Annotated in this window: 58 protein-coding genes and 1 tRNA gene (1 of these 59 running past the window's edge); 31 read left to right on the top strand and 28 right to left on the bottom strand. The window is 69.3% G+C overall.

The window, feature by feature from the left end; translation table 11 throughout:
• Nucleotides 1-233 precede the first annotated feature (233 nt).
• Entirely contained in the window at nt 234-326 is a 93-nt protein-coding gene (locus ACTWQN_RS17365; protein ID WP_443204525.1) for a Gfo/Idh/MocA family oxidoreductase, read from the top strand.
• Nucleotides 327-388: 62 nt separating this feature from the next.
• On the opposite strand, the gene ACTWQN_RS17360 is transcribed toward ACTWQN_RS17365, so the two are convergent.
• Nucleotides 389-1,411, bottom strand: coding sequence for a PQQ-dependent sugar dehydrogenase (locus ACTWQN_RS17360; protein ID WP_443204524.1), 1,023 nt, complete (start codon nt 1,409-1,411; stop codon nt 389-391).
• Nucleotides 1,412-1,643: 232 nt separating this feature from the next.
• On the opposite strand from ACTWQN_RS17360, the gene ACTWQN_RS17355 reads away from it, so the two are divergent.
• Complete coding sequence (locus tag ACTWQN_RS17355) at nt 1,644-2,243, top strand: RraA family protein (protein WP_443204523.1); 600 nt, start codon at nt 1,644-1,646, stop codon at nt 2,241-2,243.
• 153 nt (nt 2,244-2,396) lie between these two features.
• On the opposite strand, the gene ACTWQN_RS17350 is transcribed toward ACTWQN_RS17355, so the two are convergent.
• Nucleotides 2,397-2,612, bottom strand: a complete 216-nt coding sequence (locus ACTWQN_RS17350) for a nucleotidyltransferase family protein (protein ID WP_443204522.1) — start codon at nt 2,610-2,612, stop codon at nt 2,397-2,399.
• 112 nt (nt 2,613-2,724) lie between these two features.
• On the opposite strand from ACTWQN_RS17350, the gene ACTWQN_RS17345 reads away from it, so the two are divergent.
• The 4 genes from ACTWQN_RS17345 to ACTWQN_RS17330 all read left to right on the top strand — a co-directional run bounded on the left by ACTWQN_RS17345 (nt 2,725) and on the right by ACTWQN_RS17330 (nt 4,387).
• Nucleotides 2,725-2,955 carry a hypothetical protein gene (locus ACTWQN_RS17345; RefSeq protein WP_443204521.1) on the top strand — a complete coding sequence of 77 codons (231 nt, stop codon included), beginning with the start codon at nt 2,725-2,727 and terminating at the stop codon, nt 2,953-2,955.
• Between the two features lie 68 nt (nt 2,956-3,023).
• On the top strand, nt 3,024-3,305 hold the full coding sequence (locus ACTWQN_RS17340) for a metal-sensitive transcriptional regulator (protein ID WP_443204520.1): 282 nt from the start codon (nt 3,024-3,026) through the stop codon (nt 3,303-3,305).
• A gap of 25 nt (nt 3,306-3,330) precedes the next feature.
• Nucleotides 3,331-3,690 (top strand): DUF6153 family protein, encoded by a 360-nt coding sequence (locus ACTWQN_RS17335; RefSeq protein WP_443204519.1) that lies wholly within the window; start codon nt 3,331-3,333, stop codon nt 3,688-3,690.
• 82 nt (nt 3,691-3,772) lie between these two features.
• Nucleotides 3,773-4,387, top strand: a complete 615-nt coding sequence (locus ACTWQN_RS17330; RefSeq protein WP_443204518.1) for a DUF305 domain-containing protein — start codon at nt 3,773-3,775, stop codon at nt 4,385-4,387.
• A gap of 84 nt (nt 4,388-4,471) precedes the next feature.
• On the opposite strand, the gene ACTWQN_RS17325 is transcribed toward ACTWQN_RS17330, so the two are convergent.
• Nucleotides 4,472-4,753, bottom strand: coding sequence for a metal-sensitive transcriptional regulator (locus tag ACTWQN_RS17325; RefSeq protein ID WP_443204517.1), 282 nt, complete (start codon nt 4,751-4,753; stop codon nt 4,472-4,474).
• A gap of 458 nt (nt 4,754-5,211) precedes the next feature.
• On the opposite strand from ACTWQN_RS17325, the gene ACTWQN_RS17320 reads away from it, so the two are divergent.
• Nucleotides 5,212-6,471 carry a multidrug effflux MFS transporter gene (locus tag ACTWQN_RS17320; protein ID WP_443204516.1) on the top strand — a complete coding sequence of 420 codons (1,260 nt, stop codon included), beginning with the start codon at nt 5,212-5,214 and terminating at the stop codon, nt 6,469-6,471.
• Between the two features lie 82 nt (nt 6,472-6,553).
• The gene (locus tag ACTWQN_RS17315; protein WP_443204515.1) at nt 6,554-7,363 is read left to right on the top strand and encodes an SAM-dependent methyltransferase; all 810 of its coding nucleotides are present in this window, start codon (nt 6,554-6,556) and stop codon (nt 7,361-7,363) included.
• Here the strand turns inward: ACTWQN_RS17315 and ACTWQN_RS17310 are convergent, their stop codons facing one another.
• The 3 genes from ACTWQN_RS17310 to ACTWQN_RS17300 form a co-directional block, all read right to left on the bottom strand.
• A complete protein-coding gene (locus ACTWQN_RS17310) occupies nt 7,364-7,636 on the bottom strand; it encodes a GlsB/YeaQ/YmgE family stress response membrane protein (RefSeq protein WP_443204514.1) in 273 nt (90 codons plus the stop codon).
• Between the two features lie 92 nt (nt 7,637-7,728).
• Nucleotides 7,729-9,150 carry a Na+/H+ antiporter NhaC family protein gene (locus ACTWQN_RS17305; protein WP_443204513.1) on the bottom strand — a complete coding sequence of 474 codons (1,422 nt, stop codon included), beginning with the start codon at nt 9,148-9,150 and terminating at the stop codon, nt 7,729-7,731.
• A 151-nt stretch (nt 9,151-9,301) separates the two neighbouring features.
• Nucleotides 9,302-9,715 carry a type 2 periplasmic-binding domain-containing protein gene (locus tag ACTWQN_RS17300; protein WP_443204512.1) on the bottom strand — a complete coding sequence of 138 codons (414 nt, stop codon included), beginning with the start codon at nt 9,713-9,715 and terminating at the stop codon, nt 9,302-9,304.
• A gap of 4 nt (nt 9,716-9,719) precedes the next feature.
• Here ACTWQN_RS17300 and ACTWQN_RS17295 point away from each other — a divergent pair, with 4 nt between their 5' ends.
• Together ACTWQN_RS17295 and ACTWQN_RS17290 are read left to right on the top strand one after the other, a co-directional pair.
• Entirely contained in the window at nt 9,720-10,526 is an 807-nt protein-coding gene (locus tag ACTWQN_RS17295) for a LacI family DNA-binding transcriptional regulator (RefSeq protein WP_443204511.1), read from the top strand.
• A gap of 88 nt (nt 10,527-10,614) precedes the next feature.
• Nucleotides 10,615-11,340, top strand: coding sequence for a FadR/GntR family transcriptional regulator (locus ACTWQN_RS17290; RefSeq protein ID WP_443204510.1), 726 nt, complete (start codon nt 10,615-10,617; stop codon nt 11,338-11,340).
• Between the two features lie 28 nt (nt 11,341-11,368).
• Here the strand turns inward: ACTWQN_RS17290 and ACTWQN_RS17285 are convergent, their stop codons facing one another.
• Nucleotides 11,369-11,677 carry a hypothetical protein gene (locus tag ACTWQN_RS17285; RefSeq protein WP_443204509.1) on the bottom strand — a complete coding sequence of 103 codons (309 nt, stop codon included), beginning with the start codon at nt 11,675-11,677 and terminating at the stop codon, nt 11,369-11,371.
• 231 nt (nt 11,678-11,908) lie between these two features.
• Between ACTWQN_RS17285 and ACTWQN_RS17280 the strand changes: the two genes are divergently transcribed.
• A complete protein-coding gene (locus ACTWQN_RS17280; protein WP_443204508.1) occupies nt 11,909-12,220 on the top strand; it encodes a hypothetical protein in 312 nt (103 codons plus the stop codon).
• Between the two features lie 8 nt (nt 12,221-12,228).
• Here the strand turns inward: ACTWQN_RS17280 and ACTWQN_RS17275 are convergent, their stop codons facing one another.
• The gene (locus tag ACTWQN_RS17275; protein ID WP_443204507.1) at nt 12,229-12,450 is read right to left on the bottom strand and encodes a hypothetical protein; all 222 of its coding nucleotides are present in this window, start codon (nt 12,448-12,450) and stop codon (nt 12,229-12,231) included.
• A 302-nt stretch (nt 12,451-12,752) separates the two neighbouring features.
• Here ACTWQN_RS17275 and ACTWQN_RS17270 point away from each other — a divergent pair, with 302 nt between their 5' ends.
• The gene (locus tag ACTWQN_RS17270) at nt 12,753-14,426 is read left to right on the top strand and encodes a DUF4153 domain-containing protein (protein ID WP_443204506.1); all 1,674 of its coding nucleotides are present in this window, start codon (nt 12,753-12,755) and stop codon (nt 14,424-14,426) included.
• Between the two features lie 53 nt (nt 14,427-14,479).
• Here ACTWQN_RS17270 and ACTWQN_RS17265 read toward each other — a convergent pair whose 3' ends face one another.
• A complete protein-coding gene (locus tag ACTWQN_RS17265) occupies nt 14,480-14,731 on the bottom strand; it encodes an SHOCT domain-containing protein (RefSeq protein WP_443204505.1) in 252 nt (83 codons plus the stop codon).
• 213 nt (nt 14,732-14,944) lie between these two features.
• Here ACTWQN_RS17265 and ACTWQN_RS17260 point away from each other — a divergent pair, with 213 nt between their 5' ends.
• From ACTWQN_RS17260 to ACTWQN_RS17245, 4 genes are all read left to right on the top strand, one after another.
• Nucleotides 14,945-15,973: an NAD(P)-dependent oxidoreductase gene (locus ACTWQN_RS17260; RefSeq protein WP_443204504.1), complete on the top strand. Its 1,029-nt coding sequence runs from the start codon at nt 14,945-14,947 to the stop codon at nt 15,971-15,973.
• On the top strand, nt 15,970-17,010 hold the full coding sequence (locus ACTWQN_RS17255; protein WP_443204503.1) for a DUF1015 family protein: 1,041 nt from the start codon (nt 15,970-15,972) through the stop codon (nt 17,008-17,010). The genes ACTWQN_RS17260 and ACTWQN_RS17255 overlap by 4 nt, the downstream gene beginning before the upstream one ends.
• Before the next feature lie 63 nt (nt 17,011-17,073).
• A complete protein-coding gene (locus ACTWQN_RS17250) occupies nt 17,074-18,330 on the top strand; it encodes an aminotransferase-like domain-containing protein (RefSeq protein WP_443204502.1) in 1,257 nt (418 codons plus the stop codon).
• A 157-nt stretch (nt 18,331-18,487) separates the two neighbouring features.
• The gene (locus ACTWQN_RS17245; protein WP_443204501.1) at nt 18,488-19,414 is read left to right on the top strand and encodes an acyl-CoA desaturase; all 927 of its coding nucleotides are present in this window, start codon (nt 18,488-18,490) and stop codon (nt 19,412-19,414) included.
• Between the two features lie 5 nt (nt 19,415-19,419).
• Here the strand turns inward: ACTWQN_RS17245 and ACTWQN_RS17240 are convergent, their stop codons facing one another.
• The gene (locus tag ACTWQN_RS17240) at nt 19,420-19,623 is read right to left on the bottom strand and encodes a hypothetical protein (protein ID WP_443204500.1); all 204 of its coding nucleotides are present in this window, start codon (nt 19,621-19,623) and stop codon (nt 19,420-19,422) included.
• 117 nt (nt 19,624-19,740) lie between these two features.
• Between ACTWQN_RS17240 and ACTWQN_RS17235 the strand changes: the two genes are divergently transcribed.
• Nucleotides 19,741-20,703 (top strand): GlxA family transcriptional regulator, encoded by a 963-nt coding sequence (locus ACTWQN_RS17235; protein WP_443204499.1) that lies wholly within the window; start codon nt 19,741-19,743, stop codon nt 20,701-20,703.
• 14 nt (nt 20,704-20,717) lie between these two features.
• Here ACTWQN_RS17235 and ACTWQN_RS17230 read toward each other — a convergent pair whose 3' ends face one another.
• The 5 genes from ACTWQN_RS17230 to ACTWQN_RS17210 all read right to left on the bottom strand — a co-directional run bounded on the left by ACTWQN_RS17230 (nt 20,718) and on the right by ACTWQN_RS17210 (nt 24,584).
• On the bottom strand, nt 20,718-21,074 hold the full coding sequence (locus tag ACTWQN_RS17230; protein ID WP_443204498.1) for a TraR/DksA family transcriptional regulator: 357 nt from the start codon (nt 21,072-21,074) through the stop codon (nt 20,718-20,720).
• 140 nt (nt 21,075-21,214) lie between these two features.
• Entirely contained in the window at nt 21,215-22,237 is a 1,023-nt protein-coding gene (locus ACTWQN_RS17225) for a TerC family protein (RefSeq protein ID WP_443204497.1), read from the bottom strand.
• Between the two features lie 372 nt (nt 22,238-22,609).
• A complete protein-coding gene (locus tag ACTWQN_RS17220; RefSeq protein WP_443204496.1) occupies nt 22,610-23,272 on the bottom strand; it encodes a class I SAM-dependent methyltransferase in 663 nt (220 codons plus the stop codon).
• Nucleotides 23,269-23,937 (bottom strand): TIGR04282 family arsenosugar biosynthesis glycosyltransferase, encoded by a 669-nt coding sequence (locus ACTWQN_RS17215; RefSeq protein ID WP_443204495.1) that lies wholly within the window; start codon nt 23,935-23,937, stop codon nt 23,269-23,271. The genes ACTWQN_RS17220 and ACTWQN_RS17215 overlap by 4 nt, the downstream gene beginning before the upstream one ends.
• Entirely contained in the window at nt 23,931-24,584 is a 654-nt protein-coding gene (locus tag ACTWQN_RS17210; protein WP_443204494.1) for a glycosyltransferase family 2 protein, read from the bottom strand. Before ACTWQN_RS17210 ends, ACTWQN_RS17215 begins: the two co-directional genes overlap by 7 nt.
• Nucleotides 24,585-24,728: 144 nt before the next feature.
• On the opposite strand from ACTWQN_RS17210, the gene ACTWQN_RS17205 reads away from it, so the two are divergent.
• Genes ACTWQN_RS17205 through ACTWQN_RS17195 form a run of 3 tightly spaced genes read left to right on the top strand, consistent with a single transcriptional unit; the run spans nt 24,729 to nt 27,821 of the window.
• Complete coding sequence (locus ACTWQN_RS17205) at nt 24,729-26,054, top strand: hypothetical protein (RefSeq protein WP_443204493.1); 1,326 nt, start codon at nt 24,729-24,731, stop codon at nt 26,052-26,054.
• A 5-nt stretch (nt 26,055-26,059) separates the two neighbouring features.
• Nucleotides 26,060-26,755, top strand: coding sequence for a response regulator transcription factor (locus ACTWQN_RS17200; RefSeq protein WP_443204492.1), 696 nt, complete (start codon nt 26,060-26,062; stop codon nt 26,753-26,755).
• A 28-nt stretch (nt 26,756-26,783) separates the two neighbouring features.
• The gene (locus ACTWQN_RS17195) at nt 26,784-27,821 is read left to right on the top strand and encodes a sensor histidine kinase (RefSeq protein WP_443204491.1); all 1,038 of its coding nucleotides are present in this window, start codon (nt 26,784-26,786) and stop codon (nt 27,819-27,821) included.
• On the opposite strand, the gene ACTWQN_RS17190 is transcribed toward ACTWQN_RS17195, so the two are convergent.
• Nucleotides 27,792-28,856: an NAD-dependent epimerase/dehydratase family protein gene (locus ACTWQN_RS17190; RefSeq protein ID WP_443204490.1), complete on the bottom strand. Its 1,065-nt coding sequence runs from the start codon at nt 28,854-28,856 to the stop codon at nt 27,792-27,794. The two genes, ACTWQN_RS17195 and ACTWQN_RS17190, sit on opposite strands and share 30 nt — an antisense overlap.
• 150 nt (nt 28,857-29,006) lie before the next feature.
• Between ACTWQN_RS17190 and ACTWQN_RS17185 the strand changes: the two genes are divergently transcribed.
• The 4 genes from ACTWQN_RS17185 to ACTWQN_RS17170 all read left to right on the top strand — a co-directional run bounded on the left by ACTWQN_RS17185 (nt 29,007) and on the right by ACTWQN_RS17170 (nt 34,659).
• A complete protein-coding gene (locus tag ACTWQN_RS17185) occupies nt 29,007-30,542 on the top strand; it encodes a molybdopterin-dependent oxidoreductase (protein ID WP_443204489.1) in 1,536 nt (511 codons plus the stop codon).
• 56 nt (nt 30,543-30,598) lie between these two features.
• The gene (locus ACTWQN_RS17180) at nt 30,599-32,326 is read left to right on the top strand and encodes an IlvD/Edd family dehydratase (RefSeq protein WP_443204488.1); all 1,728 of its coding nucleotides are present in this window, start codon (nt 30,599-30,601) and stop codon (nt 32,324-32,326) included.
• Between the two features lie 111 nt (nt 32,327-32,437).
• Nucleotides 32,438-33,304, top strand: a complete 867-nt coding sequence (locus ACTWQN_RS17175) for an AAA family ATPase (protein ID WP_443204555.1) — start codon at nt 32,438-32,440, stop codon at nt 33,302-33,304.
• Nucleotides 33,301-34,659: a vWA domain-containing protein gene (locus ACTWQN_RS17170; RefSeq protein WP_443204487.1), complete on the top strand. Its 1,359-nt coding sequence runs from the start codon at nt 33,301-33,303 to the stop codon at nt 34,657-34,659. Before ACTWQN_RS17175 ends, ACTWQN_RS17170 begins: the two co-directional genes overlap by 4 nt.
• Nucleotides 34,660-34,749: 90 nt before the next feature.
• Here ACTWQN_RS17170 and ACTWQN_RS17165 read toward each other — a convergent pair whose 3' ends face one another.
• Nucleotides 34,750-35,085, bottom strand: coding sequence for a bifunctional 3-phenylpropionate/cinnamic acid dioxygenase ferredoxin subunit (locus tag ACTWQN_RS17165; protein ID WP_443204486.1), 336 nt, complete (start codon nt 35,083-35,085; stop codon nt 34,750-34,752).
• Nucleotides 35,086-35,423: 338 nt separating this feature from the next.
• Here ACTWQN_RS17165 and ACTWQN_RS17160 point away from each other — a divergent pair, with 338 nt between their 5' ends.
• The 4 genes from ACTWQN_RS17160 (at nt 35,424) to ACTWQN_RS17145 (ending at nt 41,622) form a co-directional block, all read left to right on the top strand.
• Nucleotides 35,424-37,880, top strand: coding sequence for a GcvT family protein (locus tag ACTWQN_RS17160; RefSeq protein WP_443204485.1), 2,457 nt, complete (start codon nt 35,424-35,426; stop codon nt 37,878-37,880).
• A gap of 53 nt (nt 37,881-37,933) precedes the next feature.
• Nucleotides 37,934-39,064: an aromatic ring-hydroxylating oxygenase subunit alpha gene (locus ACTWQN_RS17155; RefSeq protein WP_443204484.1), complete on the top strand. Its 1,131-nt coding sequence runs from the start codon at nt 37,934-37,936 to the stop codon at nt 39,062-39,064.
• A 149-nt stretch (nt 39,065-39,213) separates the two neighbouring features.
• A complete protein-coding gene (lnt, locus tag ACTWQN_RS17150; protein WP_443204483.1) occupies nt 39,214-40,782 on the top strand; it encodes an apolipoprotein N-acyltransferase in 1,569 nt (522 codons plus the stop codon).
• A gap of 54 nt (nt 40,783-40,836) precedes the next feature.
• Nucleotides 40,837-41,622 (top strand): polyprenol monophosphomannose synthase, encoded by a 786-nt coding sequence (locus ACTWQN_RS17145; protein WP_443204482.1) that lies wholly within the window; start codon nt 40,837-40,839, stop codon nt 41,620-41,622.
• 58 nt (nt 41,623-41,680) lie between these two features.
• On the opposite strand, the gene ACTWQN_RS17140 is transcribed toward ACTWQN_RS17145, so the two are convergent.
• The 3 genes from ACTWQN_RS17140 to ACTWQN_RS17130 all read right to left on the bottom strand — a co-directional run bounded on the left by ACTWQN_RS17140 (nt 41,681) and on the right by ACTWQN_RS17130 (nt 44,977).
• Nucleotides 41,681-42,016 carry an RNA polymerase-binding protein RbpA gene (locus tag ACTWQN_RS17140; RefSeq protein WP_242190154.1) on the bottom strand — a complete coding sequence of 112 codons (336 nt, stop codon included), beginning with the start codon at nt 42,014-42,016 and terminating at the stop codon, nt 41,681-41,683.
• 495 nt (nt 42,017-42,511) lie between these two features.
• On the bottom strand, nt 42,512-43,921 hold the full coding sequence (locus ACTWQN_RS17135) for an MFS transporter (RefSeq protein ID WP_443204481.1): 1,410 nt from the start codon (nt 43,919-43,921) through the stop codon (nt 42,512-42,514).
• A gap of 267 nt (nt 43,922-44,188) precedes the next feature.
• On the bottom strand, nt 44,189-44,977 hold the full coding sequence (locus ACTWQN_RS17130; protein ID WP_443204480.1) for a glycerophosphodiester phosphodiesterase family protein: 789 nt from the start codon (nt 44,975-44,977) through the stop codon (nt 44,189-44,191).
• Nucleotides 44,978-45,045: 68 nt separating this feature from the next.
• On the opposite strand from ACTWQN_RS17130, the gene ACTWQN_RS17125 reads away from it, so the two are divergent.
• Nucleotides 45,046-45,399: a hypothetical protein gene (locus ACTWQN_RS17125; RefSeq protein ID WP_443204479.1), complete on the top strand. Its 354-nt coding sequence runs from the start codon at nt 45,046-45,048 to the stop codon at nt 45,397-45,399.
• Between the two features lie 76 nt (nt 45,400-45,475).
• The gene (locus tag ACTWQN_RS17120; protein ID WP_443204478.1) at nt 45,476-46,126 is read left to right on the top strand and encodes a VOC family protein; all 651 of its coding nucleotides are present in this window, start codon (nt 45,476-45,478) and stop codon (nt 46,124-46,126) included.
• On the opposite strand, the gene ACTWQN_RS17115 is transcribed toward ACTWQN_RS17120, so the two are convergent.
• On the bottom strand, nt 46,123-47,088 hold the full coding sequence (locus ACTWQN_RS17115) for a tyrosine-type recombinase/integrase (RefSeq protein ID WP_443204477.1): 966 nt from the start codon (nt 47,086-47,088) through the stop codon (nt 46,123-46,125). The two genes, ACTWQN_RS17120 and ACTWQN_RS17115, sit on opposite strands and share 4 nt — an antisense overlap.
• 54 nt (nt 47,089-47,142) lie before the next feature.
• On the bottom strand, nt 47,143-48,498 hold the full coding sequence (locus ACTWQN_RS17110; protein WP_443204476.1) for a M20/M25/M40 family metallo-hydrolase: 1,356 nt from the start codon (nt 48,496-48,498) through the stop codon (nt 47,143-47,145).
• Between the two features lie 115 nt (nt 48,499-48,613).
• Between ACTWQN_RS17110 and ACTWQN_RS17105 the strand changes: the two genes are divergently transcribed.
• Nucleotides 48,614-48,699: transfer RNA gene (locus ACTWQN_RS17105), tRNA-Leu, on the top strand.
• Here ACTWQN_RS17105 and ACTWQN_RS17100 read toward each other — a convergent pair.
• The 6 genes from ACTWQN_RS17100 to ACTWQN_RS17075 all read right to left on the bottom strand — a co-directional run.
• Nucleotides 48,681-50,444 (bottom strand): recombinase family protein, encoded by a 1,764-nt coding sequence (locus tag ACTWQN_RS17100; RefSeq protein WP_443204475.1) that lies wholly within the window; start codon nt 50,442-50,444, stop codon nt 48,681-48,683. The genes ACTWQN_RS17105 and ACTWQN_RS17100 overlap by 19 nt on opposite strands.
• Nucleotides 50,445-50,594: 150 nt before the next feature.
• Nucleotides 50,595-52,745: a cell division protein FtsK gene (locus ACTWQN_RS17095; RefSeq protein WP_443204474.1), complete on the bottom strand. Its 2,151-nt coding sequence runs from the start codon at nt 52,743-52,745 to the stop codon at nt 50,595-50,597.
• Nucleotides 52,742-53,434, bottom strand: coding sequence for a hypothetical protein (locus ACTWQN_RS17090; RefSeq protein WP_443204473.1), 693 nt, complete (start codon nt 53,432-53,434; stop codon nt 52,742-52,744). Before ACTWQN_RS17090 ends, ACTWQN_RS17095 begins: the two co-directional genes overlap by 4 nt.
• 25 nt (nt 53,435-53,459) lie before the next feature.
• The gene (locus ACTWQN_RS17085; RefSeq protein ID WP_443204472.1) at nt 53,460-53,792 is read right to left on the bottom strand and encodes a hypothetical protein; all 333 of its coding nucleotides are present in this window, start codon (nt 53,790-53,792) and stop codon (nt 53,460-53,462) included.
• Nucleotides 53,789-54,139, bottom strand: a complete 351-nt coding sequence (locus tag ACTWQN_RS17080) for a WhiB family transcriptional regulator (RefSeq protein WP_443204471.1) — start codon at nt 54,137-54,139, stop codon at nt 53,789-53,791. The genes ACTWQN_RS17085 and ACTWQN_RS17080 overlap by 4 nt, the downstream gene beginning before the upstream one ends.
• Nucleotides 54,139-54,280 carry the 3' portion of a helix-turn-helix domain-containing protein gene (locus tag ACTWQN_RS17075; protein ID WP_443204470.1) on the bottom strand. It continues 68 nt past the right edge of the window, so the window shows 142 of its 210 coding nt (coding positions 69-210); its start codon lies off the right edge, out of view; it ends in the stop codon at nt 54,139-54,141. Before ACTWQN_RS17075 ends, ACTWQN_RS17080 begins: the two co-directional genes overlap by 1 nt.

Raw genomic sequence — 54,280 nt, 5'->3', positions numbered from 1 at the left:
ATTTTCGCCGCAATCAAAGCTAGATCGCCGGTTTTAGGTCAGCAAGAGCTGTGGTTGATTTTCTTCTCGGTCATTGATCGAGCGGTCATTCGAGCTCAGCCGGGCTCGCCGGTGCGGCGATCGCGAAAGTGCTGTCCCCGGACGGCATCTGCGGCCTGATGAACGAGATGTCTTGACACGCCACAACCACAGCGCTGACCATGTGATCCGTCTCACGCCGCAACGTCGAGATCGTGGCCATCGCCGCCCTCAAGCGCGGCCTGCACGTGTTGAGCGAGAAACCGCTCGCGCGCAACGCCGTCGAGGGCCAGCAGATGGTGGAGTGAAGGGCACCTTTTACCAACATAGTTGGCGAAAGGTGCCCTTCACACCTCACCCGATCGTGCGCTCAGAAGGTGACGCTGAGGATGCGGTCGTCGTCCGGGCTGGGCACGCCGTTGTTGTCCTGATTGGACGTGGTGACCCACAGGGTGCCGTCCGGGGCCGGGAGGACGGTGCGCAGTCGGCCGAACTCCCCCTGGAACAACGCCGTCGGCTGCCCGAGCGTGCCGTCGTCGTTCAGCGGGATCTGCCACAACCGCTGGCCGCGCAGCGCCGCGACGTAGACCGCGCCCTGGTGGATGGCCAGGCCGCTGGGCGAGGCCTCCGCGGTCGGCCAGGTGACCAGCGGGTCCACGAACTGGGCGTCGCCGCACTGGCCCTCGCACACCGGCCAACCGTAGTTCTTGCCGCCCTCGATCCGGTTGACCTCGTCCCAGGTGTTCTGCCCCAGTTCCGCCGAGAACAGCCGACCCGCGCCGTCCCAGGCCAGGCCCTGCGGATTGCGGTGGCCCATCGAGTAGACCAGCGAATCCCCGAACGGATTGCCCGGCGCGGGCGCGCCTTCCGGGGTCATGCGCAGGATCTTGCCGTTGAGCGAGTTGACGTCCTGCGAACTGTCCGGATCCTGCGCGTCGCCGGTGGTGGCGTAGAGCATGCCGTCCGGGCCGAAGGCCAGTCGACCGCCGTTGTGGTACTGGTTCTTCGCGATGCCGGTCAGGATCGGTTGCGGTGCCTCGCCGAGACGTACCTTGGCGATCCGGTTGTCCTCGACGGTGCTGTAGAAGATGAACACCGTCTGGTCGGACGCGAAGTTCGGTGAGGCGGCGAGCCCCATCAGGCCGCCTTCGCCGTCGGTGGGCTGGGAGTCCTCGATCCGCTGCACCTCGGTGACCTGTCCGTCTTTCAGGGACATGATCTGCCCGGTGTCGCGTTGGGTGAACAGCGCCGAGGAATCCGGCAGGAACGTCAGACCCCAGGGGATGTCCAGCCCGGTGGCGACCGGGGTCGCCTCGGCTGCCGAGGCGGTCGGGGGTAACACCAGTGTCAGTGCTGCGGCACAGGCGACGATCGCACTGGTGCGACGGATCATCGCAGCCTCCTTCCATCGCGGACGCCGACGACAGCGGCGTCGGTGTGCAGGTGGTGAGGCGGCGGATCACCACGAACGATCCAAACACGGCAAAACCCCCTCCCGTACCGCCGCCAGGATGCATCCGCACCGACGTTCGGGGCCCATCCCGGTGAATCCGGTCCCCCGGCCCGACGCGGTGCGCGCAACATGATCAGGTGCTTGTCGAATTCCGGCGTGGAGGAGAATTCCGTTGGACAACACCGACATCCTGGTCCATCGACTGGCGAGGCTGCCCGTCGCCAACATCTCCGACGCGATGCAGCGCCTGAACGTGTGCGACTCGGGCATTCGCACGATGTGGCCGGGTGCGGTGCTCGCCGGTCGAGCCCGCACCGTGCTGACGCGATCCGGCGACAACCTCTGGGTGCACCACGCCGTCGCGACGATCCAACCCGGCGAGGTGCTGGCGGTCGCCGGTGGCGGCGACGTGTCCCGCGCGCTGGTCGGCGAACTCGTCGCCGGGCGCGCCAAAGCCCGCGGCTGCGCCGGAATCGTGATCGACGGCGCGGTTCGCGACGTGCCCGCGCTCCAGCACCTCGACCTCCCGGTGTTCGCCCGCGCGGTGACCCCGGCGGGCCCGTACAAGTTCGGCCCCGGCTACCTGGACCGGCCGATAGCCGTCGGCGGCGTGGTCGTCGCCCCCGGCGACTACCTGGTCGGTGACGCCGACGGCGTCGCGGTGGTGGCCGCCGACCAGGCGGCGGACGTCGTAGCGGCAGCGGAACGCCAGTCCGCCCACGAAGAACTCGAACGCAACCGAATCGCCCGATCCCTAACCGAACCCAACTGACCCGACGACCAGACTCCAATCACCGGCGGAATTCACCTCACGTCCCCCTGGGCCGCAAGGTGAGCAAGAAGCCGTTCAACCGCAGGCGCATGTGATCCGCAATGGCCGCAGCAGCGGCGAGGATGTCCGCCAGCCGTTGATCGTCGCGGCGGCTCATAGTTCGATCGCTTCTGCGAGTACTTCGTCACGAATCGCCGGTTTCAGCGACGAAGACGGCACGACGTCGACATCCACACCCAGCAACTCGGCGAGTTCCCGCTGCAATCCGGCCAACGACACGAGGCCAACTCCCTCATCGAGATCGACGAGCAGATCGATATCGCTGGCCGTGGCGTCCTGGCCCCGCGCAACACTGCCGAAGACCCGCACGTTGTGCGCTCCTCGGCTGTCCGCCAACTGCTGGACGGCGCTGGTGTTGTTCAGCGAGTTCAGCGGGCCGCTTACACTTCGGTGGCGAAGGTCTGCGGGGAGGTGTCCGGGAGTGATCAACAAGAGTCGGCTCACCGTGTTGCTGGTGCGCACGGCGCTGTTCTTCGCGGCCGCCGTCGTCCTGGGCGTCGTCTACGGCTGGCCGTCGTTCGCGGTCATCGCGGCCGTGCTGACCGGCGGCGCCGCGCTGGTGCAGCTCGGTGGGGTCCTGTGGTTGCGGCGCGCCGAGCAGAAGGACCCGAAGTCGGCGAAGGAGCAGGTCACGCCCGGCGGGTTCCTGTGAGCGCGGTTTGCCGAAATTACCCCCCTGGGGTATAAATGCGGGTGGTGCGAGCATCCGGGGAGGATTCGATGCACGGCTACACGCACAACAAGGACGACTACGCCAAGCGACTGCGCCGGATCGAAGGCCAGGTGCGCGGGCTGGCGCGGATGATCGACAACGACGAGTACTGCATCGACGTGCTCACCCAGGTGTCGGCCACCACCAAGGCGCTGCAAGCGGTCGCCCTCGGACTGCTCGACGAGCACCTCAAGCACTGCGTGTCCGAGGCGCTGACCGAGGGCGGCGGGCAGGCCGACGAGAAGATCCGCGAGGCCAGCGACGCGATCGCGCGCCTGGTCAAGTCCTGACCCCGGTCTCGGTATCGTGGTACCCGTGCGCGCTCGGTCGGAGCTGATCCGGTGGGGGCTGCTGGTGGTCCTCGCCCTGTGCGTGGTGTTGATGCACCACGTACCAGCGCAGCACGACCAGGCCCATCCGCCCGCGGCGGTCGCGACGCACGCCGCGATGGCGGCCGAGCACAGCGCGCCACCCACGATGCCGGATCACGGCCTGCTGCACCTGTGCCTGGCGATCGCCGCCGGGTTCGTCTTGTTGCTGCTCCCGCTGCTGCGCCGCATCGCCAGCGCATTGGCCGAGCCACCCAGGTTGCTCGCGCGCACGGCGCTCGACCAGCTCCGACCGCCTGCTCCGGTACCCCGTCGCCTCGCCGCGTTGTGCGTGCTTCGTCGCTGATGGACAGCTGACCGGCCGCGGTCTCGATGCCGCGGCTGGCTCCGCCATGTCTTGATTCAGCTCACGAAGGACGAGGAAGACCATGAAACGCACTCGCATGCTCATCGTCGCGATCGGCGCGGTCGCGGCAACAGCCGTGCTGGCCGCCTGCGGCGGCGGTGAGGACATGAGCAACATGCCCGGCCACGCGGCGCCGACCAGCGCGGCCCAGCCGGAGAGCGGCAGCCCGGCCGCGCACAACGCGGCCGACGTGACCTTCGCGCAGGGCATGATCCCGCACCACCAGCAGGCGATCGAGATGGCTCGGCTGGCGCCGGAGCGCGCCCAGTCCGAGCAGGTCAAGAACCTGGCCCGGGAGATCGAGGCCGCGCAGGGCCCGGAGATCGAGACGCTCTCCGGCTGGCTGCGCGACTGGGGCGTCGGGGAGTCCACCATGCCCGGTATGGATCACGGCGGCATGGATCACGGCGGGATGATGTCGGATGAGGAGAGGCAGCAGCTCGACCAGGCTCGGGGTGCGGAGTTCGACCGGCAGTTCCTGTCGCTGATGATCAGGCACCACGAGGGCGCGATCGCGATGGCGCAGACCGAGGTGAGCAGCGGCCAGTTCCCGGCGGCGAAGCAACTGGCTCAACGGATCATCGACTCCCAGCAGGCCGAGATCAACACGATGCGCGGCCTGCTCCCCCAGGGCTGACCGCGGATGAACGGCGAGGGGCACCCGTGACCGGGTAACTGGGGCACGGGTGCCCCTCACCTCGTCTCATTTCAGGGTCTCATTTCAGGATTTGACGAGCCGGGCGATGGCTTCGCTGGCCTCTCGGACCTTGTCGTCGGCGTTCTTGCCGCCCTCGGCCAGGGCTTCGGCCACGCAGTGCTTGAGGTGCTCGTCCAGCAGCCGCAGCGACACCGCCTGCAGTCCCTTGGTAGCAGCGGAGATCTGGGTGAGGATGTCGATGCAGTACTTGTCCTCCTCGATCATCCGGGCCAACCCGCGGATCTGCCCTTCGATGCGTGCCAGGCGCTTGAGGTAGTTGTCCTTGTCCTGGGTGTATCCGTGCATCTCCCGCTCCCATCACCGGCCAGCCCGCTCAAGAGTACTCATGACCGGTAGGGCAACGGGCCCGTCGACCAGCGAACCGGCCTTGGCGAATCGCGGGAGTGCACGGCACTATTCTGCTCGGACTGCTCGTGCCGCTCGGCGAAATCCAAGCGGCGGTTTTCGCCCGAGAAGCACGGTGATCCATTCGGACGCACGGCTTCTTTTCCGCCGGAAGACGATTCGGCTAAATTGATTTGACATTTCTCCGAAACACCGCCCTTTGTCCACAGTGGATATTTAGCAGTGTTAACGTATTGCATGCGCAACCCGGTCCGGGCCAGCGAGTTTCCGCCAAGGCGCACCGATGTAGCTCGCATCACAGCAGAATCACCACGCCGCCGGGAACAAAACGATCGAGCCGATCGCTGATGCCCAGAGTCAGTTTCTGCCGCCACCCGCGGCGAATTCGAAAGGTAACGATGGACAACGTTGCGGTGCACAGTCCACCGGCACATCGTGCGCAGTCGGTGGCCGATGAGCCGACCGGATTCGACCGAATCCGGGTGATCCTCGTGCTGGGGGCGCTCATCGCCCTCGGACCCCTGACCATCGACATGTACCTGCCCGCGTTGCCGGCGATCGGCAACGACCTGCATGCCTCCGATTCCAACGTGCAGCTGACCCTGACCGGGACGCTGATCGGACTAGGCTTGGGCCAGCTGTTGATCGGCCCGTTCTCCGACATCGTCGGTCGGCGAATTCCGCTGATCGCGGGTACCGCCGTGCACATCGTGGCATCGCTGGCCTGCCTCATCGCGCCGAACATCGCGGTGCTGGGCACCCTGCGCACGCTGCAGGGCGTGGGCGCGGCGGCCACCATGGTCGTGGCGTTGGCCGTGGTCCGCGACCTGTTCAGCGGGCGCGCCGCGGCCACCGCGCTGTCCCGGCTGATGCTGGTGATGGGCGTGGCGCCGATCCTCGCCCCGACGCTGGGCGGCGCGTTGCTGCTGGCCGGGTCGTGGCGCGGGGTGTTCGCCGCGCTGGCGATCCTCGGCGCGATCCTGCTGGTCGTCGCGATCTTCGCGCTGAAGGAATCGCTGCCGCCCGAACGCCGCCAGGCCGCGGAATTCCGGCCGGTGCTGCGGATGTACCGGGACCTGATCACCGACCGCGACTTCGTGCTGCTGGCGATCGTGGCGGCGCTGGCGATGTCGGCGCTGTTCTCCTACATCTCCGGCTCGTCGTTCGTGCTGCAGGAGCAGTTCGGCCTCAACCAGCAGGCGTTCGGGCTGGTCTTCGGCGTCGGCGCGATCGCGCTCATCGGAGCGTCGCAGTTCAACGTCGTGCTGCTCAACCGGTACACGCCGAAGCAGATCGTCATCGGCGCGCTGGTAGCGGCCACGGCCGCCGGGCTGGTGCTGACCGTCCTGACCACCACCGAGACCGGCGGCCTGTTCGGCTTCATCGTCCCGTTGTGGCTGGTGCTGGGCGCGATGGGCTTCGTACTGCCCAACGCCCCGGCGCTCGCGCTGTCCCGGCACGGCGAAGCCGCCGGAACCGCGGCCGCGCTGCTGGGCGCCGGGCAGTTCGGTCTCGGCGCGCTGATCGCACCGCTGGTCGGTGTGCTCGGCAACGACGGACCGGCGATGGCGATCACCATGACCGGTGGCGCGGCAGTCGCCCTGCTGGCCCTCGGCGTGGTGGTCAAGATCGACCGGGCCAGCGAGCCCGCGGTGTGATTTCCACGGGACGCGGCGCGATGGCCGGGACTAGCATCGGGGCTGGGTGGTCATGCACCACCCAGCCCTGAGGGAGGCGCGGATGCCCGAGCGACCGCCCGAACCAGAGAACCTGGATCTGGACAAGCCCAACGCGGCCCGGGTCTACGACTACTACCTCGGCGGCAACCACAACTTCGCCATCGACCGGCAGATGGGCGACGAAGCCATCCGGATGTGGCCGGAACTCCCGCTGATCATGCAGGCCAACCGCGCCTTCCTGCGCCGGGCCGTGCAGTACTGCACCGAACAGGGCATCCGGCAGTTCCTCGACCTCGGCTCGGGCATCCCGACCGTCGGCAACGTGCACGAGGTCGCCCAGCAGGCGGCACCTGGCACCCCGGTCGTCTACGTGGACACCGACCCGGTCGCCGTGGCCTACAGCAGAAAGCTCCTGGGGGACAACCCGGACGTCGCGATCGTCCGAGCCGACCTGCGCGAACCGGACCAGGTGCTGGCGGCGCCGGAGGTCACCGAACTGCTGGACCTGAGCCAGCCGGTGGCGCTGATGATGGTCGCGGTGCTGCATTTCGTCGGCGACGCGAATCGGCCGGGTGCGATCGTCGCCCGGTACCGGGATGCGCTGGCACCCGGCAGTTTCCTGGTCATCTCGCACGCCACCGACGAAGGGCGGCCCGACGTCGCCCATCCCCACGCCGAGCTCTACCGGCAGCGCACCACCACGCCGATGACCCTGCGGTCGCGCGCCGCCGTCACCGGGTTCTTCGAAGGGTTCGAACTGGTCGAGCCCGGCGTCGTGCACCTGCCGCTGTGGCGGCCCGTCGCGTCGGCCGACGTCGCGGAGCGGCCCGAGCGGATCACCGGCCTCGCCGGTGTCGGCCGCAAGGTCTGATCAGGAGCGGATTCTGCGCTTGCGGCCGGTGATCTTGTTGTAGATCACCAGCACGATCACCGCGCCGATGACCGAACCGATCCAGCCCGCCGGTTCGAAGCTGCGGATGCCCACCGTGAGCAGGCCGAACAGGAAGCCGCCGACCACCGAACCCGCGATGCCCAGCAGGATCGTCCGGATCAGTCCGATGTCGTCCCGGCCGGGGACCAAGGCTCGGGCGATGAAGCCGGCGATCAGGCCGAAGACGATCCAGCCGAGGATTGTGAAGAACACCGCTGCCACCCTGTCTCGATCGGAGATCTCTTGCGTTCAGCGTACCCGGCATTTCACCGGTGGCTGGTGCGCTGATCGGCTGCGGGTCTGGACTAGCGGGTTTCGAAGAAGAGGATCGTTGCGTACATCAGGCAGCACGGGACGAGTAGTGCGAAGCCGGTCAGCAGGGTGTTCTTCAGGTTGGTGGACCGCGCCAGGCTCATCGCGCCGACCATGTTGGCGTTCGGGAACGGGCCGTAGGTGTCAGCCTTCGACGCGAACAGCAGGACCACGACCCAGGCGCCCGCACCGATCCCGACGCTGGCCGCCAAACCGCCGAAGACCTTGTCCAGCAACACCACCTGCGCGGCGGTCGCACCTGGCACACCGACCCAACCGAGGGCGGCGATGACCAGTGCGAACACGAACGGCGACAGGCCCCGCATGCTGGTGCCGTAGGTGTCGAGCACGACCTGGAAGGGCTGCAGCGCGTCGATTTCGACGAACAGCACGGCCAGCAGCCAGAACAGCAGGAAGATGTGCACCAACCGGGCCGCGCCCGCGTACATCCCAGCGGCGATCCGGGTCGGGCTGAGCCCACCCGCCAGTCCGGCCACGATGCCCAACACCGGCAGTGCAAACAGCGGAAACGTGGTGCCCGCCCCGGAAATGACGGCGTAGCCGACGCTGGTTAGCAGGGCGATGCCGAACGCCACGGTCGCGCGGGTGCTGCCCGCCACCGGTTTCTCGTCGGCGGCACCGAGATCGGCGGCGTCGTAGTGATCGGCCGTCCCCTCGGTGCGCCGCTGCATCCACGGCACCAGGAACAGACCGGCGATCAGCGACAGCACCGCCAACGGCCCCGCGCCGTAGAGGAGGTACTGCGGGTAGCCGACCTCGGCGGCGCTCATGATCGCGACGTTGGAACCGGCGAACGGTGCGAGCGCGAGACCCGCGCAGCCGCCGATGAACATCATCGAGGCCGTCGCGGAACGGGTGAAACCGAGCCTGGCGACCACGGGAAGCAGCAGCGGTGCGGCGATCGCCAGCGCACCGGCCAGCGTGCCGAGACTGGCGACGAGGACCAGGCAGGAGATCATCACCCCGAGCGTCACGGCGGTGCGGTTGCGTTCACCGACCACCCGCATCACGGCGCGCACGATGGTGGCCGCGATGCCGGTGGCGCGCAGGATCTCGCCGACTCCGGCACCGAGCATGATCACCAGACCGATCACGGTGACCTGGTCGCCGAGCGACTCGCCGAGCAGGTCACCGATCTGCGCCGGGGTGGGCAGCATGATCAGCAGTGCGGAGATCACCGCGACCACCGTGGCTACCAGGATGTCCATGCCGACCAGCGCGAGCACCGCGTAGAGCACGATCGGCACCAGCCCCCACAACGTCGGGGCCTGCGCGAAAGGGCCCACCACTGCGGACAGCGCAAGCCCGGTGATGGCAGCGGCGGCGGTGATCAGAGTCCTGGCTCGGGACCGGCCGGTCGGGGCGTCGACGGCGGAACTGTCCACAGTGGTCATGGGGCTGCTTTCGGTGGTGCTGACAGGACTGTGGAACGCCGGACGACGCGCTCCGGTGCAGATCATGCCCGGTACGCAGATCATGCCCGGTACGCAGATCATGCAGGGTGTCGGCGGATTCGTCCAGGAGCACCGCGAACGGTTCCGCTGCCTAGCGCGTCGCCGGGACGAGCTCCGCGTACGTCGCCGCGCAGATCTCGTTGCAGCGGCGCACGATTTCCCGCGCCGTCGCCCCGCGCCGGACCATCGGGTGGACCGCCTCGGCAACTCTGCGGTGCGCCACCGGGTATCCGGCGTCCCGGGGCCGCATGAAGGCGCGCTCCACCGTTCGCTGCGTCGCCGAGAAGAATCCGCCCGCCGCCGCGTCCACGTCCGGATCGGTCCACGCCGCCCGGTTGCCGGGCTGGCCACCCGCCCGGACGTATTCGCCGCGCTGGCATTCGGCGCTGCCGACGTGCGCCAAGAACTCGGCCGCGGCGTGGGTTTGCTCGCTGGTCGCCGAGATCGCCAGGCCCGCGCCGCCGAACAGCGATCGGGCGTTGCGCCGCGCCGAATCGGGCATCATCGGGATGGCGGTGCACGACACCAGCAACCCGGTGTACAGCGACATCCTGGTCGGCGCCCAGCAGGAAGCCAGCGCCTCCGGATACGCCCTGCTGCTCGCCGACGCCGAGGAGCTGGCCCGCAGCGATCAGACCTTCGAACGCCTCGTGCGCGGCAAGCGCATCGACGGACTGCTGTTGCAGCGCGGCAGCAGCACCGCTGATGCGACCATCGCCAAGATCGCCGCCACCCGGCTGCCGTTGGTCCTGGTAAACGACCGCACGCGCGGTGCGGTCGGCAGCGTGGCACTGGACGACGACGCCGCGACCTACCTGGCGACGCGGCATCTCGTCGAGCTGGGGCACACCGCGATCGCACACCTCAAGCTCGGTGCCCCGAAAGCCCGGTCCGAGGCCCGCGTCCGGGGCTGGCGGCGCGCGCTGCACGAGGCCGGGCTGGCGGATGGCCCGCAACTGCGCGGCGGGCACACCCCCGAGGAAGGCGCGGCGGCGCTGCACCGCCTGCTCGCGGCGGACGGGCCACCAACCGCCATCGTGGTCAGCAACGTGCTGGCGGCGGTGGGCGCGATGACGGCGGCGCGGGAAGCGGGCCTGCGGATTCCGGAGGACCTGTCGATCGTGGCCGTGCACGACGTCTTCTTCGCCACCCACCTCTCCCCGCCGCTGACCGTGGTCCGGCTGCCGCTGCGCGAACTGGGGCGGCGCTCGGTCGCGGCGATCCTCCGGCAACTCGAAGGCGGCCCGCCGCAGCACGAGATCATCGACGAACTCGCCCCCGAGCTGGTCGTGCGCGGCTCCACCGCCGAGCGGTGAGCCTGAGCGGAGCTACTTAACTCTTCCGAGTGACTTAAACTCCGTGGTCAGACGATATGACCGTGCGCTGGTCGGAGGTGGAAGCGGAATGTGGGAGCGGCTGACGCCGGGCTCGGTGGCCAACCAGGTCGAGCAGCAGATCACGCAGGCCATCGACTCGGGCCGGTTCGCCCCCGGCGACCGGCTGCCACCGGAGCGCGAGTTCGCCGAACTGCTCGGGGTGAGCCGACCAACGGTGCGCGAAGCGATCGGTGCGCTCAAGGCCAGGGGCGTGGTCCGGGTGCAGCACGGCCGCGGCGTGTTCATCGCCGAACCCGAGACGGCCCGCGAACTCCGCGAGGCCCTGGCCACCCAGCGGCACTCGATAAGCGAGCTGTTCGCGATGCGCGAGGTGCTCGAAGTACCGGCCGCGGGCTGGGCCGCCGAGCGCCAGGACACCGAGGCGCTGCAACGGGTTTCGGACGTGTTGCGGGCCATGCAGGAGGCCGCTGAGCAGGTGCCGCGCGACTTCGACCGGCTGCAACAGCTCGACGCGGCGTTCCACCTGGCCATCGTGGAGGCCGCGGGCAACAAGTTCCTCCAGCAGACGCTCGGCGTTCTCCAGGACATCCTGCACGAGGGCATGCAGACCACGCTGATGGTGCCCGGCCGGGTGGAGAAGGCTCGCGAGGACCACCAACGGATCCTCGACGCGCTGCTCGCCGGAGACCCCGAAGCGGCCCGCCAAGCCGCTCTGCACCACGTGCACTCGGCCCGCGCCACCGCCATGCGGCGCCTGGCCGAACGTGCCGAAGGCGATGGGATGCGCGGCTGATCAGGCCGATGCGAATGTCCTCGCGGGATCAAAGCGAATCGGATTCGCGCAACGGGTGCGCCGCGCGGGCGCGCGCCAGCAGGCTGCGCACCGCGGCCACGACATCGGCATCGTGATCGGCGAGCCAGGTCAGCATCGCGTGATCGCGGCTGTCCAGATCGACGCCGTCGAGCGGGGCGCGCAGCATCGCCAGGTTCACCGCACACCTGCGGGACCGGGCATCCCGCCAACCGCTCGCTTCATCCGGCGCCCACGGCAGATTCGCGACCTGCAACAGCCGACGGACACTCCGGTCGGCGGGATCGACTTCCAGCGACTTCTCCACGGCACCATCCACGGCAGCGGCTCCCCGCCTGCGTCATCCCGACTCACGTCCTGGAATACCACCACGACGAAACACCGTGCGTTTCGCTGATGCTGCCGGTTCCGCACCCGGTCGGCCACCCACCCAGCACCGCAAGATCGGTGACACCGCAGTTCATGGCGCCATCCCACCGACCAAGGACCAACCATGTGGGTGATGTTCGGCGGCGAAAAACCTTCCTTGCAGCGCCTAGACTTCCGGCTCGTGACTGCACGACCGCACACCTCGACCGAGGCAGCGCTGCGCGACGCGGTGGACACAGCCCTGATCGACTTACTCACCGCGCGGCACACCCCCGCTGACCGGGCCAACCGCGAGTTGGCCCGCGCGGTCGACCTGCTCGACCAGCACCCCCAGATCAGGATCACCGCTGACGCCGCGAGCGCAGTCCGCACCGCCGCCGAACACCTCGCCCACGGCAGCGCCGACGACGCCCGCACCGCCCTGGTAACCGCCCGCGGCCAGCTGGCCGCACCCGGCTCACGGCTCAACGCCGCATCCCGCGACGGCGACTGAGCAGCGAATTACTGCGGGACGGGCTCACCCCGCGGCCGGGGCTCGCGACTGACATCGCCGCGAAGCCGGTCGGCCAATTCGTCGAGGAACCAGTCGAGCACCGACTCGGCTACTTCCGCGTCGGCGGTCGCGCCCCTGCCCAGGGCTTCCTTGCGCGCCCGCCCGAAAATTCGGATCTCCTCGCACAGTTGCTCGTACGGGAGATCGCTGCACCTCGTGACCAGATCCATTCCAGACCACTCCCGTGGTCAATCGAGGGGTCAGAGACTCGCGGTATGGCGTGCCTCTGACCTCTCGCCCCCAGTTGTAAATCCCCGAACCAGGTCGAGGAAGTCGCCGATCGGCTCTTACGTGCGCACCTGATCCCAAGATAGCGGCCTACGACGACGATTTCCTCCCCCAAACGGGGATATGTTGGAAATTTTCCGCCGAACACTCCCGGCCGAGAATCTGGGAAAAATTCGGATATTCGGTGAACCACTTCGCCTGCCGCGCGTCCTACGGAGGAGTGAGATCGCACCGATGGAGGATCATGTCCGACAAGCCGAGCCAGGCGCCGCAGCCAGCTGACCCAGCCGGGCGGGAGGTGACACCCGAAGCCACCGCCGAGCCGGTGGCGATCGAGTCGCCGGAGCCTGCCGAGCATTCCGAGAGCACGCCGGACACCGAGCCCAAGGCGATCCCCGTCGGCGCAGCGGCGACGTTGCCCCCGATGCAGCCGATGCAGTCCCCACCGGTACCGATGGCCCCGATCGCGCCGCAGCCCTGGCCCGCCGGAGGTGGATATCCGTTGCCGCAGCCGGTGCCGCCGATGTTCGACGACTTCTGGCCCAGGCCGGGTCTTTCCGGGGCACCGGTGGCGTTGCTGGCGGCGCTGATCGGCGGTGCCGCTGCCGCGGTCTTCCTGCCGCTGGACAGCCCTGGAATCGGCTGGCCTTTGGTCGGGTTGACCACCGCTGCGGGCCTGTTCCTGGTGGGGCGCAAGGCCGAGAAGAAGGTCCACATCGGACAGTTGTGTTGGGCTTCAGTGGCGCTGCTGCTGCTGGCCGTGTGCGCCTTCCGCGCGGCCGGCTGGCTCATCACGTTGTGCGTGCTGACCGCAGCGGTCGCCGGAATGCTCGCGGTCTCCGGCGGGCGCAGCGTGCGGGCCTTCATGATCGCCGCCATCGCGATCGAGGTGGCGGCGTTCCGCGCCCTGCCATGGACGGTGCGAGGGGTGCGGCAGCACGCGCCGGGCAAGGGCGGACTGCGGCTGGTCGCCTCCCTCGTGGTCGCGCTGCTGCTGCTGGTCGTCTTCGGCGCGCTGTTCGCCGGTGCGGACGACAACTTCGCCAACCTGGTCTCCACCGTGCTGCCCAGCCTCGACGAGGAAACCTTCTTCCGCTGGACGCTCGTGTTCGCCTTCTTCGGCTTCGCCGCGCTCGGCGCCGCGTTCACGTTGCTCCGGCCGCCGGAAGTGGCGGAGCGGACCACCGAGGTCAAGACCCTGCGCCGACTCGAATGGGCGCTGCCGATCGGCCTGCTGGTGCTGCTGTTCGCGGCGTTCATCGCGGTGCAGAGCACCCCGATGTTCGGCGGCGACCAGCACGTGCAGCACACCGAACGCCTGACCTACGCGGACTACGCGCGCAGCGGTTTCTGGCAGTTGATGGTGGTCACGATCCTCACCCTGCCGATCATCGGCGCCGCGGCGCGCTGGGCACCCAAGAACACCAGGTTCGACCGCAATCTGCTGCGCGGGCTGGTCGGCGTGCTCGCGGTGCTGACGCTGCTGATCGTGGTCTCCGCGCTGATCCGCATGTGGACCTACCAGGACGCCTACGGCTACACCGTGATGCGCCTGCTGGTGATGTGCTGCGAGCTGTGGCTGGGCGTGGTGTACCTGCTGGTCATCGCCGCCGGTGTCCGCCTGCGGGCGAACTGGCTGCCCACGGCGGTCGTCGGCACGGCCATGGCGGCGCTGCTGGCGCTGGCGGCGATCAACCCCGAGGGGCTGATCGCCGAACGCAACATCGCCCGCTTCCAGGCAACCGGCAAACTCGACGACTGGTACCTCAAGGGGTTGTCCACCGACGCGCTCCCCGCCCTGCGCAACCTGCCGGATCCGCAACGCGGGGACATCATCACCGAGATCACCTACGGTCTCGACGACATGACCTGGCGCTCCTGGAACCTCTCCCACCAGTTGGCCGCAGCGCAGCGCTGAGTCGCCGAAGCGGACTCGCCCGCCGGAAATCCACTTCCGGCGGGCCACCGCGGTCAGCCCAGTTCGCCGAGCCGCTCGCGGTACTCCTCGGAACTGAGCTCGCCTCGGGCGTAGCGCTCGGCGAGGACTTCTTTCGCCCGCCCGACGCCGGAGCGCGGCCTGCCCCGAACCGCCAACCAGATCACCGTGCCGATCAGTGCGGCGATCAACACCAGGAAGAACAACCCGATCAGCCACCCCGGGCCGCCGTGCGGTCCGGGCCAGCCGGGGTTGGGACCCCACTGGGCCAAGAACTCGGTCAACATCGCTGCTACCTCCGAAGCCGCTGGGCTGCTTGCCGGTCCAGCTTCGGCTCGACGGGTGCCCATGTCGTCGGTCGGCGGGCGACACTTGAACTACCGCGCGGGGCGTAGCGGGCAGGCCGGGTGTTGACGTCCTTCCGCAGCGGCAGCCACCATTGCGCCATGCGCAAAGGGATGCGCTATGAGCAACATCGCTGTGCACGTTGGGAGTTGCCGATGCGGATCCTCCTCGCCGACGCCTTTCCCGCGACTTACCTGGCCGAGCTGGCCGAACGCGGTCACGACTGCGACTACCGGCCGGAGACCACCACCGACCAGCTCGCCGACCGGCTCACCGGCCGCGCCGTCCTGGTCGTGCGCAGCACCGAGGTCCCGGCGTCGGTGCTCGAAGCCGCCGACGCGCTGCGGATGGTCATCCGGGCCGGATCCGGCACCAACACGATCGACCGCGAAGCCGCGTCCCGCCTGGGGATCTGCGTCTGCAACGTCCCCGGCCGCAACGCGATCGCGGTCGCCGAACTCGCCTTCGGGCTGCTGCTCGCGCTGGACCGCAACATCTGCGACAACGTCACCGACCTGCGCGCCGGGCACTGGGACAAGAAGCGCTACTCCCGCGCACGCGGCATCCTCGGACGGCGGATCGGCGTCATCGGTTTGGGCCGGATCGGGCTCGCGTTCGCCGAGCGAGCCGCCGCATTCGGCACCGAGGTGTACGCCGTCGCGAAACCGGATCGCAGCCCGCGGACCCTGGAGCGCGCTCGAACGATCGGCGTGCGCTTCGTCGAGGACCTGACCGCGCTCGCGCAGACCTGCGACGTCCTGTCCCTGCACCTGCCCGCCACCGACACCACCCGGCACCTGGTCGATGCCGACCTGCTCGCCCACGTGCGGCCGGGCACGATCCTCATCAACACCTCGCGAGGCGAGCTCATCGACGAGGACGCGCTCATCGAGGCGATGGAGAGCAAGGGAATTCGGGCTGGTCTGGACGTCTTCGCCGACGAGCCAGCGACCGGCACCGGGACCATCGGGTCTCGCCTGGCCAAGCATCCGGGCGTCTACGGCACCCACCACATCGGCGCCTCCACCGAGCAGGCCCAGCAGTCGGTCGCCGCCGAAGTGGTGCGCATGGTCGAAGCCTTCGAGTCGGGCACCGTGCTGCACTGCGTTAACTGCAATCAGGGGGTCAACTGCGACCAGATGCGATCCCCGCGGCCCGCAACGCATTCCGGCGACCACTCGTGAACGCCCCGCCGATCCGGCCGGACGCGCCGGAACAACACGGTGGCGCGGGGATCACCGCACGGCCGCCGCGAGTGCTGATCAACGGTCACCGCGCCGACCGCGCACTCGTGGTGTACCGGCTGGAGATCGGACCGCACCGGCAAACCGGAGTGGTGGTCGAGGTGTCGATCGACGACTACCGGTCCGGCCGGATCCGCGGCCACGAAGCCACCCAACCCGACCGGGTGCGCCAACTCGACGAGCTGGCCGAGACCACCGGAGTCGAGCAGATGCCGGTGATGCTCGTCCACAAAGGACATCTGCGCCTCCGGCTCGCCGAGATCACCGCCGGAACACCGGACGTTCGGCTGACCAGCGAGGGCGTCACCCACTCCATCTGGATCCGGCACACCGCAGAGCTGGCGCACGCGCTCGGACACGAGTTCAGCCGCATCAGCACGCTCTACATCGCCGACGGTCACCACCGGATGCGGGCCGCCGAGCGCTACGCCGAGCGCCGACGGCAACTCGGCGGGCACCACCCCAGCGCCTTCACCCTGGCGGCGCTGTTCCCGAGCGACGAGATGCGCATCCTGGCCTACCACCGCTGCTTCGCGATGGCGGCGGGGACCTCCCCCGAGGACGTGCTCGCCCGGCTGGCCGCACAACCCGTGACGGCGCGCATCGAAGAATCCAGCGCAGCGGAGACCGAACCAGGTGTCGCGGCGGTGGGACTTGGTACCCGGTGGTACCGGCTGTCGCTGCGCACCCACCGCGAACCGGGCGCGAGGCTGGACGCCTTCGCCATCGACGAAGATCTGCTGCCGAAGCTGCGCGACCTCGTCGACCACGAGGTCCCGACCGCCTCCGACCGGTACCAGTCGATGGAAAACTGCTGGTGCGAGGGCGAAACCGGGATCCGCCTGATCGCGCATCCGCCCACCATCGATGAGGTGATGACCACATCGGACGCGGGTCTGCTGATGCCGCCGAAGTCGACCTGGTTCGACCCGAAGCCGAACCCCGACCTGTTCCGCCGTCCCCTCAGCTGGAGCTAGTGTGCTGGTAGAGGGCAGGTGAAACGTGCTTTCGGGACTACCCCGAGACGGCAGGAGGCAGGAGTGCGGCCATCGACGCGAACCGTCGCGGAAAGCGGACGAAACCGGCAGGATCCGGCGCACCGGGACTGGAGCGACCGGCTGGCCCGGCGCACCGCCGGTGAGGATGGTTCGATCACCGCGATCCTGGCGCTGGCCAACGCACCTGACGTCCTCAACTTCTCCGGCGGCTTTCCCGCCCCGGAGATGTTCCCCACTGAGATCGTCGGTGACCTCGCGGCGGGGCTGTTCCGCGACGACGCCGCGATCGCCATGCAGTACACCGCCAGCCAGGGCATCGAGAGCACCCGGGCCGCGATCGCCGACCACCTGTCCAGCATCGACGGGCGGCGGCCGGCCGACGACGAGTTGATGATCACCAGCGGCGGGATCGACGCGGTCACGCTGATCGCGCGGAGCATGCTCGACCCCGGCGACGTGGTCGCGGTCGAAGAACCGACCTACCTCGGCGCGGTGACCGGGTTCACCGGCTGGAACGCGGTCATGCGCGGCCTCCCGATGGACGAGGAAGGCCTGGTCGTGGCGGCGTTGGAGGAGCTGATCGAGTCCGGGGTCCTGCCGAAGCTGATCTACGTCATCCCGGAGTACCAGAACCCGAGCGGGCGGGTGCTGAGCGAGTCGCGGCGCCGCGCGCTGATCGAGGTGTGCCGCCAGCACGGTGTGCTCATCGCCGAAGACGTCGCGTACCGCGAACTCCGCTTCGCGGGCGAGCGGCTGCCCAGCCTGTGGTCGATGGCCCCGGATTGCGTGGTGCAGCTCGGCACCTTCTCGAAGACCTTCTTCCCCGGTGTGCGGATGGGCTGGGCGGCCGGACCGCCCCAGGTCATCGCGCAGCTGAGCGTCGCCAAGCAGAACTCCGACCAGTGCGCCGGGGCGCTCGGGCAGCGCCTGGTGGAGGCCTTCCTGCGCGGTGGCCACTTCGACGACCAGGTGAGCCGACAGCGGGACTTCTACCGAACCCGCGGGATGGCGATGGACGCGGCCCTGCGGCGCCACCTGCCCGATGACGTCACCTGGACGACCCCGACCGGGGGATTCTTCTGCTGGGTCGGCATTCCCGGCGTGGACACCGAGGTCCTGGCCCAGCTCGCCCGGGAGAACCAGGTCGCCTTCGTGCCCGGTGCGCCGTTCTTCGCCGAGCGCGTCGAGAACCACTTCGCGCGGTTGTCCTTCAGCCGCGCGACGGAAGCGGAGATCGACGAAGGCATCGCCCGCATCGCCAAGTCCATCCAGTCGCTGCGCGCCCGTCGCACCACCTGAGCCCGCCCGGGCGGCGACTGGATGTAGCGGCGGATAAACTTGAGTTCACCATGGCTTGCGGCGCAGTTCGTTGCCCGACGGCTGCTTTGCCGGTTTCGTGGTGGTCAGCGACCGCCGCCGGAATTCCTCCGGCCTGCCGATTCGAGGTCCCGCTGCCATGGACGCCACTGAAACGGCGAGCCGCAGGCCCCTGCTGTCCGGACGCCGCCCGCTCGCCCCGCACCTGTCGGTCTACGTGTTCATCCTCGGCCCGTTCCTGGGCCTGCTCGCCGCCGTCCCGATCGCGTGGGGCTGGGGCCTGCTGTGGTGGGACGCGCTGCTCGCCATCGGCTGGTACGTGCTTACCATCCTCGGCGTGACGGTCGGCTACCACCGCTACTTCACGCACGGCGCCTTCCGCGCGAAGCGCTGGTTGCGCATCACGTTGGCGGTCGTCGGGAGCATGGCGGTGCAGGGGCCGATCCTGCACTGGGTCTCCGACCACCGACGCCACCACGCGTTCGCCGACCGCGAGGGTGATCCGCATTCACCGTGGGCGTTCGGCACCTCACCAGCCGCGCTGGTGCGCGGGTTCTGGCACGCGCACCTGGGCTGGGTCTTCGACCGGGACCTGACCAACCAGCAGCGGTTCGTGCCGGATCTGTTGGCGGACAAGGACATTCGGCTGATCCACCGGCTCTTCGGCCCGTTGACGGTGCTCACCTTCGCGCTGCCCGCGCTCATCGGCGGGTTGATCACCGGGACCTGGTGGGGTGCCGCGACGGCGTTCTTCTGGGCCGGGCTGGTCCGCGTTGCCTTCGGGCACCACGTGACCTGGTCGGTGAACTCGATCTGCCACCTCGTCGGCGAGCGACCGTTCCGCAGCCGGGACAAGGCGGCGAACTTCTGGCCGCTGGCGGTGCTGAGCATGGGCGAGTCGTGGCACAACCTGCACCACGCCGATCCGACCTGCGCACGGCATGGCGTGCGGCCCGGCCAGATCGACATCTCGGCGCGGTTGATCTGGATCTTCGAGAAGTTCGGCTGGGTCAGCCACGTGCGGTGGCCGACACCGCAGCGGCTGGCCCGCCTGTCCGCGCAGTGAGCCGGTCATGACCGCAGGTGCGGCAGCAGCCCGCCCCGCAACTCCCAGCGGCGGGTGACCGGGTTGCGGACCCAGCGCATTTCGCCTTCCTGCTCCCACGGCCGCAGCGCCGCGAGGTGGCGGGACCACAGCCAGTTCTGGGTCTCGACGTACCGCCGGATTCCGGCGAGTACGTTGCGCTCCGGCCTGTCCTGAAGTGGCGTGTTCATCGGTGCCTCATCCCCGTTTTCGTTGCTGATGGCACCAAGTGTGTGATGCGCCAATTCCTGCCAACAGTGGCAGGCATGCCGTTGTGCGACAAAATCCTGCCAGCTACCGTTGGAGGCATGCTCCGCACCGTGGCAGCGGTCGTGATGGACCACGTCGCTCCGTTCGAACTGGGCGTGCTCTGCGAGGTCTTCGGCCTCGACCGCACGGCCGATGGCGTGCCGCCGATCGAGTTCCGGGTGTGCGGGCCGCGCGCTGGCGCGCCGCTTCGCACGTCCGTGGGGATGAGCCTGGTGCCCGAGTACGGGCTCGACGGGCTGGACGGCGCCGATGTCGTCACCGTGCCCGCGTGCCAGATCCGGGACTCCTACCCACCCGAGGTGCTCGCCGGGCTGCGCGCCGCCGCGGCGCGCGGGGCCACCGTGCTCTCGGTGTGCTCCGGCGCGTTCGTGCTCGGTGCCGCCGGACTCCTCGACGGTCGGCGGTGCACGACCCACTGGTACCACGCGGCCGATTTCCGCCGCCGGTTCCCGACCGCCCACCTCGACCCGGACGTGCTCTACGTCGACGACGGCGACGTGGTGACCAGCGCGGGCACCGCCGCTGGCATCGACGCCTGCCTGCACCTGGTGCGCCGCGAACTCGGTTCGGCCGCGGCGACGACGATCGCGCGCCGAATGGTGGTTCCGCCGCAGCGCGACGGCGGGCAGCGGCAGTTCATCGACCTGCCCGTCCCCGAATGTTCCGGGGACAGCCTGCAGCCGCTGCTGACCTGGTTGCAAGAGCGGCTGGACACCGAGCACACCATCGCCGACCTGGCCGAGCGCGCGCGGATGTCACCGCGCACGTTCGCGCGGCGGTTCGTCGCCGAAACCGGCACGACGCCGAACCAGTGGCTCGTCACCCAACGCGTGCTGCACGCGCGGCGGTTGCTGGAAGACACCGAACTGGGCATCGACCAGATCGCCCGCGAATGCGGATTGCGCACCGCCGCGCTGCTGCGGCACCACTTCCGACGCGTCGTCGGCGTCACGCCGCGCGACTACCGGCGCACCTTCTCCGCCGCCATGAGCTCCGCCTGACCCGCTGACGGGCCTCAGCGGCGGGTGGCCGACGCACAGGCTATGCAGGTCGTGGTGGCGGGCAGCGCTTCCAGGCGCTCCCGCGCGATGGCCTTCCCGCACCGCTGGCAGATGCCGTAGGTTCCGTCGTCCAGCCGGGCGACCGCCTGCTCCAGCGCGTCGAGGTCGCGCCGGGCGTCGGTGAGCAGGCTCTGCACCTGGGCCCGCTCGTAGGCGACCGTGGCGCCTTCCGGGTCGTGCTCGTCGTCGCTGCCGGTCCACGTCGAGACGTCGCCGATGGACTCCAGGTGGCGCTGCAGGGACTCGATCCGAGCCAGCGCGCTCGCCCGTTCTCCGGCCAGCAGCTTGCGGGCCGTCCGCTGCCTGGGCACGGACGGCGCACCCCGCCGCGGCCGGTCCTCCACGAAAGTGGAACGTCCGCGCGCAGCGAGCTATTCCGGGTCGTGAGCGGGCAAGCGGCGCTCTCACCTGGTTGTTCCAGGCGGGAGCGCCGCTCGTCCACTGGCGACCGTCAGGCGCTGCGGTCTCCGGTGTGCGCCGGTTCGCGATCCTCGGTCGACTCGGTGCTGGCCTTCGCCTTCGCGTTCGCGCGGGAGCGCAGCAGGCTCGCGACGGTCGTCACCCCGAGGGTCAGCACGATGAAGCCCAGCGACGTGGCGATGCCGATGTTCGGGACCGCGAAGTGGATCTCCTCGATGTGTGAGCCGTGCAGCGCCTCGATGATCAGCTTCAGCCCGATGAAGCCGAGGACCACCGCCAGGCCGTAGCTGAGGTACACGAGGCGGTCGAGCAGACCGCCGATGACGAAGTAGAGCTGCCGCAGGCCCATCAGTGCGAAGGCGTTCGCGGTGAAGATGATGAAGCCGTCCTTGGTGAGCCCGAAGATCGCGGGCATGGAGTCCAGCGCGAAGATCACGTTCGCCAGCCCGAGCGCGGAGACGACCACGATCATCGGCGTGAACATCCGTCGGCCGTCGACCCGGGTGATCATCTTGCCGCCGTCGTAGGTGTCGGTGGTGGGCAGCACCCGATGCAGCGCCCGGATGACCGCGTTGTCCGAATCTTCCGGCTCGTCACCGGAGCTGTCCCTGGCGACCTTCACCGCCGTGTAGATCAGGAAGGCCCCGAAGATGTAGAAGACCCAGTTGAAGGCGCTCAGCGCGGCGACCCCGGCGGCGATGCACACCGCCCGCAGCACCAGGGACAGCACGATGCCGATGAACAGCACCCGGTGCTGGTGCTCCTTCGGCACGGCGAACCGCGACATGATGATCACGAACACGAACAGGTTGTCGATCGAGAGGCTGTACTCGGTCACATAACCCGCGAAGAACTCGGCGCCGCTGGTGGCCCCGGCGAAGACCAGCAGCAGGACTCCGAAGACGGCCGCGAGGGCGACGTAGAACACCACCCACAGGCTCGCTTCCTTGACCCCGACCGCATGTGGTCGGCGGCCGACGAGCACCAGGTCCCCCACGATCAGGGCGGCCAGTACCGCCAGAGTCGCGATCCACACCCAGACCGGGAAATTCATCGAGACGTCACCTCCGTGCGCCACCACGCGTCAGGGCCGGAGGTCCGTTCCGGCACATTTGATCCGATTTGCCAGATCTCATTCCCGACAATTTGCATGCAGTATACTGTATGGCACCAAGATCCAAAGTGACCACTGCGACAATTCCGGCAATACGTTGGAAAATGCGTCCATTCGGAGCAGAAATCCCGACATACAAAGGAAATTCACGCCATACGACCGATTTGTTCACAAAGGTTCGATTGCGGCGGAATCTACTGATTTCGCCCGGTATGTCGATACTCCACAAAGGACACACAAGGGATTCGCATCGCTGGATCATCGATGCCGCCGCAGGGCGAAGTCAACGTTGGTCGGGACACATCGCCGCAGTCAGCGGCGCTCCGCCGACACCACGGCGCGCTCCACCAGCGCCACCCGCACCGACTCCAACACCGCGAACCACCGACCGTGGTGCTCGGCGATCTCGCACAGCTCGAACCCGGCCGCGGCGGCCAGCGGGCCGATCGCGTCCGCCCCGACGATGGCCCAGCGGAACGCGGCACTGCGCCGGTCGTCGTGCACGACCTGGCCGGTGCCCTGCCACAACCCGGCCCCCGGCGGCTCCACCTCCACCCAGACGTGCCCGCCGGTGCGCACCAGTTGGTGCACGCGGCGCAGCAGTGCCCCCGGATCGCCGCCGATGCCGATGTTGCCGTCGATGAGCAGCGCCTCGCGCCAGTTGCCCGTACCCGGCACCGGGCGGAACACGTCGCGGCACAGCGCCACGGCGTTGCGGCTGATGGTGAGGTGGACGGCCAGCGGCGAGGTGTCGATGCCCAGCGCGACCACCCCGCTGCCGGTCAGCGCCGCGGTGAGCCGACCGGGGCCGCAACCGATGTCGAGCGTCGGCCCCTGGCAGGCGCGCAACACGTGCTGGTCGGCGGCATCCGGCGCGGCGGCCCACCGGCGCCCGGACACCGGGCGGACGGCGCCGTCGCTGGTCAGCAGGGTGCACTGACCGCCCCGCAAAGCCATGTCGAATTCGCCGCTCATCGGCGGCACCCGGCAGGCAGGCTCGCCGCGAAGCGGGAACTGGGCAACGAGTCCGCGACGCGCAGCGCGTCGGCCATGGTGTCCACATCGGACAGCCGGGGCAGCGGTGCGACGCGCAGGCCCGCCGCGCGCAGGGCGGCCAGGGTTCGCGCACCGGTGTCGTCGCGGGAAGTGGGGATCGCGCCCAGCAGCTCGGCGGCGGCGGCCGAGCGGAAACCGGCTACCCACCACCCGCCGTCGTCGGCCAAGCCCAGCGCGGCGTCCGCGGCGCGCAGCGCCGAACAAGCCTCGGCGAGCAGTTCCGGCGTCACCTGCGGGGTGTCCATGCCGATCTGCACGATCGGCAGGCCGGGGTGCGCGGCGGCGGTGTCGGCGTGCGCGGCGGCCAGCCGTCGCGGAAAGCTGTCGCCGCGTTGATCTAGAACGGTCCAGCCGTGCAGCGCGGCGCGCAGTTCGGTCGAACAGGTGGCCGCGTTCAGGTCCCCGGCCAGCGCGACCACCGGGTGGACCCGTGGTGTGCTGGCGACCGCGTCCAGGGTGTCCAGCAGGCTCGCGGCGGCGACGCGGGCCGCCTCCTCGTGCGTTGCGGGCGGGCACAGCCGCGTCTTGGCCAGGCCGGGCACGGGGGCTTTCGCCACCACGAGAAGCGCCGTCGTGCTCACCACAGCACCCCCGCCATGTCCCGCACCGCGCGGGCCGTGCCGCGCACCGAACCGGAGATCTTCGACCGGGTCCCGGCCGCGCGAGGCCGGTATTCGACGTCCAACTCGTGCACCCGCCAGTTCGCCTCCGCCGCCTTGCACAGCAGTTCCAGCGGGTAGCCGAACGCGCGGTCGACGATCCCCAAGCGCAGCAGGTCGGTTCGCCGGGCGGCGCGGATCGGGGCGATGTCGTGCACCGGCAGACCTCGGCGCCGCAACAGCCCGGCGAGCACCGCGTTGCCCGCCCGCGCATGCCACGGCCACGCCGCCGCCGACACCGGGACCCGCCGTCCGACCGCCAGATCGGCCTGCCCCCGGCGCACCAGGGCGACCAGCACGGGCAGCACACCGGGATCCAGCGAGCCATCGCAGTCCAGGAAGCAGACGAACTCGGCGGAGGCCGCCATCAACCCCGCGTGCACCGCCGCTCCGTAACCGCGCTGGGACTCGCGGACCACCACCGCGCCGTGCGCACGCGCCACTCCCGGTGAGCCGTCAACGGATCCGTTGTCCACCACCAGCGGGCGGTAGCCACGCGGCATCGCGGCGAGCACCCCGGGGAGTGCGGCCGCTTCGTCCAAGCACGGCAGCACCACGTCCACGTCGTCCATGGCAGTCAGTGAAGCTCACTGTGGACTGTTCGAAAACTCGTGCCGTGCTTAAGGAATCATTACGTCCACGAGGATATTACGAGGTTCTGACGGATCGCCAGCAGGAGTTGGTCCGCGGGGCCCGGCGGGATTACCTTCGCATCGGTGCAACTCCTCCCCCGAGCCGCCGCCGCGCAGCGGTCGCGCGCTGATCTGATCGCGCTCGCCGTGGCCGTCGCCGCCATCGCCGCAGCGGCGGTGGCCGGTTTCCTGCTCAACCGCGCGGGCGTGCCGCTCTACGCCGACGCCGCACCCCTGTTCGGGTACTGGTTGCCGCACGTCGGTCCCGGCACACCGTTCGCGGTGCTCGCCGCGGCGGCCGTCATCGCATGCGGACCGGCGGTGGCCGCGCGCCTGCCGTGGGGCAGGCTGCTCACCGCCGGGTACGCGGCAGCGCTGCTGTGGACGTTCTCGCTGGCGATGATCGACGGCTGGCAGAACGGCATCGCCGGGCGGCTCACCGAACGGCCGGAGTACCTGCACGACGTGCCGAGGGTGACCGACATCGGCGCCATGCTCAGGGTCTTCACCGATCGGATCCTGGACGGTCAACCCGATTCCTGGACGGTGCACGTCTCCGGCCATCCACCGGGTGTGCTGCTGTGCTACGTCTGGCTCGAACGCATCGGGCTCGGCGGTGGGGCCTGGGCCGCGATCGTGTCGGTGCTGATCGGCGCGCTCGCGGCGGTAGCGGTGCCGGTGACCGTGCGGGCGCTGGCCGGGGAGGCAGCGGCCCGCGCGGTCGTGCCGTTCGTGGTCCTGTTCCCGGGCGCGGTGTGGGTCGGGGTGTCCGCCGACGGGATGTTCACCGGGATCACCGCCACCGGCGTGGCCCTGCTGGCCATCGCATCGACCCGGCGGGGGCCGAAGGCCGATGTGGCGGCGGTGCTCGCTGGTGTCCTGCTGGGGTTCGGGCTGTTCCTGAACTACGGACTGGTGCTGATGTTGCCGTTCGTGTGCGTGGTGCTGCTGTGCACGCGTGGGGTGCGTGCGCTGCTGCTCGCGGCCGTCGCCGTGGCCGGGGTGGTCGCGGTGTTCGCGCTGCAGGGGTTCTGGTGGCTGGACGGCTATCACCTGGTCGTCCAGCGCTACCACCAGGGCGATTACGCCCAGCGGCCGTACAGTTACTGGGTCGGGGGCAACATCGGCGCGCTGCTGATCTCAGCGGGCCCGCTGGCCGCTGTGGCGGTGCGCCGGGCGGTCCTGGACCGGGGTGCGGCGGCGTGGCTGGTGCTGGCTGCGGCGGTGGCCGTGCTGGCCGCCGACATCTCCGGGCTGAGCAAGGCCGAAGTGGAGCGGATCTGGCTGCCGTTCGCGGTGTGGTTCGCTGTCGGTGGCGCGCTGCTGCCCGCCCGGCACCACCGCTGGTGGCTGGCCGGGCAGGCGGTGATCGCGCTGGCGGTGAACCACTTGATCGCGACGAACTGGTGAAGCCGATGAACGATGCCGGGGCGGGACGGGTGCTGGTGGTCGACGACGACCACGCCGTCCGCGATGTGGTCCGCAGGTACCTGGAGCGGTCCGGGTACGAGGTCGGTCTGGCCGGGGACGGGGAGACGGCGCTGCGCCTGTTCACCGAGCGGGAACCGGATCTCGTGGTGCTGGATCTGATGCTGCCGGGCATCGACGGACTGGAGGTGTGCCGCCGGGTGCGGGCGCGCAGCCAGGTCCCGGTGGTGATGCTGACCGCGCTGGGCGAGGAGTCCGACCGGGTGCTCGGGTTGGAGCTCGGCGCCGACGACTACGTCGTCAAACCGTTCAGCCCGCGCGAACTGGCGCTGCGGGTCGGCTCGGTGCTGCGGCGCTCCCGCACGGCACCGACCGCCACCGCCGAGTCCATCGTGGACGGTGCACTTCGGTTGGACCTTCCGGCGCGGCGCGGCGCGCTGGATGGCGCCGAACTGTCGCTGACCGGCCGCGAGTTCGACCTGCTGGCGTTCCTGATGCGCAATCCGGGCCGCGCCTTCACCCGCGCGGAACTGCTGGAAGAGGTGTGGGGCTGGAGCTTCGGCGATCACTCCACCGTGACCGTCCACATGAGACGACTGCGGGAGAAGATCGAGCCCGATCCCGCCCAGCCCCGCCGGATCTGCACGGTGTGGGGCGTGGGATACCGGTACGACCGGTCATGACCCGTCGCGAAGAGCAGGATGAGAACGCATGGATGTGATCACCGAACTCACCCACGTCGTGCCGTACGCGGTCGGCCTGTCGCTGCCGGTCGCGCTGGTGGGCGCGGGGTTGCTCTACGTGTTGCGGCAGCGCTCGCTGGCCACGGCGTTGACCGTGCTGGTGCTGGTTCCGCTGCTGGCCACCCTGGCCGGGGTCCTCGGCGTCACCGGGTTCATGTTCGGCCCGCAGCTGACGACGGTGATGGTGATCTGCACGGCGGTCGCGGTGGTGACCGTGCCGGTCGCGGTGCTGCTCGGCCGCAGCATCGCCCGGCGCAGCGTGTGGGAGCGGGAGGCGCGGGCGCGGGAACGGGCTGCCGAAGCGTCCCGGCGGGAACTGGTCGCGTGGATCAGCCACGACCTGCGCACCCCGCTGGCCGGGATCCGCGCGATGGCCGAGGCACTGGCCGACGGCGTGGTCGACGAGCCGAGCGAGGTCTGCGACTACGCCGCCCACATCCGGGCGGAAACAGAGCGGTTGTCGGGCATGGTGGAAGACCTCTTCGAGCTGTCCCGGATCACCGCCGGTGCCGTCCAGCTCGACTTCTCCGCCGTGCCGCTGCGCGACGTCGTCAGCGAGGCGGTCGCGGTGGAGAACCCGCTGGCGCAGCGTCGCGGAATCCAGTTGCGGACCGAGACCAGCGACTGGCCGGTGGTCACCGGCAGCGATCCCGAACTCGCCCGCGTGGTGCGCAATCTGCTGTCCAACGCGATCCGCCACACCCCGCCGGAAGGCTCGGTGGTGCTGGCGGCCGGTCACGACGGGGCGCAGGCCTGGTTGCGGGTCGACGACGCCTGCGGCGGCATCGCGCCCGACGAACTGGATCGGGTCTTCGACGTGGCCTTCCGGGGCAACAAATCGCGGCCGCAGCACGACGAAGCGCGGGAACCGGCGGGCGCCGGGCTCGGGCTGGCGATCGCGCGCGGCCTCGTGCAGGCCCACCACGGCACGATCACCGCCCGAAACCACGGCCCCGGCTGCCGCTTCGAGATCCGGCTACCGCTGTCCGCCGCCCAGCGCGGCTGACTCGCGCAGCGGGGCGTGCGCGAATTCCTCGACGCCCGTGGTGAAATCGACGGCGGCCCGGAAACCCAGCACGCGCGTCGCCTTCGCCGGATCGGCCACGATGTGGCGCACGTCGCCCGGCCGCGCGCCGCCGACGACGCGCGGCGCCGGTCCCCCGCAGGCGCGCGCGAGCTCGCCCGCGAGCTCGCCGATCGTGTGCGGCGTGCCGGAGCAGATGTTGAGCGCGTCCAGTTCACCGGGCGGGGGTTCGGCTTCCACCGCCGCGAGGTTGGCGGCGGCGACATCGCTGACGTGCACGAAATCCCGCCGCTGGTGGCCGTCTTCCAGCACGACCGGTGCTCGGCCGTCGTGCAGCGCGGAGCGGAACAGCGACGCCACACCCGCGTACGGGGTGCCGCTGGGCATCCACGGCCCGTAGACGTTGTGGTAGCGCAAGGCCCACACGCCACCGCCGGTCTGCCGGGCCCACGCCGTGGCCAGGTGTTCCTGCGCCAGCTTGGTCGCCGCGTAGGTGCTGCGCGGATCGAGCAGGGCGTCCTCGGGCACCAGCTCGGGTTGCAGGGCGTCCTGGCAGATCGGGCACCTGGGCTCGTACTGCCCGGCGGCGAGGTCGTCGCCCCGGCGCGGCGCGGGCCGGACCAGCGAGTGCTGCGGGCAGCGGTATCGGCCCTCGCCGTAGACGACCATCGACGACGCCAGCACCAGGCGGTGCACCCCGCTGGCGTGCATGGCGGCGAGCAGCACCGCGGTCCCGTGGTCGTTGTGCGAGGCGTAGTCGGGCATGTCCGACGGATCGACGCCGTGGCCGACCATCGCGGCCTGGTGGCACACCACGTCCACGCCGTCGAGCAGCCCGGTCACCGCGTCGGAATCACGCACGTCGCCGCGCACCAAGCGATGCCGGGATCGGGGGACGGTGCCGTGCGCTTGCGGCAGGAACGCGTCGAGCAGCACGACGTCATGCCCGCGGTCGGCCAACGCATCGGCGACGGTTGATCCGATGAACCCGGCGCCGCCGGTTACCAGAATTCGCACGCCCCCGACGGTAAGCGCAGCGCGCGCCGTCCGAGAGATCCAGCGGCGCGACGTCATCAATCCGTCAGATTTCGCCGCTCGCTCTTACGCTTGTCTTACGAGGTGGTGAGGCTGGTGGCCAAACCGGTTCCGGAGACGTGGAATGGTGGCATGACCTCTGTTCCCGTTCCGCGGCTGCGCGCCGCGGTGGTCGGCCTGCTCGCCACTGCCGCCGCGCTCGGCGCGGGGCAGCTCGCGGCGGGCCTCGCGGCTGCGCGCACCTCGCCGTTCGTCGCGGTCGGCAACGCCGCGATCGACTTGACGCCGGGTCCGGTGAAGGAATTCGCCATCGCGCTGTTCGGTACCGCCGACAAGACCGCGCTGCTGACCGGGATGGGCATCGTGATCGCCGCGCTGGCGGTGGCGGCCGGCCTGCTGTCCCGCTGGCACTGGTGGCCGGGCGCCGCTGTGATCGGGGTGTTCGGGCTGGTCGGGGTGATCGCGACGGTGTCCCGGCCGGGCGGCGGGTTGGTCGCGCCGCTGACTTCGCTGGTGGTCGGGGTGGTGGTGTTCCGGTGGCTGCACCACGTCGCCGGGATGGCGGCGATCGGCCCGGGAACCAGCACCGTCGAGGTGGACGCGGATCGACGGCGGTTCCTGGTCACCTCGACCCTGGTGGTCCTCGGCGCGGGCGCCGCCGGTATCGCCGGTGGCTTCCTGCAACGCGGCGCGGGCGTGACCGCCTCGCAGGCCGCGGTCGCGGCGCGGATCCCGAAGGTCCCGCCACTACCGATCCCGCCCGGCGCGGACTTCGTCGCATCGGGCACACCGACGTTCCTGACCGCGAACCGGGACTTCTACCGGATCGACACCGCGCTGGTGGTGCCGCAGCTGCGCGCCGAGGACTGGCGCCTGCGGCTGCACGGGATGGTGCGGCGCGAACTGGTGCTGACCTTCGACGACCTGATCCAGCGCGGCTTGCAGAACCGCCTGATCACGCTCACCTGCGTGTCCAACGAGGTCGGTGGCGACCTGATCTCCACCGCGGAGTTCGTCGGCGTGCCGGTGCGGGATCTGCTGCTGGAGGCCGGGGTGCTGCCCGGCGCCCAGCAGTTGTTCACCACCAGCGTCGACAGCTACACCGCGGGCACTCCGCTCGACGTGCTGCTGGAACCGGACCGGGGCGCGCTGCTGGCGGTCGGCATGAACGGCGAACCGCTGCCCGCCGAGCACGGTTTCCCGGTCCGCATGGTCGTTCCGGGGCTCTACGGCTACGTCTCGGCCACCAAGTGGCTAGTGGACGCCGAGGTCACCACCTTCGACCGGGCGCCCTACTGGGAGCAGCGGGGCTGGGCCCAGCAGGCGCCGATCAAGACCGAATCCCGCATCGACCGCCCGCGGGCGCAGGCGTCGGTGCCCGCCGGACCGGTCACCGTCGCCGGAATCGCCTGGGCGCAGCACACCGGCATCGACCGGGTCGAGGTCCGGGCCGACGGTGGACCTTGGCAGCCCGCCGAACTCGCCACCGATGTCAGCAGGGACACCTGGCGGATGTGGCGGGCCACGATCGACCTGCCGCCGGGTGAGCACGTCGTGGAATGCCGCGCCACCGACCGCACCGGCCAACCGCAGACGCCGCAACGCCAACCGGTCGTCCCCGACGGCGCAACCGGCTGGCACTCGGTCGGATTCAGCTGCACCGGATGACGGATCCGGTGGGCTGCGAAGATCGGGGGTAGCGGGCTCAACCGAAGGAGTTGGTGATGGCGGGTGCGCAGTCGGGCATGCGGGGCAGTCTGGTCGGTTACGGGGACGCGGAATTCTCGTTGTTCCTGCGGAAAGCCTTCATCAAGGGCGCCGGGTACACCGACGACGTGCTGGATCGGCTGGTCGTCGGGATCGTCGACACCGGCAGCGGCTTCAACCCCTGCCACGGCAACGTGCCGCAGCTGATCGACGCGGTCAAACGCGGCGTCATGCTCTCCGGCGGCTTCCCGGTGGAGTTCCCGACGATCTCCCTCCACGAGAGCTTCGCCCACCCCACCAGCATGTTCCTGCGCAACTTGATGTCGATGGACACCGAGGAGATGATCCGGGCGCTCCCGGTGGACGCGGTGGTGCTCATCGGCGGCTGCGACAAGACCGTCCCCGCCCAGCTGATGGGCGCCGCTTCGGCGGGCAAACCGGCGATCCAGCTGGTCACCGGGTCGATGCTGACCGGCTCGCACCGCGGCCGCACCGTCGGCGCCTGCACCGACTGCCGCGCGTTCTGGGGCCGCTACCGGGCCGGGGAGATCGACGACGAGGAGATCGACGAGGTCAACGGCCGCCTGGTGGGCAGCGTGGGCACCTGCTCGGTGGCCGGAACCGCCAGCACGATGGCCTGCATCGCCGAAGCGCTGGGCATCGCGCTGCCCGGTAGCGCCGCGCCACCGGCGGTCACCGCCGACCGGGCCCGCATCGCCGAGCTGACCGGACGTCGAGCGGTCGAAATGGCGCGGTCGGGCCTGGCGATCGAGAAGATCCTCACCGCCGAGGCATTCGAGAACGCGCTGCGGGTGCTGCTGGCGGTGGGCGGGTCGACCAACGCGGTGGTGCACCTGGCCGCGGTGGCCGGACGGCTGGGATTGCGCCTCGACCTGGCGCTCTTCGACCGGATGAGCCGGGAAACGCCCGTGCTGGTCAACCTCAAACCGGCCGGGGACCACTACATGGAAGACCTGCACCGCGCCGGTGGCGTACCGCGAGTGCTGCGGGAACTGCGCGAGCTGCTCAACCTCGACGCGCTGACCGTCACCGGGCGCACCCTCGGCCAGGAACTCGCCGACGCACCACCGCCCTTCGACCAAGACGTGATCCGGCCGCGCACGAACCCGATCTACCCGACCGGCGGAATCGCGGTGCTGCGCGGGAACCTGGCCCCGGGCGGCGCGATCATCAAGCAGGCGGCGGCCTCCCCCGACCTGCTCGAACATCGGGGCCGCGCGGTCGTCTTCGAAAACGCAGCCGACCTCGCCGACCGGATCGACGACGAAGACCTCGACGTCGAGCCCGACGACGTGCTGGTGCTCAAGAACATCGGGCCGATCGGTGCCCCGGGCATGCCGGAAGCCGGATACCTCCCCATCCCGAAGAAGCTCGCGCGCCGGGGTGTCAAGGACATGGTTCGGATTTCCGACGGCCGGATGTCGGGCACCGCGGCGGGCACCATCGTCCTGCACGTGTCACCGGAGGCGGCGGTCGGCGGGGCGCTGAAGCACGTGCGCAGCGGCGACATGATCCGGCTGAGCGTCCGCGACCGCGTGCTCGAACTCGAAGTGCCCGACGAAGAACTCCAGCGCCGCGCCGACCTCGCGAAGTCCACATCGGACACCGCGCCGCGCCGGGGCTACGCGAAGCTCTACGCGGACCAGGTGACCCAGGCCGAAGAGGGCTGCGATTTCCGCTTCCTGCAAGCCGAAACCCGCCGGGGCACCATTCCGCGCCGCTGACCTCACCAGCTCGCCGCGCATCACATTGACAAGCGGGTCCATCTACGCAACGGTTCGGCTGAGTAGCAGTACGGACGGGAGTTGACGCCGATGACCGACGACGGCGGACCGATGGCCGGGACCGGGTTCTTCACCTCGGTGGACGACGTGTCCGCGAAACTGGCCGAGGCGGGATACCTGGCATCCACCGCCGTCGCGACCACGGTCTTCCTGGCCGACCGGCTCGGCAAACCGCTGCTGGTGGAAGGCCCGGCGGGGGTCGGCAAGACCGAGCTGGCCAAGGCGGTCGCCCAGGTCGGCGGCGCGCGCCTGGTGCGGTTGCAGTGCTACGAGGGCGTCGACGAAGCCCGCGCGCTCTACGAGTGGAACCACGCGAAGCAACTGCTGCGGATCACCGCCGGGCGCGATGAGACCTGGGATGCGGCCCGCACCGACATCTTCAGCGAGGAGTTCCTGCTCCCGCGCCCGCTGCTGACCGCGATCCGAGGCAGCGAACCGACGGTGCTGCTGATCGACGAGACCGACAAGGCCGACGTCGAGGTCGAAGGGCTGCTGCTGGAGGTGCTCAGCGACTTCCAGGTCACCGTGCCCGAACTGGGCACCATCAGCGCGGTCCGCCGCCCGTTCGTCGTGCTCACCTCCAACGCGACCCGCGAGCTGTCCGAGGCGCTGCGCCGCCGCTGCCTGTTCCTGCACATCGACTTCCCCGACGCCGGGCTCGAACAGCGGATCGTCCGCCTGAAGGTGCCCGGTCTCGACGAGGTGCTGGCCAGTTCGCTGGTCGAGGTGGTCGGCGCGCTGCGCGCGATGCAGCTGCGGAAGGCCCCATCGGTGGCGGAAACCATTGACTGGGCCCGCACGCTGCTCGCCCTGGGCGCCGACACCCTCGACGAGACGGTGGTGCGCGACAGCCTCGGCGTGGTCCTCAAGCACCAGGACGACGTCCGCAAGGCCGCCGAGAAGCTGGCCGTGACGTGACCGAGCCCGCGGGCGGCGTTGCCGCGCGGCTGACCGGATTCGCCGAAGCGCTGCGGTCCCACGGGGTCTCGATCGGTCCCGGCGAAACCGTCGACGCCGCAGCCGCGCTGGAGGTCCTCGGCCTGGCCGATCGAGAACGGGCCCGCGAGGGCTTGGCCGCCGCGCTGCTGCACACCGACGGGCAGCGCGCGGTGTTCGACGCGACCTTCGACCTCTTCTTCCCGCTGGGCGTCGGCCTGCCGGAAGGCGTGCGCTCCGCAACCGAACCGACCAGCCTCGACGATCGGCTGGTCGAGGCGCTCGCCAGCGACGATCAAGCGGCGCTGACCCAACTCGCCGGTGAGGCGGTGGAGACGCTCGGCCGCTTCGGTTCCGCCGACGGCGGCTGGTCGGCGCACCAGGCGCTCGACCGGCTGCAACCGCAGACCCTGCTGGCTCGCGTGCTCGCCGCGCTGCGCGCCGGAGATGCCCCCGACTTCACCGATCGGCTGGACAGGGACGAGATCCGCCGCCGCATCGAGGCCTTCCGCAACCGGGTGCGCACCGAGGCCCGCCGCCGGATGGCCGAGGTGCGCGGACCGGAGCGGATCGCCAAGCACGCCATCATCCCCAGCGCCGACCAGATCGACTTCCTGAACGCCGGTCGGGATCAGCTGGCCGAACTGCGCCGGGCGGTGCAGCCGTTGGCCCGCAAGCTGGCCACCCGGCTGGCCGCGCGCCGCAGGCAGGCCGCGCGCGGGCGGATCGACCTGCGCCGCACGCTGCGCCGCTCGCTGTCCACCGGCGGCGTTCCGCTGCATCCGGTCCACCAGCGCCACCGCCCGGCTCGGCCGGAGATCGTGCTGCTCTGCGATGTCTCCGGCTCGGTGGCCGGGTTCGCGAACTTCACGATGCTGCTGGTGCAGGCGCTGCACGACCAGTTCAGCAAGGTCCGGGTGTTCGCCTTCGTCAACCGCACCGACGAGGTGACCGGGCTGATCTCCGCCGCAGCGGCCGATCCGGTCGAACTCGGCCGCCGGATCCTCAGCGAGGCAGCGGTCACCAGTTGGCACGCCAGCAGCGACTACGGTGCCGCGCTCGGCGAATTCACCGACCGCCACCTCGGCGTGGTCGGCCCGCGCACCTCGGTGCTCATCCTCGGCGACGCCCGGACCAACGGCTGGGACCCGAACCTGCCCGCGCTGCGGCAGATCGTCGACCAAGCCCGCCGGGTGTACTGGCTCAACCCCGAGCAGACCGCCCGCTGGTCAACCGGCGACTCGGCGGCCCACGCGTACGCCGACATCGTCGAAATGCACCAATGCCGCAACGCCCGCCGACTCAGCGAACTCGTCGCCCGACTGCTGCCGGTCTGAGGTGGCACCGGAAACGACCCCGGCTTCCGCCGCCCGGCTCCGAGTCAACTGTGGACGCTTGGCTGCGAGCTCAGGTCGTGACGAGGCAACTCATGCGACGTCTTCCACTTCGCGCAGCAGCTCTTGCGCCGCGACGTGGACGTGGACGACGCCGCCCTCGATGGTCACCGGATGGGTGCGCACCGGGCGCCGGGCGGGCAGACTGGCCGGGATCCCGGTGCGCAGGTCGAAGGACGCCGCGTGCAGCGGGCACTCGACGAAGCAGCCTTCCAGGAAACCGTCGGACAGCGCGGCGTCCTGGTGCGTGCAGGTGTCATCCACCGCGTAGAACTCCCCGTCGGCGTTGAACACGGCAATCGGGACGTCGGCGAAGAACCGGACCGACTCGCCGGGCGTCAGTTCCTCGACACGGCAGACCGCGACCATCGTCAACCCTCCTCTGTGTTGCGCATAGCAGAACTATGAAGCGTGATGCGCAACAGAATCCATGAGACGCGGATGGTCGTCAAGAGCTCCGGCGATGTTCGTTCGATCGTCTTTCCCGCTCCCCACATGGGATTTGTTGCCGAGGAGTAACACCGGAGCACCCTCCGGCGAGTTCGTGATGCCGACGCGTGACACCTCTTGACAGCGGAACGAGCCGAGCCGCAATGTTGTCTCGCATTGAGCAACTCGCCCCGTGATGCGCAACCACGGGACGACAGCCACCTTGTCGAAAGCTCTCGGATCGAGTTCAGGAACAGGTCTGGAAAGGACGAGTGCTGGTGACCCCTCCCCCCACACCCCGAGTGATCATCATCGGCGCCGGCATCGTCGGCTGCTCGCTCGCCGACGAACTCACCGAGCGCGGCTGGACGAACGTGACCGTCGTCGACCAGGGTCCGCTGTTCGCCACCGGCGGCTCCAGCTCGCACGCGCCCGGCCTGGTCTTCCGGACCAACGCCGCCAAAACGCTGACCGAGTTCGCCGACTACACCGCGCGCAAGTTCGGCGGCCTGGATCTTGACGGGCAGCCGTGCTTCCAGCAGGTCGGCGGGCTCGAACTGGCCACCACCGCCGCGCGCTGGGACGACCTGCAGCGCAAGCACGGACTGGCCACCTCGTGGGGCATCCGCTCCGAACTGCTCACCCCGCGGGAATGCGTTCGGCTGTGGCCGACGATCGACCGAGACCAGGTCCTCGGCGGTTTCCACACCCCGGAGGACGGGCTGGCGAAAGCACTGCGGGCGTGCGAGGCCCAAGCCCGCCGCGCGATCGCCAGGGGCGCGGTTTTCCTGGCCCACCACGAGGTTTTGGGCATCGAGCAGCGCGGCGGTCGCGTCAGCAGCGTGGTGACCGACCGCGGCGCGTTCCCCGCCGACATCGTCGTCTCCGCCGCGGGCCTGTGGGGTCCGAAGATCGGCCGGATGGTCGGCGTGGACGTGCCGCTGCTGCCGATGGCCCACCAGTACGCCAAGACCACGCCGCTGGCCGAACTCGGGGGGCTGGGCGACGAGTTGCACGACGCCCGCCGCCCGATCCTGCGCCACCAGGACGCCGATCTGTACTTCCGGGAGCACTTCGACCGCCTCGGCATCGGTTCCTACGCCCACCGTCCGATGCCGGTCGACCTCGCCGAGCTGCCCAGCGTCGCGGAAGCCCAGGTCATGCCGTCGATGCTGGAGTTCACCGAAGCCGACTTCGCCCCCTCCTGGCAACGCGCGCTGGAACTGCTGCCAGCCCTGCGGGACGCGAAGGTCGAGGAGGGCTTCAACGGGATCATGTCGTTCACCACCGATGGCATGCCGTTGCTGGGCGAATCCCGGCAGGTGCCCGGTTTCTGGCTGGCCGAAGCGGTCTGGGTGACCCACTCGGCCGGGGTCGCCCGTGCGCTCGCGCAGTGGCTCATCGATGGCCGATCGACCACGGACCTGCACGAATGCGACGTGCACCGCTTCGAACAGGTGCAGCTCGGCGCCGACTACGTGCGCGAGCGCGCCGCGCAGGCCTTCGTCGAGGTCTACGACGTCCTGCACCCGTTGCAGCCCGCCGAGCACCCGAGGCCGTTGCGCACCAGCCCGTTCTACCCGCGCCAACAGCAGCTCGGCGCCTTCTTCCTCGAAGCGGGAGGCTGGGAGCGCCCGCAGTTCTACGAGTCCAACGCCCCGCTCGCCGACGGGCTCGCCCTGCCGCCGCGCGGCGCGTGGGCCGCGCGGTACTGGTCGCCGATCGCCGCGGCCGAAGCCAAGGCAACCCGCGAGCGGGTGGCGCTCTACGACATGACTCCGTTGAAGCGCCTGGAGATCTCGGGGCACGGCGCGCTGGAATTCCTGCAGCGGATGACCACCGGCCAACTCGATCGCAAGCCGGGTGCGGTCAGCTACGCGCTGCTGCTCGACGAGGCCGGTGGGGTGCGCAGCGACCTCACCGTGGCGCGGCTGGAGCACGACCACTTCCAGGTCGGGGTCAACGGCAACCTCGACCTCGACTGGTTCCGGCGGCACGCTCCCGACGACGGTTCGGTGGTCATCCGCGACATGACCGCCGGTACCTGCTGCGTCGGCGTGTGGGGCCCGCGAGCTCGCGACCTCGTCCAACCGCTGACCCGCGAGGACTTCTCGCACCGGGGTCTGGGCTACTTCAAGGCGCGCCGCGCCACCATCGCCGGAGTTCCGGTCACCGCGATGCGGGTGTCCTATGTGGGCGAACTCGGCTGGGAGATCTACGCCGATGCCGACGGTGGTCTGCGGTTGTGGGACGCGCTGTGGGAAGCCGGGCAGGAGCTGGGTGTCGTCGCCGCCGGTCGCAGCGCCTTCAACAGCCTCCGGTTGGAGAAGGGCTACCGGGCCTGGGGAATCGACATGACCACCGAGCACAACCCGTACGAGGCCGGTGTCGGCTTCGCGGTGCAGTTGGACAAGGGCGATTTCGTCGGCCGCCGCGCGCTGACCGAGCTCGCCGACCAGCCCCTGCGCCGCAAGCTCGTCCCGCTGCTGTTCGAGCACCCGGAACACGTGGTGCTGGGCAAGGAACCGGTGTACTGCGCCGATTCCGCGATCGGCTACGTCACCAGCGCCGCCTACGGTTACACCATCGACCGGTCGATCGCCTACGCCTGGCTACCCGCGCACGCCGCCGCGCCCGGCACCCGCGTCGCCGTCGAGTACTTCGCCGAACGGCTCCCGGCCACCGTCGCCGCGGAACCGCTGTTCGACCCCGAGATGGCCCGCATCCGCCGTTGATCCCCAATCGCTTCCCCGGAAATCCCTGCTTCCCCGGAAATCGAGGTGCATCGATGACCGCGACTGGATTGCCGCAGAGCCTGCTGGCCACCTTGGCGGGCCAGTACTACACCGATCCGGCGATCTTCTCGCTTGAGCAGTCCCGCATTTTCGAATCGACCTGGTTCTGCGCGGTGCGGTGCGACGACCTGCGCTCCCCCGGTGCGTTTCGCACCGTGCGGGTCGGCCGGGAGAGCGTGCTCGTGGTCCGCGACCGCAACGGCTCGCTGGGCGCGTTCCTCAACGTGTGCCGACACCGCGGCGCGCGGCTGTGCACCGAGACAGCGGGCCAGGTCAGGCGCTCGCTGCAATGCCCTTACCACGCCTGGACATACGGCCTGGACGGCAAGCTGATCGCCGCACCGAACCTCACCAGCATGGCGGACGTGGACCGCACCGAGTACGGCCTGAACCGCGTGCAGCTGCGCGAATGGCTGGGCTACGCGTGGGTGTGCCTGGCCGACTCGCCACCTTCCTTCGCCGACACCGTGATCGCCGATGTCACCGAGCGGTTGGGCGGCGCCGACGAGATCGAGGCCTACCAGATCGACTCGCTGCGCCTGGGCAAGCGCATCGAGTACGACGTGCAGGCGAACTGGAAGCAGATCGTCGAGAACTTCATGGAGTGCTACCACTGCGCGACGATCCACCCCGAGCTGACCGAGGTGCTGCCGGAATTCGCCGACGGCTTCGCCGCGCAGTACTACGTCGGCCACGGCGCCGAATTCGGTTCGGACGTCGAGGGATTCACCGTCGACGGCAGCGCCGGGCTGGAGCGGCTGCCCGGGGTGGGCGACCACCAGGACCGCCGCTACTTCGCGATCACCGTGCGGCCGCAGGTGTTCATCAACCTGGTGCCGGACCACGTGATCTTCCACCGGATGTTCCCGCTCGCCCCCGACCGCACGCTCGTCGAGTGCGACTGGCTGTACCTGCCGGGCGTGGTGAACTCCGGGCGCGATCTGTCCCGATCCGTGGAGCTGTTCCACCGGGTCAACCAGCAGGACTTCGACGCCTGCGAACGCTGCCAGCTGGCCATGGATTCGCGCGCCTATTCGCGGGGCGGCGTGCTGGTGCCCAGCGAACACCACATCGGCGCCTTCCACGAATGGGTGCTCGGCAAGATCGGCGATGCCGTGGCCTGACCTGGCGCGGGGTCTGCCCACGGCAGTTGCGGCCGGGTGGCTCGGCGTACATTTGTTTGGTGCGTGCTGGGGCTGCCCGCGCACGAACACGACAGGGAACGTTTCCGTCCTGGCCTGGCCGGGACCGCGGCACCGAGAAGGTTGATCGGGTGGTTGTCCCCACGGCTAGTCCGGAACGCGCTGCAAGAACGGGTCGCGGCAAGGCCGGAGGGCGCTCCGCCGGTGCGGTCTGGCTGCGCATGCTCGCGGCCGTCGTCGCCGGGTTCGCGCTGTACGCCGGATCACCGCCGCGCGACCTGTGGTGGGTCGCGCCGATCGCGTTCGCCGGGTTCACCGCCGTGATCCACCGTCGGCGGGCCCGCGCCGGATTCGGCTACGGCCTGCTGTTCGGGTTCGCCTACCTGCTGCCGCTGCTGGGCTGGCTGCAGGACTTCCTCGGCGCCGACTTCGGCCCGTGGCCGTGGCTGGGAGTGGCCGGGGTCCAGGCGCTGTTCATCGGCCTCGCCGGGGCCGGGATGGCCCGGGTCAGCCGCCTGCCCGGCGCCCCGGTGTGGATGGCCGCGGTGTTCCTCACCGCGGAAGCGCTGCGCTGCGCCGTGCCCTTCGGCGGATTCCCGTGGGGACGGCTGGCCTTCACCCAGGACACCGGCGTGTTCCTGCCGCTGGCCGCGCTCGGCGGCACCGCACTGATGTCGTTCGTGGTCGCTCTCGTCGGCGGCGGCCTGGCCGAGCTCGCCCGCCAGGTGCGCGCCCCGCGCCGCTGGGCCGCCCCGCTGGCGGCCGTGCTGGTGCCGGTGGTGGCCGGGTTGGCCATGCTGCCGTTCATCGGCACCGACCCCAACGCCGGAACGGCCAGGGTCGCGATCGTGCAGGGCAACGCGCCGAACATCGGACTCGGCCTGCTCTACGAGGACGACGTCCTGCACGCCAACCACATCAACGCCGCACAACGGCTCGCCGACGACGTGGCCGCCGGGCGGGTGCCGCGACCGGATCTCGTCGTGCTGCCCGAACAGGTCGGCAGCTGGGGGCCCGGCCAAACCGATCCGGACCTGTCCGGCATCGCCGCGCAGCTCGGTGTCCCGCTGGTGGTCGGCGGGCTCGGCGAGGACGGCAACGGCGAGGTGCACAACGAGATCCTCCAGTGGGACCCGGTCTCCGGCGCCGGTGAGCGCTACATCAAGCAACACCTGGTGCCCTTCGCCGAGACGATTCCGATGCGCTCGGTGGCGCGGCTGGTCAGCCCGTTCGTGGACCGATTCCGCGAGGACATGACGCCCGGTCACGAGCCCGGTGTGCTCGACGTCGCGGGCCTCCGGCTGGGCGTCGGGATCTGCTACGACGTGGCCTACGACGACGTGTTCACCGGCGCCGCGCAGCAGGGTGCGACGCTGTTCGCGGTGCCGACCAACAACGCCTGGTACGGCCACTCGGAGATGAGTTACCAGCAGCTGGCGATGTCCCGGCTGCGCGCGGTGGAACACGGCCGGGCGGTCCTGGTGGCCGCGACCAGCGGAGTCAGCGCCGTGGTGCAGCCCGACGGCAGCGTGACCCAGCAGACCGAGCAGTTCACCGCGCAGAACCTCGTCGCCGAGGTGCCGCTGCGCTCGACGCAAACCCCAGCCACCATGCTGGGCAGCATTCCGATGTGGACGCTGGTGGTGCTGGGTGTCGGCGCGGTGCTGTTCACCTGGCGGCGGCGGGCAGCCGACGCCTGATCCCGATCGAAACGAGTGCACGGCCGGTCGACCTGACCGGCCAGGAGGACATGGATGGCGAACCGGCAAGCCCCCCGAGGTGACGCCGACTCGGTGCTGGTGGTGATCCCCACCTACAACGAGCGGGACAACCTGGAGCCGATCGTGCGGCGGCTGTTCGCCGCCCTGCCCACGGCGCACCTGCTGGTCGTCGACGACAACAGCCCCGACGGCACCGGGGAGATCGCCGACGAACTCGCCGCGGCCGACGAGCGCGTGCACGTGCTGCACCGCAGCGCGAAGGCCGGGCTCGGTGCGGCGTACGTGGCGGGCTTCGACTGGGCGCTGGCGCGGGATTACGCCGCGATCGTCGAGATGGACGCCGATGGCTCGCACTCGCCCGAAGATCTGCCCCGGCTGATCGGCATGCTGGGGCCGGAGGGGACCGGCGCCGACGTCGTGCTGGGTTCGCGCTACGTGCCCGGGGGGCGGACGGTGAACTGGCCGGTGTACCGGGAGTTGCTGTCCCGCGGCGCGAACGTCTACTCCAAGCTGGCGCTCGGCCTGTCGGTCAACGACATCACCTCCGGTTACCGCGTGTACCGGCGGGAGGTCCTGGAGAAGCTGCGGCTGCACAACATCGCTTCACAGGGTTACTGCTTCCAGGTGGACCTGACGTTGCGCGCGGTGCAGGCCGGGTTCGTGGTGGTCGAAACGCCGATCACGTTCGTGGAACGCGAGATCGGCAACTCGAAGATGAGCGGCGCGGTCGTGCGCGAGGCGCTGCTGCGGGTGACGACGTGGGGCCTGCGCCGCCGCGGCCACCAGGCGGCCGATGCGCTGCGGTCGCTCCTGCGCTGAAACATCGAAGCGCCTGGGTTCAGCCCGTCCCAGGCGCTTCGTCGATCCCGGTGCTCGGCTAGCCGCGCCGCTCCCGCAACAGGTCGAGGCGCTCGTTGAGCAGTTCCTCAAGTTCCGGGATGGTGCGCCGCTCCAGCAGCATGTCCCAGTGGGTGCGCGGCGGCTTGGCCTTCTTCTGCTCCGGCTCGTTGCCGTCGATGATCTTCGACTCGGTGCCGTGCAGACGGCACTCCCAGGTCGGCGGCACTTCGGCGTCGTCAGAGAACGGCACCTCGAACTCGTGGCTCTTGGGGCAGGCGTAGCGCACCGTCCGGCGCGGTGCGAGGTCGTGGTTACGGTCGGTCTCGTAGCTCACCGCTCCGAGCCGGCTGCCACGCAGAACGCGGTCGGCCATGACGGTTCCTTTCACTTCGGCCCGGGGCCGAGCCCGGGCGGTTGTGCTCACCGTGTGCAACGACGGAGGACCCGCCGTCTGTTCCCGGTGTCGTGCTTCTGGTTGCCGTCGGTGATGTTGTTCACCCGTCAACGACGGCCTCTACCTAGAGATGCAGCCGGTCAGCGTTCGTGACGCGTTTTCCCACTTGCAATCTATAGGTGCGTTCGAACGGGTGATAGTGCCAGATAGCGAGTCACTATGGCTAAGCCAGGTCACGGGAAAGTAGCCAGAGTGGGACGGAGATCACGACACTGATGGCGGACTTGACATGAAAATTGATAACTGAATGTAGCGACATTTGGTTCCCTGCTGTCACAACGCTGTGTACCGGCATATTCCGCGAACCCGACTGACCACGGAAGGGCCTGTCACCAGCATGGAGCAACGCGGCGCCGACAGCGAGACGGGTGCGGATAGTCACGCACCGCACACGCACGGTCGCCGTCGCGCGGTTCAAAGGATCTTCGGCGCGGGATTGCCGACCGCCTCGATCGCCCGCCGCACCGGCACCAGCGCGACCAGCACCAATCCGACCGCGAAGAACACCACCAGCGAGATGATCGCCAGCCGGAACGACCCGGTCGCCTGCCCGACCCCGGCGAACACCAGCGGCCCCAACCACGACGTGGACCGCTCCCCCACCTCGTACAGCGAGAAGTACTCGGCTTCACGACCGGGTGGCACCATCTGGCTGAACAGCGACCGCGACAACGCGTTGGTACCGCCCAGCACCAAGCCGATGCCCACCGCCACGCCGTAGAACTGCATGTCCTCCCCGGCCTGCACGAAGTACGCCCCGACCAGCACCACCAACCAGGTGGCGAGGCTGATCAGGATCGTCTTCTTCGCGCCGATGCGCCTCGCCACCATCCCGTGCAGCATGCCGCCGACGAACGCGATGAACTGCACGATCAGCAACGTGATGATCAGCGAGTCCTGCGGCAGCTTGAGCTCCAGGTTGCCGTACTGGGCCGACACCTGGGCGACGGTGGAGATCCCGTCGGTGTAGATCCAGTACGCGCCGAGGAACGCCAGGGTGAGCGGGAAGTGCTTCGCCTGCCGGAAGGTGGTGATCAACTGCTTGAAACCCGCGGTGACCGCGGAGGCGCCCCGCTCGGAGCCCTCCGGGGCGTGGTGCCGACGCAGCGCCGTCAGCGGCAGCAGCGTGAACACCGCCCACCAGACGCCCGAGGACAGGAAGATCAGCCGCACCGCGGTGTCGGAGTCGAGCCCGACGGACTCGTGCCCGAGGTAGATCACCAGGTGCATGGCCAGCGCGACGCCACCACCCAGGTACCCGATGGCCCAGCCGCGGGTGGAGACCTGGTCCCGCTCGTCGGCGTCGGCGATCTCCGGCAGGAACGAGTAGTACACCACCACCGAAGCGCCGAAACAGATGTTGGCGAGGATGAACAGCGCCACCCCGAGCTGCCAGTCCTGCCCGCCCACCAGCGCCAACAACCCGGTCGTCGCGGCACCGCCGAAGGCGAAGACCGCCAGCATCAGCCGCTTGCCCTGGGTTCGGTCGGCGATCGCCCCGGTGATCGGCAGCACGACCACCTGCACCACGGTGGCCACCGACAGCAGGTAGCCCCACAGCGAACCGGCCGGGAACGTGAGCCCGAGCACCGAGATGTCGCACTGCACCAGCGCGTTGCCCTGCGGGCAGGCGTTCGGGCCATTGCGCGCCACATCCGCCCTGGCGGCCTCGGTGGCCACCGAGGTCAGGTAGAGCGAGAGGAAGACCGTCGTCACCGAGGTCGGGAACACCGAGTTGGCCCAGTCGTACCAGCACCAACCGCGCTGTTCCCGGCGCCGCCTCCGCGCGGCATCCGGTGCCAGTTCGCTGTCCATCAGGCTCATCCGTTCGGTCCTCCGGCCAATGTCACTCGATTGGGGGTAATCGGACCTTACTGGCTCAACGAATACGGCGGAGGTCCGTGCGGGGACAATGCGTAGTTCCACTCGGAAAACGCTCTGGTCGGCCTACTCCGAAGGGCAGGCGGGGCAGCCTCGAAGATCGTCATGCGCAGGCACTTCCCCGCCGGCGACACGGGGCGTGTCCCCTGGAAAAGCCCTGCTGGCAGCTGGTCTGACGTCGAAATGCGGTTGAGCACGGCACCACTTCTTTCATCCGCCGATCTCCGGCTGCGGCTCGCCGAAACGTTCCCGCAACACCTCGCGCAGCACGTCCGGCCGATCGGTGACCAGCCCATCAACGCCCAACTCCAACAGCGCACGCATCTCGGTTGCGTCGTCGACGGTCCAGGCGTGGATCTCAAGCCCCCAACGATGAGCCTGGCGGACGAACCTGGAATCGATCAAGTGCAACAGGCCGGCCTGCGGGGGAACCTGCGCGGCCCCACCGGCGACCACCGACCGCAGCGGCCAGCCGCCCCACCTCGAACCCAGCCACAGCAGCCCGGCCGAACGACGCCCCATCGAGGTCAGCAAGCGCGGCCCGCCGCCCCGGCGCAGTGCGGCCACCCGATGCTCGGCGAACGACGCCAGGCACACCCGGTCCCAGGCGTTGTGCGCGCGCAGCGTCCGCAGCACCGGCCCCACCGCCCAGTCGTCCTTGACGTCGATGTTGAAAAACGCCTCCGGCAGCTCCTCAAGCGCGGCATCTAACCGGCACACCGGTTCCCGGCCGCCGATCAACGCGGAACTCACCGCCGACCAAGGCAACCGCCGGATGGTGCCGCGACCGTCCGTGGTGCGCTCCAGCGTCGGATCGTGGTGGACCACCACCACGCCGTCAGCGGTCGCGTGCACATCGGTCTCGATGTACTGGAACCCCTCGGCGACGGCGCGGCGGAACGCGCTCAGCGAGTTCTCCAGATCGTGCAGTTCCCCGAGATGCCAGCCGCGGTGGGCGAACGCGCGGGGCCGGGGGCCGAGCAGGAAAGGATGCGTCACGGCAGCAACTCTGCCTGATCGGCGTGCCTTCGCTGCGCAGGCGGGGCCATTGGTTACCGTGATCGATCGTGGATATCTCCGCACCACCGCCCCGCCGCCAGCGTCAAGCCCGGCACTGCGCCTGGTGCGGACGGCGTGTCCCGGAATCCGGCAGGCAGGGACGACCCCGCCTGTACTGCGCGCAATCCTGCCGCCAGCGCGCTTACGAGCGCCGCACCGCCGTGCAGCGCGGCGGCCTGCCGGAAGACTCGGTGGTGCTCTCGGCGGCCGAGCTCGCCGACCTGCAGGACCGGCTGTTCCAACTGCGGTGCGCGGCCGAAGACGTCGTCACCGCGGTCGAGGACGCCGCCGATCACGCTGAGTTGCGCAAGCTCGCGTGCCAAGTCGTGGACGTGGCCGGAGAACTCGAACGGCTGAGGTGAGGACGAACGGAGCATTGTGCCGACCCGCCGGGGTGAGCAGGATGAGTTGATCCCCAGCGGTGGCGAGGAATCGACGGTGCCCGCACGTCCCCTGGTCCGCGGCCTGCGCCGTGCCGACCTGATCAGCTCGGACCCGACGGCTTCGGCCGTCTTCTACCGGGCGCTGCTCGACTGGACACCGGCTGCTTCCGGTATCGGCCTCGACTGCTGGGTGGGCGACCGGCGCTGCGCCGCGGTGCGCGCGCCACGAGCCGACGAACAGCCCGGCTGGCGGCTGGTGTTCGCCGGAACCTCCCAGGACGGCGCCCTGACCGGACCGGACGACACGACCGCGCTGGTCACCAAGGGACGCGCCCAGCACGGCCCCTGGGCGCCGAGCCCACGCCCCGGCGAACCCTGCTGGATCGAGCTGAGCACCGCCGACCCGCAGCGCGCCGACGCGTTCTGGGCCGACACCCTGAACTGGGCGGTGCACACCGAGCGACCGGGCGCCGACTACCTGGTCAGCGGTCGCCCGCTGGCATCCCGCACGACGCGGCGATCGGCGGGCTGGGGCTGGCTGTGCTATTTCGCGGTAGCCGACGTCGACGCAGCCGGTGCCCGAGTGCTCGAACTCGGCGGCACCATCGGCGACCGGATCGAACACCCGCTGCTGGGCAGCGCCGTGGTGATCGCCGACCCCGCCGGGGCGATGATCGGCCTGGCCGGGATCGACACCTGGGGCTAGTTGCCGGACAACTCGCCGAGCACCTGCAACGTCCGGTTCGCGCGCACCGACAGCCGCTGCTCGCGGGCGGTCACGTCGATGTAGGTCTGGCTGGAGTTGATCGAGGAATGCCCGAGCAGCTTGGCGATCTCGGCGGCACTCGCCCCGTCCTCGGCCAGCCGGGTCGCGAAGGTGTGCCGCAGGGCGTGCACCATCGCCCCCGGCTGCACCCGATCGGAAACCCCCGCGGCGCGCAGCGACTGCCGCACCAGGTACTGCAGCCCGCCCCGGCGCAGCGGCTCGCCGTGGTGGTCGACGAACAACGGCTCACCACCGGGCAGCCGATCGCCGAATCGCGACCGCCGAGACCGCAGGTAGGCCTGGATCAGCGCATCCAGGCTGTCCTCGATCGGAATCGACCGGTTCTTCCCGCCCTTGCCGTGGACGTGCAACCGGCGATCCCTGGCCCGACCGGCCAGCGACGCCACGGTGAGCTCCAGCAACTCCGCCGAACGAACCCCGGTGCACAACAACGTCGACAGCACGGCGAGATCGCGCTCCGGCCACGGATTCCGCGCCCGGCGAGCCCCAGCGGCCACCATGCGCAGCAGCCGCTCCGGGGTGTCCTCGCCCTGCAGCGGCTTCGGTGTGGCGGGCGAATTGCGCGGCTTGGGCACCACCTGCATCGGATTGCCCAGCACCGCACCCTCGACCACCAGGAACCCGAAGAAACCGTTCCAAGTCGACCAAGCGCGAGTCACCGTCGACGCGGAGCGGGCAGCGGCGAACCGGGCGAACGCCGACCGCAACACCGAAGCGGTGATCCGGTCCACCGGCAACCGGTCGGCGTCGGCGCCGGTGACCTCGACCAGCTCACCAGCCACCGACTCCAGATCCCGGCGATAGGCGCGCAGCGAGTTTGCCGCGAGCTTTCTGGCCTGCAGGTGTTCCAGGTAGATCTCGATCAAACGCGCCACGTCCACGCCGCACCTCCCCGATGATCAACTCGGGTAGATGAAACCAGACGGCCCCGACACTCAGCAGTTGCGGATGAACCGGTCCAGAACACGCGTGCCGAAGCGCAGCGAATCCACCGGAACCCGCTCGTCCACACCGTGGAACAGAGCGCTGAAGTCGAGATCGGCGGGCAACCGCAAAGGCGCGAACCCGTAGCAGTTCATGCCCAACCGGCTGAACGACTTCGCATCAGTCCCACCGGACATCATGTAGGGCAGCGTCTTCGCACCGGGATCCTCGGCGAGCAGCGCGGCGGTCATCTCATCGACGATGCGACCCTCGAACTTGGTCTCCACCGGCGGCAACCCGACCCACTCCCGCTCCACGTCCGGGCCGAGCAACTCGGCCAACTCTCGGTCGAACGCCTCCTCCCGACCGGGCAGGATCCGGCAGTCCACGGCGGCCTCGGCCACCGAAGGGATCACGTTGTGCTTGTAACCGGCGGTGAGCATCGTCGGATTGGCGGTGTCGCGCAGCGTGGCGCCGACGATCCGGGACAGGTTGCCTAGCTTGGCGACCGCACCGTCGATGTCGTCTTCCGGGAAGTCCCAACCGGTGATCTCGGTGACCCCGGCGAGGAACTCGCGAACGGAGTCGGTCAGCACCAGCGGGAAGCGGTGCGTCCCCAGCTTCGCGACGGCCTGGGACAGCTTGGTGACCGCGTTGTCCTCGTGCACCATCGAGCCGTGCCCGGCGCGCGCCCGCACCCGCAGCTTCAACCACCGAATGCCCTTCTCGGCGGACTGGATCAGATAAGCGCGCACCCCGTCCTTGAGCGTGACGGAGAACCCACCGACCTCGCTGATCGCCTCGGTGCAACCCTCGAACAGCTCAGGACGATGATCGACCAACCACTGCGCGCCGTGGAAACCCCCCGCCTCCTCATCCGCGACGAAGGCGAAGACCACGTCCCGCGGCGGGGTGATGCCATCGCGCTTGAGCCGCCGAGCCACCGCGAGGCTCATGGCCAACATGTCCTTCATGTCGACCGCCCCGCGCCCCCACACGTACCCGTCCTGAACAGCCCCGGAGAACGGATGAACGGACCACTCGGCAGGATCCGCGGGCACGACGTCCAGATGCCCGTGCACCAACAACCCACCGCGCCCCGAATCAGCACCGGGCAACCGAGCGATGACGTTGCCCCGGCCAGCATGGTCACCGGACTCGACGTAGGTGACGTCGTACCCGACCTCGCTGAGCTTGCCCGCCACGTACTCAGCGGCGGCCCGTTCCCCCACAAGGGTCTCGGGGTCGCCCGTATTGGTGGTATCGATGCCGATCAGGTCACTGGCCAGCCCAACAACCTCGTCCTCGGCCCGCTGCAACCCAGCATCGTGATCAGTCCCGGAAATACCCGCATCGCGCTCGCTCACCAGGCATTTCTATCACCTGCCGAACCACGAGGGGGGTCCCGTTGGGACACGGTTGACCATGGGCTAACCTATTCACACAACACAACGGGGCTGCCCGCCAGGGCGGCCCTGAGGCGTCCGAGTGGCGGAATGGCAGACGCGCTAGCTTGAGGTGCTAGTGCCCTATTAACGGGCGTGGGGGTTCAAGTCCCCCCTCGGACACGCACACTATTCACCCGGCTCACCGGGTGAATTTTTATTTGGGCCGCCCGATCGGCGGGTTCGTAGCGAACTTGCAGGTCAACGGCCTGGTAGAGGTTCGCCAGCCGATCTGGTTTGGCGCTCGACAGCGCTGCGCCGACGTCGCCGAGCGAATCAATCATGGCGTAGATCTCAGCATCGGTGAGCGTGTTAGGTGCTGGCCTGTTCTCCAACTCGGCGCGAGCTGCGGCGCGTTCGGCTTGGGCCTCGTTGATCGCCTCTGTCAGCGCCTCGGGATCAACGCCAGCGCCGATCGCTGCTTGGAAGCGGCGCAGTCGCGCTTCGGCTTCAGTGAGCCGCTTCTTGGCTGTCTCCAGCGTGGCCGATGTGGCACTGGGCGTGTTCTGAGACGCGAGCAGAGCCGCGACGGTCTGATCGACGTTCTCAGGGGCGAACAGACCACCGAGCCACCCGTTGATCGCGTCCCTGATCAGATCCTCGCGGAGATACACGGCGGGCGGGTGCTCAGCCAGAGCTGGCGAGCCAGGGGCAAGGGTGCGGGCCGGGCAACGGTAGTACATACCGTGCGCGCGGGGACTTCCCTCCATCTTTCGCGTGCACACCCCGCACCGGATCCGACCACGAAACAGGTACGTCCGCTTCGTAGGACGGCCACTGCGCTCAGCCTTGCGAGCGGTCCGCAGCCCGCCCGCACCCTTGGATCGACGGAGAAGCTGCGCTTGGGTGAAATCCTCCACACTCACGATCTCCGGGTGAGCGGGCCGCCGCGAACGCACCACCCGATCAGCACCAGCACGCCGAAACCGGATCACGTGCCCCGCCGCAACATCGTCCGGGTCCAACAGGGTTTCCTGCCGAGCCCAACGCCCGAAGAACGCATACCCGGTATAGCGAGGGTTATCGAGGATCGATCGGACGGTGCTGCCCTGCCAGCCATCGGCCAACCGATGCCGATTCTGATCCGGCCGCCGGGCCGACGGGCACGGGATGCCGTCCCGGTTCAGGTCGTTGGCAATCGCCCGGTCTCCCCTTCCACTCAGGTACTCGGCGAAGATCCGCCGCACCACATCTGCCGACGCCTCATCGATCGCCAGCACCCGCAGCCGGTAGCCCTCAGCGGCCTTGCGCGGGTTGGGGTGCGGTCCGCCATTGACGGTGACGTAGCCGTACGGTGCTCGGCCGCCTTGATGGCGGCCCTCGTTGAGCACCTGCGCGTCCATCGCCGCTCGCACCCGCGCCTGAACATGCTGGCGCTCGGACTCACTCATGCCGCCCAGCACGTTCATCAGCATCTTGTGCGAGGGGTTACGGGCGTCGTACTTGCCGCCGAGCTCGGGCACCCACAGATCGACGCCGTAAGCGGCGAACTTCGGCGCGATCAGCGAGAACTGGTTCCCGAACCAGCACCGGGTGCCCTCACCCACGACCACGGCAGACCAGCCCCGGTTCGGGTCCTTCAACGCCGCCAGCAACCGGGCAGCTTCCTGACGCCGCTCCCACGGCACCGACCGGGACTGCCCCACATCGAAGTACTCGGCAACGATCTGCCCGCCTAGCGGCTCGACGAACTTGGTAGCGTTCCCGAACTGCCATCCGTGCGACGTTTCCGGGTCCTGATTGTCCTCAGTGGAGCACCGGCCGTAGAAGCCGATCGGCCCGATCCCGACGTCGGTGGTGGCGACCACCTCGATGCCGAGCAGGTCATCCAGCGTCGCCCACGGGTCTCCGCTGATTTCAACAGTCATACGATCCCTTTCTCTGAGGCTTGTCGGGGACCTCGATCTCGGTCAGCTCAACCAGTATGCCAAGCAGTATGCGACTAACCTGGGTTGTCAGTACAGGTAGTTCGGTCGGTAGGCGCACCGTGACCCGTTCCTCGTCGCGGTCATCGGCGGTCATGACTGGTCAGCTTCCGATTCGTCAGTTGAGCTGATTTCATCAGACACGCGGTCAATCGCTGCCCGGATGTCAGCGGTGAAGTAGCCACGCACTCGGCGAACCTCGCCGTCTTCGTCCGGAACTCGATGCCGGGTCGGTCGGCACTCCAGCTGACCCATCTGCCGCGCGAACACGCTCGGGTCGACGTCCAACGCTTCAGTCAGCTCAGCTGTGGGCACGAATTCGCGTTGGTCCAGGTCGTCACAGAGGTATTCGACGACCGACGCGAGTGGTTCTGGCAAGTCGACCTGTGTGCTGTCCTCGATGCGGGTGCCGCTGCCGAGTGCCTTCACGACGGCCGTTTGGTCGATCGCTCGTGGGCTGTCGTCGCCCGCTGCGTGTCCGGTCAGTGTTCCGGCTGCTTCCCGGAGCGAGCGTCCTCGTTCGCAGATGGCTCGCCATTCGGCGTTGTGCATATAGAAGGTCCGCACGGTCACCGCAAGCGTGTCCGCCCCGGCGTCGGTGTCGCCGTCAGGTCGCAGGATGCCGACGCCTTTGTGGGTGGGCAGCAGTGTGGAGGCGTCGAATCCTCGTGTGTTCATTTGCTCGCCGAGCACGATGTTGGAGTCCCGCCAGTCCATGACCCGCAGGGCGAAGCGTGACCCGAGCACGGCCCGCAGCCGCGAGGGGATCGTGTTGGAGTCCGGCCGCTGCGTGGCAAGGATGACCACGATCCCGACGGCTGGCCCCTTGCGGGCGAGGTAGGTCAACAGGTCCGCGATGTACGCGCCGAGCGTGGTTTTCTTCCCTTCGATCTCCACTCGCGTCGGATTCTCTAAGTAGACCTGCACCTCGTCGATGATCACGGCCGTGATCGGCATGCCCAGGTCACGGTCACGGGAGATTTCCGGCGTGATCTTCGACTCCGGACAGATCTCGTCATCCAGTGTGGACATCCGAGAGAACCGCGCTTGCACCTCGGCGACCAACTCGACCAGGTAGTCCCGGACGACTTCGGTGTATTCCTGTTCGTCGCCGCAGACGTAACGGTGCGCCACGGCTTCGGCGGCTTGCCAGTCCTTTCCGCCCTTGCCATCGAAGACGTACAGCTGCGTGTACGGGTCGAGGATCAGCCCGGCCGCTGGGAGCCGGGTGGCGCACGTCTTGCCTTGCCGTGGAATCGCACCGACCACCAGCGATGTCCACACCACGGGTAGGTCGATCCGCCGGTTGCGCGCGTCGCGTCCGAACGGGATCGCCCGCCAGGCGTCCCAGAACTCCACGTCCAGCAACGGAAACCGCAACGGCGGCCCCGAGTACGGGTCCTCATCGGCAACCCACAAGAACACCCGCCCGGCGTGACCTCCCCGCCCCCGCACCCGCTCGACGATCAGCTGCAACTCATCGACCGCCAGCGCCGAGGCCAGCGCCTCACGGTGCTTGATGACGTCGGCCGCCTTGCGGGTAGCAGGCAGGTCGACGGTCACGGCCCAACCCGCGCCGTCGTGCGCGGCACGCTCCACCAGCCGCAGCGATTCGTCCTTGCCGATCAGCTTCGCATCCCGGAAGGCATCGACCAGGACTTGCGGGTCCATGGTCCAGGCCAGTGTCCGCGGACCGGCCAGCACCGGTTTGCGCCCCGGCGCACCATCCTTGCGGCGTCCGAACACGGCCAGCGTTGCCGAGCCGAGTCCGGCGGCGATCCACAACGCTTGTCCGCCGTACACGACGTAGGCCACGGTGACCGCTGCGGCAACGGACAGCGCCGCAACACCGGTCACCTTCCACCGGAACAGGGTCAGTGCACGGATCTCGGTGAACTTGTCCGCCAACTTTTCGGACTGCTCGGCGGCATCGCGATAGTCGTGAACGCGCACCCACCGACGCCAGCCACGCACAGCCGCCGCTACTCCCCTGCCGACTGCTGCCAGGAACCGCCACGGCAACCGCAGAACGAGCGTCAAGGCATCCACGGCCGCGTGCTTCGCAGCCTGCCGCGACTTCAACGCAGCGGGCACACGCGGTGAACGCTGCCACCAGTTCATGAACCTGCGCCGAAGCTTCGCGCGCGGCTCGGTTAGCAGGTCATCGTCAATCAGCTCGGCGTCGAAGATGTGCCGCTCGACGTCGCTGGACTGCGCTGGAGTCGGAAGCGCCTCACCGTTCATGGCTGCGTCACCTCCGCAGACAGAGCGGAAGCCAGCCGAGACGACAAGCCACGCGAGCAGCCCGTGACCTCCCGAATCCACGCCGGAGTAACAGTCGCGTCCGGGCTCCACGCCTCCCGCGCCCGATTCAGGTACTCATCGAAGGACGTCCGGCGCTTCGTGTCTCGTGTCCGGTCACCAGCCGGATCAGGTGTCCGCTCGGTGTCCGCCTCTGGACTGGTGACCGGACAAGTGACAGCCGCGTTCGTGATCGCTGTCCGGACCGCCGCACTGAGCTTGTCCCGAAGATCGGTCACAGCCTCGGCGGCAACGAACACGACCAGCGGCGGCACAGAATGCAGCACCACCAGATCCGCAGATCTGTCCGCGTACGCCTCCCAGGTGTTCATCACGTACGTGGCAGCGAGCGTGAACCACTTCGCTGCGCGCACCCATCCGCCGGTGCGGATGCCATAGCGGGCGGTGACCTGCTCGGCCCGCAGGATCGCCAGCAACACCAGCGACACCATCGGGTCGAGCAGCCATGCCGCCAGCCACGGCAGCGACCACGCAGCAGCACCGTTCGCGGCGAACTGCTGAACGTTGGTCATCGTGAACGCCAACCCGAGCAGAATCCCGGTCCAGCACAACCGGTCCACCTGTCTGCGCACCTGCTCGACCGCTTCGGCCTCGGGGAGGGCGGGCGGCAAATGCCGCCTGCCGTCGGCGACGCGCTCATCGCCGCCGCCCTTTCCGCTGCTGCGGCACGTCCATCGTGGTCACGGTCAGTGCCTTGGTCAGCGTGTACGAGGCGAACAACGCAGGTACGCCCAGAACCGCGAGCAACAGTGTCGTGTTGCCGGGATGCGTGATCACGATCCACTGCACTCCCACGATCGCGCCCGCCGTGGTCACGACACGACCAGCCAGCGACACCAGTCGAACACTCGCCCGCGCGGCTTCGGTCGCGCGCCGCGTGGCGCGCGCACTCGCCCGCCACACCATGACCAGCGCGAGCAGGCCACCGAGCACGGCCAGGACTTCGATGGGGGTCAGTTGCAGCATCATCGCGCACCGCCCCCTTCCGCACGCTCCCCGCGCTGAAGCCAGTGCGGGTACACCGCGCGCCGATCGTCCTCGCAGAGAGCACCCCAAACACCAACCGTGCTCTCCCCCGCGACGCGAAGGTCCAGTTCGAGGCATTCATCCTGAACCGTGCAGCCCGCACACAGCCGCGCCGCCAGCTCGCGATCAGTCATCGGCTGGTCAGCCCAAGCGGGTTCGTCCTCCGGCATCCCCGCCATGCAGAGGCCATTACGCAGCACCGCGTCGGCAAGCACCGCATTCGGCACCCATCGGACGCGATCCAGCCGCCAAGCGATACCTATCAAGCAGAGGTCGTTGTACGAGGTCATCACTGGCGACCCCCGTCTTGAGTCGCACCGTAGGTCGGCTCGCTCAGCAGGCAAACCACTTCACTAGTGGGGATCACCAGGCGGCCGTTCCGCTGCACGGTGCGCAGCGTGCCGAGGCGGATCGCACGGGAGATCGTCGAC

The sequence above is a fragment of the Saccharopolyspora antiqui genome, from assembly GCF_052246905.1.
Classification (GTDB): domain Bacteria; phylum Actinomycetota; class Actinomycetes; order Mycobacteriales; family Pseudonocardiaceae; genus Saccharopolyspora.
This window is presented reverse-complemented; position numbering and strand designations above follow the sequence as displayed.

What these genes read in the sequence shown, in the direction of transcription:
- ACTWQN_RS17225 (WP_443204497.1), bottom strand. Translation starts at nt 22,237, where the DNA reads ATGAATTTCCCGGTCTGGGTGTGGATCGCGACTCTGGCGGTACTGGCC.
- ACTWQN_RS17245 (WP_443204501.1), top strand. Translation starts at nt 18,488, where the DNA reads ATGGACGCCACTGAAACGGCGAGCCGCAGGCCCCTGCTGTCCGGACGC.
- ACTWQN_RS17080 (WP_443204471.1), bottom strand. Translation starts at nt 54,139, where the DNA reads ATGACCTCGTACAACGACCTCTGCTTGATAGGTATCGCTTGGCGGCTG.
- ACTWQN_RS17200 (WP_443204492.1), top strand. Translation starts at nt 26,060, where the DNA reads ATGAACGATGCCGGGGCGGGACGGGTGCTGGTGGTCGACGACGACCAC.
- ACTWQN_RS17175 (WP_443204555.1), top strand. Translation starts at nt 32,438, where the DNA reads ATGGCCGGGACCGGGTTCTTCACCTCGGTGGACGACGTGTCCGCGAAA.
- ACTWQN_RS17165 (WP_443204486.1), bottom strand. Translation starts at nt 35,085, where the DNA reads ATGGTCGCGGTCTGCCGTGTCGAGGAACTGACGCCCGGCGAGTCGGTC.
- ACTWQN_RS17320 (WP_443204516.1), top strand. Translation starts at nt 5,212, where the DNA reads ATGGACAACGTTGCGGTGCACAGTCCACCGGCACATCGTGCGCAGTCG.
- ACTWQN_RS17195 (WP_443204491.1), top strand. Translation starts at nt 26,784, where the DNA reads ATGGATGTGATCACCGAACTCACCCACGTCGTGCCGTACGCGGTCGGC.
- ACTWQN_RS17145 (WP_443204482.1), top strand. Translation starts at nt 40,837, where the DNA reads ATGGCGAACCGGCAAGCCCCCCGAGGTGACGCCGACTCGGTGCTGGTG.
- ACTWQN_RS17300 (WP_443204512.1), bottom strand. Translation starts at nt 9,715, where the DNA reads ATGATGCCCGATTCGGCGCGGCGCAACGCCCGATCGCTGTTCGGCGGC.
- ACTWQN_RS17265 (WP_443204505.1), bottom strand. Translation starts at nt 14,731, where the DNA reads ATGTTGACCGAGTTCTTGGCCCAGTGGGGTCCCAACCCCGGCTGGCCC.
- ACTWQN_RS17155 (WP_443204484.1), top strand. Translation starts at nt 37,934, where the DNA reads ATGACCGCGACTGGATTGCCGCAGAGCCTGCTGGCCACCTTGGCGGGC.
- ACTWQN_RS17360 (WP_443204524.1), bottom strand. Translation starts at nt 1,411, where the DNA reads ATGATCCGTCGCACCAGTGCGATCGTCGCCTGTGCCGCAGCACTGACA.
- ACTWQN_RS17330 (WP_443204518.1), top strand. Translation starts at nt 3,773, where the DNA reads ATGAAACGCACTCGCATGCTCATCGTCGCGATCGGCGCGGTCGCGGCA.
- ACTWQN_RS17240 (WP_443204500.1), bottom strand. Translation starts at nt 19,623, where the DNA reads ATGAACACGCCACTTCAGGACAGGCCGGAGCGCAACGTACTCGCCGGA.
- ACTWQN_RS17085 (WP_443204472.1), bottom strand. Translation starts at nt 53,792, where the DNA reads ATGATGCTGCAACTGACCCCCATCGAAGTCCTGGCCGTGCTCGGTGGC.
- ACTWQN_RS17135 (WP_443204481.1), bottom strand. Translation starts at nt 43,921, where the DNA reads ATGAGCCTGATGGACAGCGAACTGGCACCGGATGCCGCGCGGAGGCGG.
- ACTWQN_RS17275 (WP_443204507.1), bottom strand. Translation starts at nt 12,450, where the DNA reads ATGGATCTGGTCACGAGGTGCAGCGATCTCCCGTACGAGCAACTGTGC.
- ACTWQN_RS17290 (WP_443204510.1), top strand. Translation starts at nt 10,615, where the DNA reads ATGTGGGAGCGGCTGACGCCGGGCTCGGTGGCCAACCAGGTCGAGCAG.
- ACTWQN_RS17100 (WP_443204475.1), bottom strand. Translation starts at nt 50,444, where the DNA reads ATGACTGTTGAAATCAGCGGAGACCCGTGGGCGACGCTGGATGACCTG.
- ACTWQN_RS17140 (WP_242190154.1), bottom strand. Translation starts at nt 42,016, where the DNA reads ATGGCCGACCGCGTTCTGCGTGGCAGCCGGCTCGGAGCGGTGAGCTAC.
- ACTWQN_RS17185 (WP_443204489.1), top strand. Translation starts at nt 29,007, where the DNA reads ATGACCTCTGTTCCCGTTCCGCGGCTGCGCGCCGCGGTGGTCGGCCTG.
- ACTWQN_RS17235 (WP_443204499.1), top strand. Translation starts at nt 19,741, where the DNA reads ATGCTCCGCACCGTGGCAGCGGTCGTGATGGACCACGTCGCTCCGTTC.
- ACTWQN_RS17340 (WP_443204520.1), top strand. Translation starts at nt 3,024, where the DNA reads ATGCACGGCTACACGCACAACAAGGACGACTACGCCAAGCGACTGCGC.
- ACTWQN_RS17095 (WP_443204474.1), bottom strand. Translation starts at nt 52,745, where the DNA reads ATGAACGGTGAGGCGCTTCCGACTCCAGCGCAGTCCAGCGACGTCGAG.
- ACTWQN_RS17260 (WP_443204504.1), top strand. Translation starts at nt 14,945, where the DNA reads ATGCGGATCCTCCTCGCCGACGCCTTTCCCGCGACTTACCTGGCCGAG.
- ACTWQN_RS17315 (WP_443204515.1), top strand. Translation starts at nt 6,554, where the DNA reads ATGCCCGAGCGACCGCCCGAACCAGAGAACCTGGATCTGGACAAGCCC.
- ACTWQN_RS17295 (WP_443204511.1), top strand. Translation starts at nt 9,720, where the DNA reads ATGGCGGTGCACGACACCAGCAACCCGGTGTACAGCGACATCCTGGTC.
- ACTWQN_RS17325 (WP_443204517.1), bottom strand. Translation starts at nt 4,753, where the DNA reads ATGCACGGATACACCCAGGACAAGGACAACTACCTCAAGCGCCTGGCA.
- ACTWQN_RS17180 (WP_443204488.1), top strand. Translation starts at nt 30,599, where the DNA reads ATGGCGGGTGCGCAGTCGGGCATGCGGGGCAGTCTGGTCGGTTACGGG.
- ACTWQN_RS17220 (WP_443204496.1), bottom strand. Translation starts at nt 23,272, where the DNA reads ATGAGCGGCGAATTCGACATGGCTTTGCGGGGCGGTCAGTGCACCCTG.
- ACTWQN_RS17270 (WP_443204506.1), top strand. Translation starts at nt 12,753, where the DNA reads ATGTCCGACAAGCCGAGCCAGGCGCCGCAGCCAGCTGACCCAGCCGGG.
- ACTWQN_RS17305 (WP_443204513.1), bottom strand. Translation starts at nt 9,150, where the DNA reads ATGACCACTGTGGACAGTTCCGCCGTCGACGCCCCGACCGGCCGGTCC.
- ACTWQN_RS17210 (WP_443204494.1), bottom strand. Translation starts at nt 24,584, where the DNA reads ATGGACGACGTGGACGTGGTGCTGCCGTGCTTGGACGAAGCGGCCGCA.